Raw genomic sequence first — 57,671 nt, forward strand, 5'->3', positions numbered from 1 at the left:
GCGCGCCTGTTTACAGCCATGGAACGGGCTGAAGACCGGGGGGTTTCCGTCCGCCACACCCTGCGGGATGCCCGTGCGGGTGATGGCCTGCTCATTGGCCCGGAAGGCGGCTTTTCTGATACGGAATGCCGCACTCTTCTTGCGCGTCCTGCCATTACCCCTATTTCTCTGGGGCCGCTGGTTTTGCGGGCTGATACAGCCGTTGCCGCAGGACTAGCACTTATGGGCGACGGCTTGCGCTCCGCTCAGGATTAGTCAGAATACCTTCACCTTCGTTCTGGCCCGCCTTCTGCTGCCGGGCTGTCTTTCAAGGAACAGTGATTTCTAATGTCTCACGCCGATGCCCACGACGACACACCCGTTCGCTCAGTTTCTCAGCTGGCTGAGGTTTTTGCCAAAGGGTGTAAGCCCCGCGACTCATGGCGCATTGGCACAGAGCACGAAAAATTTGGCTGGATGCGGCCAGAAGCTGCCGCCAATGGTTCCAGCCCGCAGGCTGGCCGTCCGGCTTACTCTACGCCGCCTTACAGCCCCGCCGGGATTGAAGACCTGCTGAATGGCCTTCAGGAAGTGGAGCCCGATGACTGGGAGCCCATTCTGGATGAAGGCAAGATTATCGGCCTGAAAGGCATTGAAGAAGCCAAAGGCGCTGGCATTTCTCTGGAGCCCGCCGGGCAGTTCGAGCTCTCCGGCGCACCCCTGCAAACGCTGCATGAAACAGCGGAAGAGCTGGACAGACATTATGAGTCCGTGCGCCCGCTGGCCCGCAAGCTGGGACTGGGGTTCAGCCCGCTGGGCTTCCACCCGACCGCCAGGCGGGACGAACTGCCGTGGATGCCCAAATCCCGCTACGCCATTATGCGCAACTACATGCCCAAGGTCGGCAAGCTGGGTCTGGACATGATGCAGCGCACCTGCACGGTGCAGGTTAATCTGGATTTCGGGTCCGAGCAGGATATGGTCCGCAAAATGCAGGTGGCCATGGCCCTGCAGCCGGTTGCCACCGCCCTGTTCGCCAACTCGCCCTTCTTTGAAGGCAAGCCTAACAACTATCTTTCCAACCGCGCCCGCATCTGGACGGATACGGACAACGCCCGCTCCGGTATGCCCGCCTGTGTGTTTGAAAAAGACTTCGGCTTTGAACGCTATGCGGAATGGGTGCTGGATGTGCCCATGTATTTCATCATGCGTGACGGCAAGATGCGCGATGTCTCTGGTCGCTCTTTCCGCGCATGGATGAACGGTGAGCGTCAGGACGGTCTGGAAGACGTCACCCCCACGCTGGCCGACTTTGAAAACCACATCTCCACCGCCTTCCCGGATGTCCGCCTCAAGCAGTTTCTGGAAATGCGCGGGGCCGATGCTGGCTCAGCAGAAATGATGCTGGCTCAGTCCGCCCTGTGGGTTGGCCTGCTGTATGATGATGCAGCCCTTGAATCCGCCTATGAGCTGGTGTGTGACCGCCCGTGGGAAGATTACGTTAAGCTGCGCTCTCTGGTGCCGTCTCAGGCGCTGAACACGCCGTGGGGCCAGGGCACAGTGCGGGATCTGGCTGCACAGGTTATCGGCATTGCTATGGATGGCCTGCAGGCCCGTGGCTTTGTGGATGAGAACGAGCGGGAAGAATGGGCCTACCTCGCCCCGCTGACCGCCATGGCAGCAGGCGGCCCCACGCAGGCCGAACGCTGGCTGGAGCGCTATTACGGCGCATGGAGTGGCGATGTGACCCGTATTTTTGGTGAAAGCGAGATCTGATCCCGCTTCCATTTTTTCGGGCTGGCCGCTCCCCGCGTGCCAGCCCTTTTTTTAACCGTTTTCTCTCAGGCCTTTTTGCCAGCCAGCAACCGGCTGGAACTCAGCAGTGCCGCAAAGGTCGCGACACAGGCGGCCATAAACAGGCATTTGAGCGCAGCCCCCTGCACAAAGAGGGAGAAAAAGGCCGCAACCCCCATCGCCCCGCACGTCTGCCCGGCCTGACGCGCAACCTGCACCATTCCGCTCGCGCCACCCGCTCGGGCATGGGACGCTGAGACCATCATGGCGCGGTTATTGGGTGGCTGAAACAATCCGAACCCACACCCGGCCAGCCATGTCCGCCAGACGATATCAAAGGCGGTGGGGTGAGCAGGCATCATCCACAGCAGGAAAAATCCTGTCGCCGTCATTAACAAGCCAATGGATGAGAGCACGCCAGCGGACACTGTATCAGCCAGCCGCCGCACCAATGGCGCTGCGGACATGATGCCAATTGGCCATGGCGTAATCAGCAGGCCCGTCGCAGCGGGGCTCATCCCCAGCACATCATGCAGCGTGAACGGCATGGAAATGATGTAAAAATTGGAGGCTACAAAGCCACAAAAGCCGGTCATGAACGCAATGGCAAAATCCGGTTTCGCCAGCATATCAACCGGTAGAATAGGCTGCGGCAGCCCACTCTCCCGCCGAATCAGCAGCAGGCCCGAGAGCAGCCCCACGCCAATCAGAGCACAGGACAGCACTATGCCGGACTGATGCGCCAGACCGTCCCCGCCCATCACCAGCGCACCAAAGGCCAGCATGCACAACACGCTACCGGTGATATCCGGGCGTGCCGTGCTACGCGGTGTTGCCGGCAGAGAGCGAAACGCCATGAACAGTGCCGCAGCACCCAGCGGCAAATTCACCCAGAACAACCAGGGCCAGGATGCCACGGTCAGAATAGCCGCCGCAGCCGTTGGCCCAAGTGCCACCCCCATGGCCACCACAACGCCATTCAGCGCAATGCCCTTACCAATTTCCGCATGCGGATAAATGTAGCGGACCAGCGCAATATTCACACTCAGAATACAGGCCCCACCAATCCCCTGCAGCACGCGGGCTGCGGCCAGTGCGGGGAGTGTTGTCGCCATTGCACACATTACGGAAGAACCAATGAACAGGATGATCCCGAACTGGCACATGCGCGAAAACCCAACCTTGCTCCCCAGGGCTGCCAGAGGCAGCAGAGAAACAAGACTGGCCAGTTGATACGCGTTCACTACCCAGATTGACGCTGAGGAGGACGCATGCAGATCCCGCGCAATATCCGGCAGCGCCACGTTGGCAATGGCGTAATCCAGCAAGGCCATCAGGACGGAAAGGGACACTGCCAGCATCGCCCACGTCCGGGCCGGGCCAAACAGACCATCGGTGCTTTTTGCTTGGGGAGAGCTGCCTGCTGGTTGCGCAAGTTCATTCATCAGCCTGATCGTTCCTTTTCTGATACGTAACGTCTTGCGCCGGGGGCTTCTGTGCCACCCTGAGCCCTAAAGGGAAAGGCCAAACAGGCAGCCATGGTCTTTAGAGGCGCCTCATCACGCAGGAGGCCGTCTGAGAAGCACACGTAATTGTGCGGACATTTGGAATATTACTTATTTATTTTACAAATAAAGAAAATCTCTTTTTCTTGATTGGTTTTAGGGCTTCCCGCCCCTGTTCCTGCCAGAACACAGTCCGGCAACGCCCCAAGCAAATGGTTGACATTCACGGCGCGTCCCGCTCCATCCTCAGGGGATGACGCCTTTACTCGCCTCTGGCCTTACAGCCGCCGCCATCGTCCTACTCATGCTCCTTATTGGCGTGGCGCGCCTCAACCCCTTCGTCACACTCTTTGTTGTGTCTATCGGGCTGGCTCTGGCCACAGGCATGCCGACCGAGCAGGCCATTGCCTCCTTTGAAAACGGCATGGGCCATGTACTGGGGCATGTGGCAGGGGTTGTCGCTCTTGGCACCATGCTGGGGAAAATTCTGGCTGAAACCGGGGGTGCGGATCAGATCGCCCTGACCATCTCACGCCTTGCCGGGAAAAAGCGGCTGAACTGGGCCATGATGGTCATCGGCCTGCTGGTCGGGCTGCCGGTGTTTTTTGAAGTCGGATTTGTGCTGCTTATCCCGCTCGTCATCATCCTGTCCCGCCGGAATAATCTGCCGCTGCCCGTGCTGGCGTTCCCTATGGCAGCAGCCCTTTCTGTCACGCACGCCATGGTGCCCCCGCACCCCGCTACCTTGCTGGCCATTACCGCCTACCATGCAAATACAGCCCGCACGCTGTTCTGGGGGATTGTGATTGGCACGCCCATCGCAGCCCTCGCCGGGCCGGTTTACACGTGGTACATCGCGCCCCGCATTGGCCCGCTGGCCCCCACTGCGCTGGAAGCCCAGTTTACCGGGCGGATTGAGCACGACAAACTGCCGTCTTTTGCCCTCTCCTGCGCAACTTTGCTGATGCCCGTCGTCCTGATGCTGGGTGGCGCGCTGGCGGAACTCCTCTGGCCGGCAACCGCCCTGCCTTACCGAGTTCTGCATTTTCTCGGTAACACGGACATCGCCCTGCTGGTCGCCACGCTGATGTCCTTCTGGCTGATGGGAAGCCTGAGCGGCCTGTCCCGGGAGACGATCCTTCGCTTCAGCAACGAGTGCCTTGCCCCCACAGCCACCATCATGCTGCTAATTGGCGCAGGCGGTGGCTTTGGGCGGGAGCTGATTGACAGCGGCCTGTCTCACTCCATCACAAATCTGGCGCTGGGAGCCCATGTGCCGCTGCTGGTTCTGGCATGGATGCTGGCGCTGCTGGTCCGCATTGCTACAGGATCCGCCACCGTGGCCACCACCACAGCCTCCGGCATTGTCGGCCCTATTCTGGCAACCTCACACTCTGTCTCGCCCGAGCTGCTGGTTCTTGTCACCGGGGCAGGCTCAGTCGGCCTGAGCCTGATGAACGATGCAGGCTTCTGGCAGATGAAGGAATATCTGGGCATGAACCTCTCCCAGACCCTGCGCAGCTGGACAATGATTGAAACGCTGATTGCCATCCTCGGTCTGCTGATCTGCCTGCCTCTGTCGTGGGTCGTCCATTAAGGCAAAAGAAAAGGGCCTCATGTTTCCATGAAGCCCTTTTGAGCAAACCAGCCTTATGACCGGGATTTGGTATTATACGGGTTTTTCGTACCCCGCGTTTGCAGGCGGATCGGCACGCCCGGCAGATTAAAGGTTTCACGCAGCCCGTTCACCAGATAGCGCTTGTAGTCTTCCGGTGTCTGCTCGGCACGGGTACCAAAAATCACGAACGTCGGCGGGCGAGACTTCACCTGCGTCATGTAACGCAGCTTCAGGCGGCGGCCTTCCACCAGCGGGGCTGCATGGCGTTCCAGAGCAGCCTCAAACCAGCGGTTCAGCTCACCGGTCGGCACGCGGGCGTTCCACACGGTACAAGCCTCACGCACGGCAGGCAGAAGCCGATGGACGGACGCACCCGTCAGCGCAGAGAACGTCACCACCGGCACACCACGCATCTGCGCCAGAGAAATGCTCAGACGGTCCAGAATAGCCTGACGAGTGGCATTCCGGTCTTCCACCGCATCCCATTTGTTCAGCGCCAGCACACACGCGCGGCCTTCCCGCTCAATCAGACGGGCAATCTGCAAATCCTGCTCATGCACACCCAGCGTGGCATCCAGAACCAGCACCGCCACTTCCGCCATTTTCAGGGCTTCAATGGAGGCTGAGACCGACATTTTTTCCAGCGCTTCATCAATCCGCGCCTTACGACGCAGACCGGCGGTATCCACAACCTCGAACACATCGCCTTCATCATGCAGCGTCACCGCCACAGAATCACGCGTCAGGCCGGGTTCCGGGCCGGTGATCATCCGCTCTTCACCCAGCAGGGCATTCAGCAGGGTAGATTTGCCCGCATTCGGACGGCCGACGATAGCAATGCGGATCGGGCCGGGCGGCCGGGCCGGAAGAACGACTTCCGCATCCGGGTCCAGTGCGTCCGCATCAGCCTCGAACACATCGTCGTCTTCTTCAAACTCTGCTTCGGGTTCCGGCGGCAGATGTTCGACAATTTCACCCATCAGGTCGGACAGGCCTTCCCCATGCTCGGCAGAAACCGCAACCGGTTCGCCCAACCCCAGAGAATAGGCTTCCATTGCAGAGGCTGCACCACCACGGCCTTCGGCCTTATTGGCCACCAGCATAACCGGACGCCCCTGCTTGCGCACCCATGCCGCAAAATGCTCATCCGCCGGGGTAATGCCAGCACGCGCATCAATACAGAACAGGACGAGCGCAGCCTCACGTACCGCACTTTCCGAAGAGGCACGCATACGGCCAAACAGACTACTCGGAGCGGCTTCTTCCAGCCCGGCCGTATCCACCAGACGGATGGTCCGCCCGCGCAGCAGGGCGAGGCCTTCCTTACGGTCACGCGTCACGCCGGGGGTATCCGCCACCAGCGCCTGACGGCGACCAACAAGGCGGTTGAACAGGGTTGATTTCCCTACATTCGGGCGGCCAACAATGGCGACCAGAGGGAGATCAGCAGAAGGTACAGGCGCAACAGGCCGCATGGGCCGCCGGCGATCAGCCATAAGAGCGAAGCTTTCCGTCGTTGGTGACAATCAGCAACTGCTCATCAACAACAATTGGGGGAACAAAAGAAACCTGATCCGTGGAATCTACGGAGATAATAGCGCCGGTGGTCGGGTTGACGCGGGCAATACCATTGCCCGGCATGGTGCTGACGCACACCAACTGGCCACCCGCCATGACCGGACCAATCCATGTCACAATATTTTTGCTGACATCAACGCGTTCAAACCGGCGGAGCTGCGTAATCCAGCGCACATGCCCGGAGAGACGATCGATACAGGCCAGCTGGTCATCCTGAGACAGCACATAGAGCCAGTCACCCACGCACAGCAGGCTGTTCTGGCTACCCACGGCACGCTCCCACAGGCGGCGGCCCGTGCGGATATCCACCGCAGCCAGAACCTGCGCCATGCTGACAGCGTAAACCGTGCTGTCCACCACCACCGGCAGACCGCGCACACAGGTGAGGTTCAGCGTGCTGGCCTGACTGCCGACGTTGCCGAGCATATCGCTCCAGACGATCTCGCCACTCTCTGCACGGAAGGCCACAAGGTCGCCCCCGCCAAAGCCAGCAACCACAACACCATTGACCACAGCCGGAGCAGGCTGACCGAACACGGTCGTATCTGCTGCGGTGGCCGTGTAGGACCACAGCTGGTTGCCCGTTGCGGCATCCAGAGCAAACAGGCGCTCATCAATGGTGGCAAAAAACACGCGGCCATCTGCAATGGTCGGGGCAGAGCGGCCAGGCGTGCCAAAGTCGGAACGCCACTTCACCTTGCCCGTCGCGGCATTCACGGCCAGCGCCTGCGAGATACCGTCCACAATATAGACCGTATCCCCATCCACACCGATGCCGCCGCCAACATTGCTGGACTGGAGCTTTTTCGGTTTGGGGTTGATGGTCCACAAATGAGACATATGCGGCCAGCTAAAGGCCCGCACCACGCAGCGCGCATCCATGATGAACAGACGCCCGTTATGCACCACCGGCGGGGACTGGATCAGCCCGCGACCGAAATCACCCAGAGCCGCCCATGCCAGCAGGTCAGGCTCGGAAATGCCGGCGCCAATATCTTTCGTCCAGCGCGGATGCAGGCCGCCCCAGCGGTAGTTGCTACCAACGTGCGACGTCACGCGCCCCACCATGGGCCAGTCTGAAACCGAAATCGCTTCCGGCAGAGTAATAGCCGTATGGTCTTCCTTATCAACCATCAGCCCGGCACCGGAAGACAGCACATTCGTGCGGTGACCCGCCAGAATGGGTTTTTCATCTTCATCAAACAGGCTGCACCCTGCCAGCACGGGCATCATAGCAGCCCCGGCCAGCAGTTTCCTGCGCGCTACAGACGGACGACCAAAAAAACCGGAACGTGTTTTGTTACTCATGGTGCCTTACCCTGCCGACGGATCAAGAGCCTGGGACAGCGCCTGAGCCCTGTTCCGCACGCCCGAAGGAACGTCCTGCGCCGCGGCGAGCACGGCAAATTTCTTGCGGGCGTCATCCAGATGCCCTTCACGAATATCCAGCGTCGCCAGAGCTTCTGTCGCCAGACCATTCCATGCTTTACCGCTTCCGGTCAGCAGGGAGAGGCGGGACCGCAGCGTTGCCGGGTCTCCCGCATCAAGCTGCTTCTGGCACCACAGAAGAGTCGCCAGCTCCCGCAGAACCGGGTCAGCACTCTGGTCTGTCTGCACGGCATCCCATGCGGCCAGCGCTGCTTTCACATCGCCATGCGCGGCCTGCACGCCGCCTTCCTGCAGGCGCGCAAGCGTTGCAACGCCTTTCGGTCCGGTAGCCACAAGCTTCTGCAGGGCAGCCAGCCCGGTCTGGGCGGTTTCCCCCAGCGGGGTTGGTGTTGCGGGAGCAGGCGGAAGGTGATCTGTCTCACGCAGGGCTGTCAGATAAGACCCGGTTGCCGCAAGAGAGGCAGACTTCAGGCTGGACAGGTGCCAGGACCACGCGCCTGCCCCAATTACGACGGCGGCAATTACCCCCAGTCCCAATCCGGCATAACGGCGAGCCGTCTGACGCAGGCGTTCAGCCTTCAATTCGTCATCAACTTCCTTGAAAACATCTTCTGCCACGTCTGGCTGGTCCCGTTCTGACTATGATGCGTGTGTAATCGGCACTTCTGCCCTATGCACACACATCATACAAGTCACCTGCGAGAAAGACACCCCTTATCATACGCAGCAGAAGGGAGTGCTTTAGTGCGCTCCACCGCCGAATTTTGCGCTGGCCGCTTTCAGGGAGGCCGTCAGATGCACAAAATTCCCGGCAATCCGCTTTTGCACCACGGCGCTGCCTTCATGAATATGCGCGATTTTTTCACGCGCTTCATTACTGATGGCCGTCTCTTCCTTGTTAGCCGTACGGGCCACGCAGGTGTTGTAAGCCCGGGCGGCTTTTTCATACGCCGTCACTTTGTCCACGCTGGCATTGTAACGCTCAACGGAGGACACATCGACAGACGGTGCCGTGGGTTCGGCCCCACAGGCGGGCGCACCCCATGCCCCGGTTGCTGCCTGAGCGGCCCCGGAGTCTGCCATGGCAGCGCCAGCCAGCAGACTACCCAAAACCAGAAAAAAACCTTTCCTCATTCCCAATTTCCCTGTCCTGCACGACGTGTCCTGCCCGAACCTTCGGGCGGATGTCGGAATGCCTGCGGTTCATGACACAGGCCGTGCAAATGTCCATCCCCAGCCTGTGTGCGCCTGCTTGTGGGCCAGAATACGGCATAACGAGCTTATCTCCTTCTGACACTTGGAAAAACAGGACGACGCCCGTATAGAATCCCTCCAATGCGCATTCTCTTCATCACGGCCACACGCCTTGGCGATGCCGTGCTCTCGACCGGCCTTCTGGCCCACCTCATCCATATTTATCCGAATGCGCGCTTCACCATTGCCTGCGGGCCAGTGGCGGCCGGATTATTCGAGAACCTGCCCGGACTCGAACGCGTGATCGTCATGACCAAGCGCACGCATGACCGGCACTGGCTGGATTTGTGGAAAGCCTGTGTTGGGCAGAAGTGGGATCTGGCGATTGATCTGCGCGGCTCAGCCACCACATTTTTTCTGCGCACCCGCAAACGGCTAATTATGCGCGGCGGCCGACGCCCCGGCCTGCGGCTGAACCATCTTGGCCAGCTTCTCCGCCTTTCCCCGTCCCCGATGCCGACTGTCTGGCTTTCTCAGGCCGACAAGACGCTCGCCTGTCAGCTTATTCCCACGGACGCCGGGCCGATCATCGCCCTTGGCCCTACAGCCAACTGGACCGGAAAAATCTGGCCCACAGAGCGCTATCTGCCGCTTTGGGCAGAGCTGTCCCGTCAGCTCCCCACGGCGCGCCCGGCCATTTTTTACGGCCCGGGAGAGCAGGAACGCGCCCTCGCCTTGCCCGTGCTGCAAGCTTTGCCAAACGCCATCGATGCCGGAGGCCGCTTCTCTCTGACGCAGGTTGCTGCCATGCTGGCCCGGTGCAGTCTGTTTATCGGGAACGATTCCGGCCTGATGCATCTGGCTGCCGCTGCGGGCACGCCGACTCTTGGGCTATTCGGCCCCTCTCGTGCCTCGGAATATGCTCCCTCCGGTCGCTGTACCACATGGGTTGCTGCGCCCGGTCCGGAGGGTGAAGCGCCTATTGCCGAACTATCTCTGACTGTTGTTGTTCAGGCCGCGTCCACCCTGCTGGCGGAGACCCAATCATGACCACGCATTCCCCCTCTGCCACCCCGCTTCGCGTGGCGCACGTCATGGCTGGAGCCCCCACCGGCGGCGCTGAGTTGTTTTTTGAGCGACTTTGCATCGCGGAGGCCGCGTCCGGCCTTTCTGTTCTGCCCATTATCCGGAGAGACGCTGCGCGCGCAGCCCGGCTTCAGGCTGGCGGCGTCAACCCCTGTGAACTCAAATTTGGCGGCCTGACCGACTGGCGCACACGTTCCCAGATCCGCACCCAGCTCAAACAGTTTGCTCCGCGTGTCACCGTCGCGTGGATGAACCGCGCAGCCCGCTTCACGCCGCAAGGCGACTGGATTCTGGCGGGGCGCCTTGGCGGGTTTTATGACCTCTCCTATTACCGCCGCTGCTCACACCTCATCGGCAATACGCACGGGCTGGTGCGCTGGATGCGGGAACAGGGCTGGCCGCAGGACCGTGTGCATTACCTCCCCAATTTTGCGACAGAACTGGCTCATACCGCGCCGGTCCGGCCTGCAGGTCTGCCCCCCGGCGCGCCCTTCCTGCTGGCATTGGGCCGCCTGCACACCAACAAGGCATTTGATGTGCTCATCCGCGCCATGGCGCATTTGCCGGGCGTCTGGCTCGTCATTGCGGGTGAAGGGCCGGAACGCGCCGCGCTGGAAGACCTTGCCCGTAAGGAAGGTGTGGCGGACCGCGTGCTGATGCCCGGCTGGGCCACGCAACCGGGCGGCCTGATTCGCGCCTGCACAGCACTCGTCTGCCCCTCCCGGCATGAACCGCTGGGCAATGTGGTGATTGAAGGCTTCTCGGCCCAAAAGCCGGTGGTCGCAGCGGCGTCTCAGGGGCCGACGGAACTGATTCGCTCCGGAGAAAACGGCCTGCTGGCCCCTGTGGAAGATGACCGCACCCTCGCCCGCCAGCTTGCCGCCGTGCTGGAAGACCCGGTGCGGGCCAGCAAACTCGCGGCGGCTGGCCGGACGGATTATGAGCAGACGTTTGCAACCGCGCCTGTGCTGAAAGCGTGGTCGGACTTTCTTTCCACTGTGGAGAACGCCTGATGTGCGGCATTGGCGGTCTGGTTTACACACGCGGCACACAGCCCTGCGGGCAGGATGTGCTGGACCGCATGGCCGCCGCCCTGCAGCATCGTGGCCCGGATGGCACGCATTTTGCCCGCTTTCCGCATGCCGACCTCATCCATACCCGCCTGTCCATTATTGATATTGCGGGGGGAGACCAGCCGCTCTCGGCTGGCTCCGGCACGCTGATCGCCAATGGCGAGATTTATAATGACCCGGAGATTCGTGCGCAGATTGGCCCGGAACACTTCAGGACCGGCAGTGATTGCGAATCCCCCCTCCGGCTGTGGGAACGCCATGGCGCAGATTTCCCCCGCCACCTGCGCGGCATGTATGCCATTGCGTTGTATGACAGCGCACAGGATGAGCTGCTGCTCTCCCGTGACCCATTTGGCATAAAGCCGCTCTATTTCACGGAGTTTGACGGCGGCGTCGCCTTTGCATCAGAACCCGCCGTGCTGCTGGCGGCAAACCTCGCGCCCCGTAATGCTTCCCCCTTAGCGCGGGATGAACTGCTGCAACTTCAGTTCACCACCGGGCGGGAGACCATTTTCAAAGGCATTTCCCGCGTGCTGCCCGGTGAGACCCTGCGCATTGTGCAGGGCCGTATTCTGGACCGCCAGCGCCTGTCGCCCCTGCCATCTCAGCCCAAAGCCCAGCCCCCCCTGACAGAAGAAACCGCGCTGGCGCAGCTGGATGAGGCGTTGATGAACAGCGTGCAGGCGCATGAACGCGCTGACGTGCCGTTCGGCCTGTTCCTGTCTGGCGGCATTGATAGCGCCAGCCTGCTAACGGCCATGAGCCGCCTGCCGCGCCCTGAAAAACTGCGCACCTGGACAGCCGTTTTTGACGCCCCCAATGCCGCGAATGAAGCCGCCGCAGCAGCAGCCCTCGCCCGGGGCGCACAGGCCGAGCACCAGACCGTGCGCATTACCGCCAACAAGGTCTGGCAGCATCTGCCCACCATTGTGGCCTGCATGGATGACCCGGCAGCCGATTACGCCATTATCCCCACATGGTTTCTGGCGCAGGAAGCCACAAAGGATGTCCGCGTAATCCTCTCCGGTGAGGGCGGTGACGAACTTTTTGCAGGCTATGGCCGGTATCGCTCTGCCGTGCGCCCGTGGTGGCAGGGTGGCCGCCGCATGTGGCGACACGGCATGTTTGACAGTCTGGATATCCTCCGTAACCGCCCGACCCGCTGGCGCGATGGCATTATGGCCGCCGAAATGGCAGCTCCCCATGCGCCCACCCGTCTTTCCGCTGCACAGGCCGTTGATATTGCCGAATGGCTGCCCAATGATCTGCTGCTTAAGCTGGACCGTTGCCTGATGGCGCATGGGCTGGAAGGGCGCACGCCCCTGCTGGACCCGGTCGTGACAGATCTGGCATGGCACCTGCCGGACACGCTGCGTGTGCGTGGAGATAAAGGCAAATGGCTACTACGCCGCTGGCTGGAACAGCACTGCCCGGCAGCCCGCCCCTTTGCTCCCAAACAGGGCTTTACGGTGCCGATTGGGGCGTGGATTGCAGAAGACAGCGCGCGACTGGGCCAACTGGTTGCGCAACAGGATTGCATTCAGGAAATTGCCAAACCCGAGCGGGTACGCGCACTCTTTCAGGCAGCAGCCGGCCGTAAAACCGGCCCTGCTGCCTGGACGTTACTGTTCTATGCCTTATGGCACCAGACACATATCCGCGGGCTGGCCCCGACGGGTGACGTTTTTGAAACACTCAACCAGTCCTCTTGAGGTCTGCACCATCATCGGGAGCACCTGTCATGCCTACCCCTTCCCATAGTGCCCTGCTGGAAAACCGGACCGTCCTCAAACTCTCAGGCGCGGACCGCGTGAAGTTCCTGCAAGGGCTCGTGACGGCAGATGTCGCCGCCCTTGAACCCGGACAGGCCACATGGTCCGCCTGCCTCACCCCGCAAGGCCGCTGGCAGGCCGATTTCTTTCTGGTGGCAGACCCGGATGACACCTGCCTGCTGCTGGATTGCGCCAGTGAGCAAGCCGAGGGCCTGCGCAAACAACTGCTCCGCTTCCGCCTGCGGGCCGATGTGCAGATGGAAGCCACCGGCATGCGCGTTATGGTTGCATGGGGCGAGATGCCAGATGCTGCCCTGATGGAAAACACCATCAGCTTTGCAGACCCCCGCCTTCCTGCCGCCGGATGGCGTTTGCTTGATGTGCCGGAAGACACACAGCCCACCGACACCCTGCAGGACTACAATCTGCACCGGCTGGTTCTGGGGCTGCCCGATGGCGTGCAGGATTGTGAAGTAGGCCGCACGCTGGCCGCAGAAGCCAATATGGATCTGCTTGGCGGCGTCTCATGGAGCAAGGGCTGCTTTATGGGGCAAGAAGTCACGGCCCGTATGCATTATCGCACTCTGGTCAAACGCCGGATGGTCCCCGTTGCCTGCACCGGCCCCTTGCCTGCCCCCGGCACCCCTGTTCTGGCGGACGGGGCAGAGGTTGGCACGCTCTGTTCCTCGCAGGATCATGTCGGTCTTGCCTTGCTCAAAACCAGCGCAGCGACGGCACAAACACTCGACTGCGGCGGCCATCATGTTGTGCCCCGCCCGCCAGTCTGGCTGACCGCGGCCCTTACGCCGCCTCAGCCTCCCTCTTCCACACCCAACCCGGACTCATCTGCATCCTCATGACCTATCAGGCCCCCACACCCGCCGCCCTTTCCAGCATGCTGGACGTCGTCAAATTTGACGCCTCCGGCCTGATTGCCGCCATTGCCCAGCAGCATGACACGGGCGAAGTCCTGATGATTGCGTGGATGACGCGCGATGCCTTGCAGGAAACGCTGGAAACAGGCCGCGTCTGCTATTTTTCCCGCAGCCGCCAGAAACTGTGGCGCAAAGGCGAAACATCCGGGCAAATTCAGCATCTGATTGAAGCGCGTCTGGATTGTGATGCCGATGCCGTGCTGCTGCTGGTCAACCAGATTGGCGTAGCCTGCCACACGGGCCGCCGTAGCTGCTTTTACCGCGCCTTCGGCCCGGAAGGGCTGGTAGAACTGACCAAACCAGAAATCGACCCGCACGCTTTGTATGGCAAAAAGGCCTGAACAGGCCGATCTGGCAAGGGCTGCCCACAAAGCGCCCTTGCCAGACTCTCTCTCAAAAAATGCTTTGAACGCCTAACGCACTTTCCAAAGAACGGAAAAGAGTTTTTGCGCGCAATAAACTGGATGTTGAAAAACAAAACCGGGCATAACCAGTTACAATAAAGACGACCAGATCGCCCGAACCAAACCTTAGCCAGCCAGCAGAATCACAAACCCTGTCACAGCCTTTCCGTAACGAATGCTGCTAAGATCAAACGTTTTCTGATCCGCTTGTCTTCCTGGCCTTATCTTCCAAAAGCTGAAGCACAGCGTCCGCCGCCGCATCGGCTGGCAGCTTCCCCCCCGGCCCCTGCAAACCATGCAGAACGGTTTTAAAGGCATCCTTCTGCCCATTCGCCAGCTTTGGGTTTTCAAACAACGCCCGCACGGCACTGGCCAGCACGGAGGGACGGCACTGTTCCTGCAACAACTCCGGCACAATGGCCCGCCCGGCCAGCAGATTGACCATGGCCACATACGGCACCCGGATCAGCCGCCGTGCCATGAAGGCTGTCAGCGGATTAACGCGATATGTTACCGCCATCGGCACCCCCGCCAGCGCGAGTTCCAGCGTTGAGGTGCCGGATTTGGTCAGAGCCGCCCCTGCTGCGGCAAATGCATCATGCTTGTCCTGCACGTCCGTCACGATCACAGGCCGAACCGGCCAGCGAGCCGTCTCCCGTGCCACAGTTGCAGCCACAACAGGGGACACCGGAATAACCGGCACCACATCCGGCATGTCTCGTTGCAACAGAGCCAGCATCTTCCCGAAGACAGGCAATAAGCGCGGTGCTTCTGAACGCCGACTGCCGGGCATCAGGATCAACACCCGCGCGCCCTCTTTCAGACCGTGTTGCTGATAAAACCGGGCTGCATCCCCCGTCTCCGCACCGGATTGCAAAACCGGATGCCCGACAAATTTGGTCAACAGGCCATGTTTGCTGAAAAACTCTTCTTCAAACGGCAGCAGGCACAGCAACTCTTCCCACAGGCCGGGGAATTCCTTCACGCGCTTCTGCCGCCACGCCCACACCTGCGGGGCCACGTAATGCACACGCGGGATGCCGAGCCCGGCAATGCGCTTCAGCAACCGCAAGGTAAAGCCGGGGCTGTCGATCGTCACCACAAGGTCTGGCCTGCGGGCTTCAATATCCTGCACGGCTTCATTCAGCCGGGCGGAGAGTGAGCGCAGGCGCGGCAGGACTTCCACCAGCCCCATCACGGCCAGATCCCGCATGGGGAACAGGCTGTGCAGCCCCTGCTCTTCCATCCGCACACCGCCCACACCTGCAAAGCGGATGGCCGGGTTCCGGGCGCGCAACGCGTGCATCAGGCGCGCGCCCAGCACGTCACCACTGGCCTCACCAGCCAGAATCCAGATCAGAGGGGCAGCAGAAGAAGGAGCATTGACAACCATACCTCACGCATACCGGGCCACCTGAGGCAGCACAATGTCCACTTTATGGCCAGTATCGGCTTATGACGTCATAAAGCCCGGTGCACCAACGGATAGTGGCCGCTCGCCTGCGCCATATGCCTGCACAGCGAAGCAACAAGGCTCAGAAAAACCTTTTCGTTACAGCCGCGTCCATCTTATGCCCTCCTGTATAGAGAAAAACACCAGACATGGCAGAAAGGGGTCTCGTGACTGTTAGCCAATATCTCAAAGAATGGACGGACGATCCGGTCAAAAACGTTCTGGCCGGGATGGTCGGAACCTTTGCGCTGATCCCGGAAGTCATCGCCTTTTCCTACGCAGCGGGCGTGGCCCCTGCGGTGGGGCTGTTTGCCTCCTTTGTCATCAGCATCGCCATTGCCATTACCGGTGGCCGACCGGGGATGATTTCCGGAGCAGCAGGCTCCGTGGCTCTGGTGGCAGCGGACCTCGTGCATGGATACGGGTTTGATTATCTGCTGCTTGCTACTTTGCTGGCCGGTGCGTTCCAGATTGTGTTCGGCCTGCTCAAGCTGCAAAGCATGATGCGCTTTGTCTCGCGTGAGGTGGAGACAGGCTTTGTGAACGCGCTCGGCCTGCTGATCTTTTCCGCGCAGATTCCGCAGATGCTGCATGTCACATGGCATACCTATGCGCTAATCGCTCTGGGGCTGGCCATTGTCTATCTGCTGCCGCGCATCACCACAGTCATCCCCTCTCCCCTTATCTGCATTCTGGTGCTTACCGGGCTGACCATGGCCGTGCCCATGCCGGTGCATGTGGTGTCTGATCTGGGCGCGCTGCCCACCGGCCTGCCGTCCCTCACGCTGCCGCATGTGCCCATGACGGTAGAAACCTTTAAAATCGTGCTGCCCTATGCCTTCGCAATGGCCATGGTCGGGCTGCTGGAATCCCTCATGACCGCCACCGTGGTGGATGAAATGACGGACACCCACAGCAACAAGCGCATGGAATGCACCGGGCTTGGCATTTCAAACATGTTTGTCGGCTTTTTTGGCGGCATGGCGGGCTGCGGGATGATCGGCCAGACCGTGGGCAACCTCCGTTATGGCGGGCGAGGCCGGCTCTCAACCTTCACCGCCGGGGCTTTCCTGCTTCTGCTGCTGGTGGCCTGCCACGGGTTTGTGGCCCGCGTGCCGGTGGCTGCTCTGGTGGCCATCATGATTATGGTGTCCGTCAGCACGTTCTCATGGTCGTCCCTGCGTGACCTTGTGCGGCATCCGCGCCTGTCTTCCACCGTCATGCTGGTAACGGTTATCGTGGTGGTCCTCACGCATGATCTGGCCGCCGGGGTGGCCTGTGGCGTACTGCTCAGCGGGCTGTTCTTCTCCTTTCAGGTCATGAAGCTACTGAAAGTGAACAACACGCTGAGCACCGATGGCACCACCCGCACCTACCATGTGCAGGGGCAGGTGTTTTTTGCCTCCGCCAGCCTCCTGTCTGACGCCATTGATTTTCAGGATACCGCCAGCCACATCGTGCTGGACCTGAAAGACGCCCGGCTGTGGGACATCAGTGCGGCTGATACGCTGGAGAAAATCGTCTCCCGCCTGCAAGGGCGCGGCAAAACGGTGCAGGTCATGAACCCGGACGCCCGCGCAGCACAACTGCTCAACGCGCTGGGGCATGATACCCTTCTGGCGGACACACAGACGCACCCTGCGGCTTAATCCGCGCTTCAAAACACTTTGCAAAAAGCCCCGCCAGAACCAGCGTCTGGCGGGGCTTTTTTATGCCTAATGCATTTCCTATGCATTCCTCAGAAAAACGATGTTCTTCCGTTGAAAAATTCAAACGTCAGACGGGTCGTTTCCCCGGTTTCGGCACCAGCCGCAAGGAAAGCAGAGCGACGGCTATCGCCGCATAAATGAACGGCTCCGTGTGCCAGGTTTTGAAGGCAATGGCGTAGTGAACAGAGGCCAGAATCATAGCCACATAAACCAGCTTATGCAGCTTCGCCCAACGCCGCCCCAACGCGATGATCGCCCTCCGCGTGGAGGTCAGAGCCAGCACCAGCAAGATCAGGAATGTCAGCACCCCAAAGGTCAGGAACGGACGGCTGGTAAAGTCCTTCCACAAGACATGCGTATCAAAATGCCGTGCCACACCAACATAAAACACCACATGCAGCGCCGCATAACTAAAGGCCAGCAACCCAAGCGGGCGGCGATAAACCATGAAGTCCAGCCCGGCAAAACGCCTGAGCGGGCTAATCGCCAGCGAGATTAGCAAAAACCGGAACGCCCACCGCCCGAAATCATGCAAGCAGACGGAAACCGGGTTTGGCCCCAGCGTGTTCGCCATCCCCTGCGCAATGTCAGACACAGCGGGGATCAGACAAAACAGATACAGAAAAACCTGCCGCGTCAGCGGAGAAAAACGGGAACGCCGCCGCCGGCCAGAAGAGGGTGGTGCCATCCGCCTAAAAATCCTTCCGCAAATCCATGCCGCGATACAAAGAGGCCACCTGTTCTGCATAGCCATTGAACAGCCGTGTTGGTCGACGCGCTGTTCTGAACAGGCTGCCTTCCCCGATAATCTGCTCGCTCGACTGGCTCCAGCGCGGGTGATCCACATCAGGGTTCACATTGGCGTAAAAACCGTATTCCTCCGGGGCCATCTGATTCCAGCTGGTCGGGGGCTGTTTGTCGGTTACAGTAATACGCGTGATGGATTTAATGCCCTTAAATCCATATTTCCACGGCACCACCAGCCGGATCGGCGCACCATTCTGCGCAGGCAGTGCCTCCCCATACACACCTGTCGCCAGCAAGGTGAGCGGGTGCATGGCTTCGTCCAGCCGCAGCCCTTCCACATAGGGCCAGCGCAAAGAGAACAGGCCTCCCCGCTGGCCGGGCATTTCTGAAGGCCGGACAACGGAGGTAAAGGCGACATATTTTGCCCCGGCCTTCACCCCCGCGGCCCGCAGCAACGCCCCCAGTTCAAACCCCTGCCAGGGAATGACCATGGACCACGCTTCCACGCACCGCATGCGATACAGCCGGTCCTCATGCCCAAAGCGGGCACTCAGCGCATCCAGATCCCAGATCTGTGGATGCTCAACCAGCCCATCCACCTGCACCTGCCATGGGCGGGGATGAAAACCACCGGACAGTTCTGCCGGGTCGCTCTTTTCCATCCCGAATTCATAAAAATTATTATAATGGGTGACATCATCCCGAGGCGTGGGTGTTTCCGCTGCGGGCCAACCGCGTGCGGACGCCGCAACAGGCGCATCGGCCAGCGCCATGCCGGGCTTCAACCCGCTTGCCAGAACACCGCCTGCTGCCGTGCCGAGCAACGCCCGGCGCGAGAAAAACAGCCGTCGTGGCGTAATGTCCGAGGAAGCCGGGCGAGGATAGCGATACACAGCCATGGGAAAGCCCCTTCCTTTTTATGTGAGCAGAACTGCTCCGTGCAGTGAAAACAAAAGTGCCGCCACTGTATATGGAAAAAGTTCTGAATACGCTGTCTTCTTATGCGGCCATCTCCCTCAAACAACAGCCGCCCCCGAGGTTTTGCTCCGTCAGCTTTCTCTTGAGCATTCCGTGCAAAGGAACCATGCAGGAAACCGCATGAGAACTTCTGTCGTTTCTGCCATAGTTGCCGCACGCACAATGACAGGGACTTGCAGAATGACCACGCAGCAGACCATTGGATTTATTGGCTTTGGCGCCATGGCCAGCCGGATGGGGGACAACCTCAAAAAAGGCGGATACGCTCTGGTTGCCTACACGCCCTCCGGCAAAGGCGGTGACGGCTCCACCCCCTTCCTGCCTTCCGCTGCCAACGTGGCCAAAAAAGCAGACATCGTCCTCGTCTGCGTGCCGGATGATGAAGCCCTTGCCGCCGCCATGTATGGCGAGAACGGCGCACTGGCGGGCATGCATGAAAACCAGCTTTTGCTGAACACCAGCTCCGTCTCACCCGAAGCCACGGACGCCCTGCAGAAAGCCGGGGAAGAGAAAGGCATCAGCGTGATTGACTGCCCCGTCTCCGGCAGCACGCCGGAAGCGGAAGCCGGAGCGCTGGTTGTGCTGGCGGGTGGTGATGACGCCCTGATTGCCCGCGCCCAGCCTGTCTTTGACTGTATTGGCAAAACCACCGTGCACGCAGGCCCGTCCGGCAGCGGCGCACGGTTGAAGTTGGTGATTAACGGCATTATGGGCGCGGGTCTGGCCGCTGTGGCGGAAACCATTGCTTATGGGCTGGCCGCCGGGCTGGACCGTTCCATGCTGTTTGATGCGCTGGGCGAGGTTGCCGTCATTTCCCCGCACCACAAACGCAAGATCCGGGCGGCCAAGGATGGTGATTTCACGCCGCAGTTCCCCACCCGCCTGATGCAGAAAGACATGCGCCTGCTGCTGGATGCCGGGGCGCGTCTGGCTGTGCCCATGCCCACCATGGCCGCAACCACGCAGCAACTCTCCCTGACGCGCCGCGCTGCCGCCAACGAGGATTACTCTGCCCTGATTGGCGTGATGGAACACATCGTCGCCAACGATGCCTGACGGCTCAGCCTCGCAGGAAATTCCCCGCTCCCTTGCCGACCTCCGTAATATCGGCAAGGCGGCGCTGGCGGATTTTGCCGTTCTGGGTATTCACACGGTGCAGCAACTTGCTGAGCAGGAGCCCGATGCTTTGTACCTGGCGCTCTGCCAGAAAACCCGGCAACGGCATGACCCGTGCGTGTATGACGTCTTCGCCGCAGCCATCCATCAGGCCCGCACCGGAGAGGCGCGGAACTGGTGGAGCTTCACACCAGATCGCAAAACACGTCAGCAGAACGGGACTTTTCCCGTTTATGAGTCTGCCGCACCAGCAGGCTGAAAGGCGCGCGCAGCTTTCCATCCTGCGCGCATAACAGCCAGCCGGTCTCCCAGCCCTCGGGGCAGACCGGCCTGCGCGCTACCCCTTTTCAGATCGCGCTCAGCCAGCACAGCAGGCAGCGCGGCTAGTCGGGCAGAAGACGGACAAGAGGCTGCATCACACGCCCTCAAAAACGCTTTGCCTTCCTCCCGCAACCCTGCCTCATCCCCCGGAAACAGATATCGCCCGCTCTGGTGCAGGCTGGGCCAGTGCCGCAGCATAGCCCCGGCACCATAGGCCGCCCCACAGGCTTCCAGCCGGGCAAGCACGCCCTCATCCCGCACGCCCAGTGCTTCCCCCACAGCGCGCTGCAAACCGCCCGCGCCATCCAGCATCATCTTTCGCCAGACACTGATATCAGGCTGCGGGTCCAACTCCACCTCTCGTGCGGCGAGAATGCGTAACAGCGTCTCCCGACAAAACACACCGCGCTCCAGAGCCAACAGAAGCGGAGGGGCAAGCTCATGGTCCGGCGTTCGTGCCCCCTCCAGCACGTCCCGCCACCACTGGAGCCGGATCAGCCCTGCCATTGGGCCGGCTATCGCCGCAGAACGCGCAGGGGCAAGCGCACGAGTCAGTTCCGTGTGGAAGGCCAGCAGCACCTCCACATCGGGGCGGACAGATGCTGGCAGAAAACGCGCACACAAAGCCCGGTCCGGGTCCGCACGCCGCACGGCGTCTTCCAGATCGGCCGCCCTCAAAGGGCCTTCCTGCCGCATGCCCTGCCCGTCTTTCTTCATCCCGCCCGCTCTCGCTCCTTTACCCACCCTGACCGTCACCGGCTTCTACCGGGCATCTGCCGCCACCCCCGCACCAGCACCAGCACCAGCACCAGCACAGGCCACACCCACATCTGGCTCCCCAAAAGGCGCGTGAAGGATCTTTTTCCCGCGTGCGACGTTAACGGCAAAGACGGGGCGGCAGGGACAACACTGTGTGACCGGGCTGACAGAAAGCAACATTGTCACACCCCACTCCCTTGACGCATCTGCCGCCGCCCCATAGCTCTGGATCATGGCGCATGTCGCCCGCTTTTACCTTTATGGAGTATGTCATGGCTTTTGAACTGCCAGCCCTTCCCTATTCCTACAACGCTCTTGCCGCACGCGGCATGTGCCAGGAAACGCTTGAACTGCATCATGACAAGCACCATCAGGCTTATGTCACGGCTCTGAACAATTTTGTTGAAGCCAACCCCGCTCTGCAGGGCAAGTCTCTCGACGAAATCATTCTGGCTGTTAAAGGCGACAGCGCTCAGGCTCCCGTGTTCAACAACGCAGGTCAGCATTGGAACCACATCCTGTTCTGGCAGAACCTCTCTTCTGCTGGCGGTGCGATTCCGGACAAACTGGCTGCAAAAATCAACGGGGACTTCGGCAGCGTTGATGCCTTCAAGGACCAGTTCAAAAAGGCAGCCGCCTCTCAGTTCGGTTCAGGCTGGGCATGGCTGGTTCTGGGTCAGGACGGCAAGCTGGCCGTGACCAAAACCGCCAACGGCTCCAACCCGCTGGCTGAAGGTCAGGGCAAGGTGCTGCTGGGTCTGGATGTGTGGGAACACGCTTACTATCTGGACTTCCGCAACCGTCGTCCGGACTACATCACCAACTACCTGGACAAGCTGGCAAACTACGAGTTCGCTGAAGCTCAGCTGAACGCTGCCTGAGTTTTTTAAGCTCAGTCCGGAAAGAACGCCTCCCTCACCGGAGGCGTTTTTTTTGCCTGATTGCCAGCAAAAAATAGCAGCCCTGCATCACCCCCTCTTGATTGTTGCAACAGATATTCCAATCTTTGTTAGCGAGAAAAGACCATGCCGCCATTGCCATAATGGGATGGGGACAAGGCCTTCAGTCGCCTGAGTAGAAGGGACAAGAGGGAAACGATGGATATCGCAAAATTTACAGAACGCTCTCGCGGTTTTTTGCAGGCCGCACAGACTATTGCCATTCGGGATTTTAACCAGCAACTGACGCCGGAGCATCTGCTCAAGGCCATGCTGGATGATGAGGAAGGCGCTGCGTCTTCCCTTATTCGCGCCGCTGGTGGCGCGCCTGACGCAGTGAGAGCAGCTAACGAACAGGCTCTGGCCAAACTGCCCAAAGTACAGGGCGGCGGGGCTGGCCAGCCTTCTGCTACACCGGATCTGGTCCGTGTTCTGGATGCCGCCGAACAGGGCGCGCAGAAAGCCGGGGATTCCTTTGTGGCGCAGGACCGTCTGCTGGTGGCCATTGCCGCCTCCGACAGCCCTGCAGGCCGCGCTTTGAAAGAGAACGGTGCAACGCCCGACGCTCTGGACAAAGCCATTGCCACCATCCGCAAAGGACGCACTGTGACCAGCGAAAACGCTGAAGCCAATTTTGATGCTTTGAAGAAATATGCCCGTGATGTGACGGAAGTTGCTCAGGCCGGCAAGCTGGACCCCGTGATTGGGCGTGATGAGGAAATTCGTCGTGCCATTCAGGTTCTCGCCCGCCGGAGCAAGAACAATCCGGTTCTGATTGGTGAACCCGGCGTGGGTAAGACCGCCATTGTGGAAGGTCTGGCTCAGCGCATCGTCAATGGTGACGTGCCGGAAGCTCTGAAGAACAAAAAGCTGCTCTCACTCGACATGGGCGCGCTGGTGGCTGGCGCGAAATATCGTGGTGAGTTTGAAGAGCGCCTGAAAGCTGTTCTGAAAGAAATTGAATCCGCCGAAGGGCAGGTCATTCTCTTTATTGATGAGATGCATACGCTGGTCGGCGCAGGCCGCACCGATGGCGCCATGGATGCCTCCAACCTCATCAAGCCGGAACTGGCGCGCGGCACCCTGCACTGCATTGGCGCCACCACGCTGGATGAATACCGCAAATATATTGAGAAAGATGCCGCCCTCGCCCGGCGCTTCCAGCCGGTGTTTGTCGGTGAGCCGTCCGTAGCGGATACCATTTCCATCCTGCGCGGGATCAAGGAAAAGTATGAGCTGCATCACGGCATCCGGATTACTGATGGCGCACTGGTTTCCGCCGCCACATTGTCCAACCGTTACATCACGGACCGTTTCCTGCCCGATAAAGCCATTGATCTGATTGACGAGGCCTCCAGCCGCCTGCGCATGCAGATTGACAGCAAGCCGGAAGAACTGGACGAGCTCGACCGGCGTGTCATTCAGCTCAAAATTGAGCGTGAAGCTCTGCGCAAGGAAGATGACAGCGCCAGCAAGGATCGTCTGGAAGCCGTGGAAGCGGAACTGGCCGATCTGGAAGAAAAATCTGACGCCATGAGTGCGGCATGGCATGCGGAAAAAGACCGTGTGAATGCTGTGCAGAAGCTTCAGGAGCAGCTGGATCAGGCAAAGTCCGAAGTCGAAGTTGCTCAGCGTAAGGGTGACCTCGGCAAAGCGTCCGAACTGATGTATGGCGTCATTCCCAACCTGCAGGCGCAGATTGATGAAGAAACGCAGAAATCTCAGTCTGACGCAGGGAAAAGTGGCCTCGTATCGGAAGCTGTGACGGATCAGGACGTCGCCTCCATTGTCTCCCGCTGGACGGGTGTGCCGGTGGACCGCATGCTGGAAGGTGAACGCGCCAAATTACTGCGGATGGAAGATGACCTGCGGAAATCCGTGGTCGGTCAGGAAGCCGCTCTTAAAGCCGTGTCCAACGCGGTACGTCGTGCCCGTGCCGGACTGCAGGACCCCAATCGCCCGATTGGCTCCTTCCTGTTTCTCGGCCCGACGGGTGTGGGTAAGACCGAGCTGACAAAAGCTCTGGCACGTTTCCTGTTTGACGATGAGAAAGCTCTGCTGCGCGTCGACATGAGTGAATTCATGGAGAAGCACGCGGTCGCCCGTCTGATTGGTGCCCCTCCGGGTTACGTTGGGTATGAAGAAGGCGGTGTGCTGACAGAAGCCGTGCGGCGTCGGCCTTATCAGGTCATTCTGTTCGACGAAGTTGAAAAAGCGCATGAAGATGTCTTCAACATTCTCCTTCAGGTGCTGGACGATGGTCGTCTGACGGATGGTCAGGGTCGCACGGTGGACTTCCGCAACACCATTATTGTGCTGACCAGCAACCTCGGCTCCGATGTTCTGGCCCACCAGCCGGACGGTGAATCGACCGACATGGTGCAGGCACAGGTGATGAAGGTGGTGCGTGAGCACTTCCGTCCGGAATTCCTGAACCGCCTGGACGAGATCATTCTGTTCTCCCGTCTGCAGAAAGCGGACATGACCAAGATTGTCGATATCCAGATGCGTCGCCTGCAGAACCTGCTGGATGATCGCAAGATCACCCTCACTCTGGATGATCTGGCCCACGCATGGCTGGCGAACGAAGGCTATGACCCTGTGTATGGTGCCCGTCCGTTGAAACGGGTTATCCAGCGCAGCCTGCAGAACCCGCTGGCGGAACTGCTGCTGCAGGGGACCATTCACGATGGCGAGAATGTCAAAGTCTCCGCCAATGGGGATGGCCTGCTCATCAACGGTCAGGAAGCCGCCGCGGCTCTTGCCTGATCGCCCTGCAAACAGGCACAACGGAACGGGAAGGCTCAGGCCTTCCCGTTTTTTATTGCGCGCATCACAAAGGGAGTTTCCTTATGGCAGAACCCAACTGGCTGATCTGGGCCCGCGAAATTCAGGGCATTTCTCAGACCGGCCTGACCTACGCCAAAGACCCTTTTGATAAAGAACGCTATGAAATGCTGCGTGCCCTCGCCGCCCGGATGATGGCGGAAGGCAGTGGTCTCCCAGCCGGGAAAATTGAAACCATTTTTCAGGAATAAGCTGGCTACGCCACACCAAAACTGGAAGTGCGCGTCGGCGTGTTTGACAAAGAAGGGCGTATCCTGATGGTGCGGGAAGTGCTGGACCAGAATAAATGGACCGTGCCCGGCGGCTGGACAGATGTGAACCTGACCGCCGCAGACTGCGCCGCCAAGGAAGTGTGGGAAGAAACCGGCTATACCGTGCGCATTACCAAACTCGCCATGGCGCTTGACCGCACCACGCAGGGCCACCAGCCCCCGGAAGCCTTTACCGTCACCAAACTGTTTTTTCTGGGAGAACTGACAGGCGGCAGCCCCACCACCAGTATTGAAACCAGTGAAGTGCGTTTCTTCGCCCATGATGAAATCCCGACGGATCTTTCAATAGGCCGGGTTCTCCCGCATCAGATCGAACGCCTCTTCGCGCACCACGCGACCCCTACCCTGCCCACCGAGTTTGACTGACACGCCTTTTCTGTAATCCTACTCTCCCCCACCGCCACCCACTCAACGTCTTCATGACGGCTGGGTGCCGGAGGTGCTAAGCCATGCTTCCCTATTTTACCGAGACCCACCCTATGCCGAACCCGAACCCTCTGATCCTGTCCTTTGGAAGCATCAATATTGACGTCACCGCCCGGGCTGCCCGCTTGCCGCGCCCCGGCGAGACTGTGCACGGCGAAAGCTATGCCGTCATGCTCGGCGGCAAAGGCAGTAATCAGGCTGCCGCGGCAGGGCGACTGGCTGCGGGATCAGGCATTCAGGTGGCTTTGGCCGGGCGCATCGGTCAGGACAGTTTTGGAACGCAGGCGCGTCGGGAACTGAAACGCTTTGGCGTGGATCTTTCTCCATTGCGGGAAGATGCCGCACAGGCAACCGGCATTGCGCTGATTGGGATTGATGGTAGCGGCGAGAATTGCATCACAGTGGTCGGTGGCGCGAACATGGCTGTGGACGAGACCGACGTTGCCGCCGCGTCGGAATGGCTGGAACGCGCAGCGGTTGTTTTATTGCAGCTTGAGGTGCCTCAGCAGGCTGTTCTGGCTGCGGCTCGTAAAGCAAGGGCGGCTGGCGCTCTGGTCGTTCTTGATCCTGCCCCTGCTCCGGAACATAGCCTTCTGGATGCGCTCTGGCACGAGATTGATATTCTTACGCCCAATGAAAGCGAGACGTTCCAGCTCACAGGGCTTCGGCCAGACACTGTGGAAGACGCAGCAAAGGCTGCTGACTTACTTTTGGCCAAAGGCGTGAAAGCCGTCCTTGTCAAAATGGGAAGCCGGGGTGTGTTCTGGCACGATGGAACGCAAAGCGGCCACAGTGCGCCCTTCCGCATTGAGCCTGTTGATACCGTAGCAGCTGGAGACTGCTTCAATGCAGGCCTCGCCTTCGCTCTGGCACAGAAGAAGCCTTTCCCCGAAGCTGTCCGTATAGCGTCAGCCTGCGGAGCGCTGGCCACAACCCGCCATGGCGCGGCTGATGCAGCCCCCGAATGGGAAGCTGTCGCCGCGTTAATGGCGGCCCAGCCAGAGGCGTAAACCCGGCTAGCTGCCATTCCCCTATGGGACTGTGCCGAACGACTCACGCTCCCGATAGGCTAACTGCCCTAACAAACCGACAAGCGTTTCAGCACAGTGCCCGTCCGGGTCTTTCTCCGGATCATAAATGGAAACTGTCATTCCCAGACAGCGTCTGTCAGAAACCAGTGGATTAAGGAGCGACATTATATCAGCCACTGACAGCCCCGGTGAGCCGGGGCAATCAACGGCTGGCATGACGACCTGATCCAGCACATCGACATCAAAATGCACCCAAAATCCGGCCTCTGAGTGTGACGACAAAAGAGCTTGAATTTTTGCCGAGGCCGCCGCCACGCCGATCTTTTGGAAGTCAAAAATATCAATCTGTGTGATGGCGGTGCGGGCAATATCGGGCCATGCGAAATCGGCGTCATGGCTTTCCCGCTCACCAATCTGAATAACATGGTCATCCGGCACCAGTGGGCCTTCGATCTCAGGCCATTGGGTCAGAAAGGGTTCACCGCGCCCTGTGGCCAGTGCGAGATCCATTCCGGCAACACCGCTCATAACCCGGCTGGCGTCATAATTCCCCGGATGCCGAAAATCGCTATGTCCATCAAAATGAATAAGAGAAAGCGGGCCGTTCCGCCGCGCACCCGCAAGCGCCCCGAGAAGAATCGAGCAATCCCCACCCAGCACCAGAGCAAAGCTCCCGTTTTGGACACTTCGCGCCACATGTTCGGCAAGTGTCAGACTGAAGGCGCGGATCGCGTAGCCGTTCCGGATAAGTGTTCCCGCAGGCGATACCGGGCAATATTGGGGGCGCGGTAGCGACAGGACAGAAACATCAGCCCCCAAAGCCTCCGCCAGTCCGGCAGCCATCAGCGCGTTCGGCGCACGCCATGTTCCCGGTTCATGACCCGGAGAGAGCGGGCTCAGGCCAAGATTTGTGGGCGCCAGAATAACATCCATCTTAGACCGCCTCCCGCATGAACCTCTCAAAATATTACGGAAAAAGAATGGTGGGACAAGATGATAAAAAAACGGTCAGGCTCATACAGAACCTGACCGTTTCCAAACGTCGACACTGCTGAAATTTTACGCCAGTAGCGGTTCAACCTGTTTGAACAGCATTTCAAACCGTGCGCGGTCTTCTGCCTTGATGCGCACGGTAATGTTAGCCCCGCTTTCATCATCCGTGCGGTTCAGCACTTCCCCGTGCTGATAAAGCCATGCAGATGCTGCCCCGTCAGACAGCGGCACGCGGTAGCGCACCTCTTCCATAGTGGCCGTCATCTGCTGGTCGATCAGCGCCAACAGTTCCGGCAGGCCGTCTCCGGTTATGGCGGAAATACCAATAGCATCACCCAGCTGCGCCAGCTCTTCCGGGCCACCCAGCAGGTCAACCTTGTTCAGCACTTCAATCATGCGGCCAGACCAGTCCGGCTCAATCATGTTATCCCGCGCCATGCCTTCCAGAACGTGGAACACATCCTTTTTCTGGGCAGCACTATCGGGGTGCGCAATGTCCCGCACATGCAGAATGATGTCAGCTTCCGCTACTTCTTCAAGCGTGGCGCGGAAGGCGGCAATCAGTTCTGTTGGCAAATCACTGATGAACCCCACCGTGTCCGACAGGATAACCCGGCGGCCTGATGGCAGCGTGATAGCCCGCATCGTCGGGTCCAGCGTCGCAAACAGCTGATCTTTTGCGTAAACCGTCGCCCCCGTCAGCGCATTGAACAGGGTTGATTTGCCTGCGTTGGTGTAGCCAACCAGAGCCACCACCGGGAACGGCACCCGCTTACGCGCCTGCCGATGCAACCCGCGTGTGCGGCGCACCTGCTCCAGATCTTTCTTGAGGCGGACAATCCGGTCACCAATCATCCGGCGGTCGGCCTCAATCTGTGTTTCACCCGGACCACCAAGGAAGCCGAAGCCCCCGCGCTGACGTTCCAGATGGGTCCACAACCGCACAAGCCGGGAGCGCTGATATTCCAGATGCGCCAGCTCTACCTGAAGCGTCCCTTCCTTCGTCGCAGCGCGTGCGCCAAAGATGTCCAGAATCAGGCCGGTCCGGTCAATCACCTTACAGCCAAACTCGGTTTCCAGATTACGCTGCTGGGCGGGGCTGAGGCGGGCATCCACCACCAGCACGTCAATTTTTTCCGCCTGAACGGCAATTTTGAGCGAATCGACCTGCCCTTTACCCAGCAGGGTTGCGGAGCGTCTGGTCCGCAGCAGTAACGTCGCCTGTAAAACAATCACCAGCCCGATGGAGGCTGCCAGACCAACAGCCTCTTCCAGCCGGGCCTCCGCAGCCCTTACATCCTGGTCATGGGCAGACTTTTCCCAGGGGAGAATAACCGCGCCACGCGTGGCAACGGGTTTTGTATCAGATAAAATCGTCGCCAAGTGTGGGCTCTCTGTCTGTCTGAGCACCAGAATTTGGCGCTTCAAAGATATTGATGGGCACAGTCGGCATGACTGTGCTGATGGCGTGCTTGTAAATCAGCTGTGTATGCTCATCGCGTTTCAGCAAAACGGCGGCATCATCAAACCACGTAATATTGCCCTGCAATTTTACGCCATTCACAAGAAAAACTGTCACAGATGAGCGCGAACGGCGAATCTGACTCAGAAACGCATCCTGCACATTGTATCCGGTGTCCTTATCCACGATGGGAGGCCCTATTCTCATTTTTTGTTACAGCCGGACGATGGCTTGCAGTAACACTGCAAACACGTCAGCCGACCCCTCGTTCCTCGGACGTTACACCAAGCTGCTTCAGTTTGCGATGCAGGGCACTGCGTTCCATGCCAACAAATATTGCTGTTCGGCTGATATTACCCCCAAAACGGAGCAGCTGGGCCTGCAAGTACTGCGTTTCGAACATATCTCGCGCCTCACGCAGCGGCAGGCTCATGACATCGGCCGAGGCGTCGAACTTCAGCAAGGCCGGCGCGCCCTCCCCCAGGGTGGACGGCAGCATTTCCGCACGGATGGGCTCAACACTGTTGCCCGGCATCATAATCAGCACGCGTTCCATCAGGTTACGCAGTTCACGCGCATTGCCCGGCCAGTCATATGCCTGCAGGGCTGCAACGGCATCAGCCGAGAGTTCCCGCTGGGGCAGACCAGCCATCTCCGCCGCGCGACGCAAAAACAGCTCTGCAAGGCCCGGAATATCATCCCGCCGTTCCCGCAGGCCGGGCAGACGGAGCGGGACAACCGCAAGCCGGTAATACAGATCTTCCCGGAACCGCCCGGCCATGATCTCGGCCTGCAAATCCCGGTTGGTGGTTGCCAGAACGCGGACATCCACTTTCACGCGGGTTGAGCCACCCAGCCGTTCAAACGTCTGGTCCTGCAAAGCGCGCACAATCTTGCCCTGCGTTTCCAGCGGCATATCGGCCACTTCATCCAGCACCAGGGTGCCACCATGCGCGCGTTCCAGGACACCGGTGCGGCGGCCCGTGCCATCAGGCGCACCTTCCAGCCCGAACAGTTCTTCCTCAAACCGGTTTGGCGCGAGGATGGCGCAGTTCAGCGCCACAAACGGCCCATCTGTCCGGCGGGAGCGCGCGTGGATCATGCGGGCCGCCACTTCCTTACCGGAACCGGGGCCACCCGTAATCAGCACACGAGACCCGGTGGGGGCCACACGCTCAATCTGGCCACGCACCGCTGTTATCAGGGCGCTATTGCCAAACAGTTCCGTGTCCTGCCCGGCACGCAGGCGCAGTTCCTCATTTTCTCTGGCCAGACGGGAGGCTTCCAGCGCCCGCCGCACCACAACCAGCAGGCGGTCTGCCTGAAATGGCTTTTCAATAAAATCATAAGCGCCGTGCTGGAGGGCCGCCACGGCGGTTTCAATCGTCCCATGCCCGGAAATCATGATGACCGGCACGGACGGTTCTTCCGCATGCAGGACATTCAGAATGCCCAGCCCATCAAGCTGGGAGTCCCGCAACCAGACATCCAGAATGACCAGAGACGGCCTGCGGGCCCGGAATGCGGCTATGGCTGCATCAGATGTCGCAGCAACCCGTGTTTCGTAACCCTCATCTTCAAGAATGCCCTCAATGAGCATCCGGATATCGGGCTCATCATCAACAATCAGGATTTCATGAGCCATGGTCGTCCTTCATCGGCAAAATCAGAATAGCCACAGTTCCTGTTTCCTCCGCCCTGTCTTGCAGACGCACCGCACCCCCATGGTCTTCCATAATCTTTTTAACAATGGCCAGACCAAGCCCGGTGCCCTTAGCCTTGTGCGTCACGTATGGCTCGGTCAACCGATGCCGGTCGCCCGAAGGCAGGCCAACGCCATTATCTGCAACAGAAATTTCGACGTTGCCTTCACTGTCCTTCAAATCAATCCATACCGCATTGGCTGTGTTTGAGCCATTTCCCTCAACATCACCCTGTTTTGCTGTCATGGCAATGGCATCCGCTGCATTCTGCAACAGGTTGATCAACGCCTGGCTGATCAGCCGCCGGTCACACCGCACCACCGGCCCTCTGTCCGGCAGGCTGACGTGATAGGTAATTTCCGGGTGTGCATTACGCTGGAGCACCAGAACTTCCCGGATAATGCGGGAAAGATCCTCATTAGTCATGACCGGCTGCGGCATGCGGGCAAAGGCGGAGAACTCATCCACCATGCGTCCAATGTCGCCCACCTGCCGCACAATGGTATCTGCACACTGCGCAAATGTTTCCGGGTCCGACGTAATTTCCCGCAGGAAGCGCCGCTTGAGCCGCTCCGCCGCAAGCTGGATCGGCGTCAGCGGGTTTTTGATTTCATGCGCAATCCGCCGCGCCACATCCGCCCACGCGGCTTTTCGCTGGGCCTGCTGCAGGGCCGTGATGTCATCGAAGGTCATCACGTAACCCTCTGTCACCGTCCCCCGCAGTTCTGCGCCGATCCGCACCAGCAGTATGCGCCGGTTGGTCTCCGGGCCGGTCTGCACTTCCCGCGTAATCACCTGATCCGGCACCGAGCGCACTTCGGCCAGCAGCTCGGCAAATTCCGGCACGCGGGTCGCCAGAGATTCGCCAATCGCATCCATCAGATCTGTTTGCAGCAGCAGGCAGGCGGCGCGGTTGGGCAGTTCAATCCGCTGTTCCACATCCAGCCCGATCACCCCGGCGGAAACGCCGGAGAGGACGGCTTCCGTAAACCGGCGCCGCTCATTGATCTGCCCATACGCCACCATCAGCTCAGACCGCTGGCTGGCCAGTTGCTCCGTCATGCGGTTAAAGGCACGGGAAAGGCTCGTCACCTCATCATCCCGCTTGGCCTCGGGCACGTGCACGCCCAGATCGCCTTCACTAATCCGACGGGCCGCCAGAATGAGCAGCCCCAGCGGCTTGGCAATCTGGTTGGCCAGCGCCAGACCAATCAGCGCAGCAGAGGCCAACACCAGCAACGCCACCAGCGCAAAAATCATCACAAAAGTCAGCTGGATTTTGGCCCGGTTCCCGTTCAGACGCCGGTAATCCGCAATCACTTTTTCCGTGCGGTGCATATGCTCCAGAATGGTGGGGTCCACCAGACGGGTAATCACCAGCATCAGCGCAGGGGTCTGCGAGAGTTCAACGACTGCCCGCACCGTGCGTTGATCCGGAGAGTCCAGAATAGCTACATCATTGGAGCGCGCCAGCATGGTCGCAGCCGGGGGCGGCAGGGCCTGATCTCCGGCGCGGCTCATCAACCCACCCGAGGCCACAATTTTATTGGTAATGGGGTCATACACCAGCGCATCCGTCAGCCCGCGCATGGTGGCCTGACTGTCCAGCATCTCGCTCAGCGCATCGTGATCCTGCAGCAGGTTCATGCCGCTGGCCGCCAGCTCGTTCTGCGCGCTCATGATGTAATTGGACATGGAGAACGCATCGGTGCGGATATTGGCGTTATGTTCCGTCAGATACCCGCGGGAGGCCTCCATGGCTTCATTCAGCGCCGTATTCACCCGGTCGGAAAACCAGATCTGAATGCCGTAATGGAAAAACAGGGTGGCAAACACGCCCACCACCAGCGTCGGCGCGACGGCGACAATCCCGAACAGGGTGACCAGCCGAACATGGAGTCTGGCTCCGGCCAGCCCTTTCCGATGCTCCACCAGCATCGGCCCCACACGCATGGCCACGGCCAGCAGCAGCAGGCCCAGCACCAGACTGTTCAGCAACAACACCAGCGGTTCGATCACCGCATAATGCCCAAAGGACATCCCGCCGGACAGCACCACAAAGGTTGCAAAGCCAAGGCACAGCGCCAGAGCGGCCAGCGTAAGAGCCACACTTTTCCGCTCCAGAGCCCGCAAGAGCCAGTGGAACCGGGTACGGGCCAGAAGAGTGCTTAGTGAAGAGAGGAAGCGCTGCATAAAGGCAGGTTAGACCACACCGCGCACAACGGGAATTTCAAGCTCACGAATTTTTTTGCGCAGCGTATTCCGGTTCAGCCCCAGCATGGCCGCTGCCTTGATCTGATTTCCACGCGTTTCCTGCAATGTCATCTGAATAAGAGGTCGTTCCACCTCTGCAATCACACGCGCATACAGATCATGCAAGGGCATCCCTTCCCGCCCTGCGGTCAGATATCGCATGATGTGGCGGGAAATAGCATCAGACAGCGGTTCTTCCACCGCCGTCTTTTCCGCAATCACCTCATGCGCCAGCGGTTCCGCCAGTTCCGCATCAATCAGATCACTACTGATGGTTTCCTGCGGATAAAGGGCCACAATGCGCCGCATGAGGTTTTCAAGCTCACGCACATTGCCCGGCCAGCGCCAGGATTGCAGGCGCGCCACGGCGGAATCATCCAGCACCCGGCTCCCGGCCCCAGCCTCCCGGCTCTGCGCCAGAAAATGGCGGGCCAGCAGTGGAATATCCTCCAGCCGCTCCCGCAACGGCGGCAGACGCAGCGGCACAACATTCAGCCGGTAATACAAATCTTCCCGGAAAGTCCCGGCCCGGATAGCCTGCCGCAGGTCCCGATGGGTTGCGGCAATAATCCGCACATCGGCCCGGATAGGCGCGCGGCCACCCACGGTGGTAAATTCGCCTTCCTGCAACACGCGCAACAGCCGCGTCTGCGCTTCCGGCGGCATGTCACCAATTTCATCCAGAAACAGCGTGCCGCCCGTTGCCTGCTCAAAGCGGCCTGGGCTTCGGCCTGTCACAGCTCCCGGCACACGCTCCTGCCCGAACAGTTCACTCTCAATCTGGTCACGCGGAATGGCCGCCATATTCACGGCCACAAACGGACCACCCCGCCTGCGCCCATATTCGTGCAATGCACGCGCAACCAGTTCCTTGCCCGTGCCGCTCTCACCGCTAATCATCACGGTCAGGTCAGACGTCGTCAGGCGGGCAATGCTGCGGTAAATCCCCTGCATGACCGGGGACTGACCAATCAGCGGCAGGCGTTCTTCCGGAGGCGAGGCCACCGCAGGCTTATCCGCCTCATGCGCCGGGGCCACCAGCGCGCGCGCCACAACGCTGAGCAGTTCCTTCAGGTCAAACGGCTTGGCCAGATATTCAAACGCACCACGCTGCGTGGCTTTGACTGCTGTCACCAGATTGGACTGGGCACTCATGACAATAATGCGCAGATCAGGTCGGGCCTGGCGGATACGCGGGATCAGATCCAGCCCGCTCCCATCCGGCATCACCACATCGGTGATGACCAGATCCCCCTCACCTTCCTCCACCCACTGCCAGAGCGTTGCGGCGTTAGGGGTGGACTGAACCTGATACCCGGCCCGCCCCAGCGCCTGCCCGAGCACGGTACGAATGGAACGATCATCATCAGCAACAAGAATAGTCGGCAAAGGTGTCATAGGGATCAGGTTACACTCAGATACGAAAAGATCATTACAAAAAAAGAACGAAGCTGTCAGATGCTTTCGTTGCCGTCCGGCACCACGGGCAAATACAGGCTGATTTCCGTGCGTCCGGGGCGGCTTTCCACTTCAATCACGCCGCCGTGGTCATCCATAATCTTGCCAACAAGGGCCAGTCCCAGTCCGCTCCCGCTCATCTTGGTGCTGATGAAGGGTTCAAACAGATGCGGGCGGATGGTCTCTGAAATACCCGGCCCCGTATCCCGCACCGTCACCACCAGCGGCAGATGCCGCCATTGCGAGGTGCCGGGCACTGCCAGCCGAATTCCGGGGCGGTAACTGGTGCTTAACGTAATCTCACCCGGCTTTTCCGTCTCCCGGATTGCCTCAGCAGCGTTCTTGACCAGATTGAGCAACATCTGCACCAGCTGGTCCCGATTCCCCCAGACATGCGGCAGAGACGGATCATACCGCTCCACAATTCGCAGTCCCGCCGCACAGCCTTTGCTGGCCAGCAGGCGCACATGTTCCAGAACGCGGTGAATATTCAGGGAGCGATAGTCTGCCGGAGCCTCATTAAACACGCCCATCCGCTCAACGAGGGCATCAATGCGATCCACTTCATCGCAGATCAGCGTCGCCAGTTCCTTGTCACTTTCCCCAACGGAATGCTCAAGAATCTGCGCGGCACCCTTAATCCCGGAAAGCGGATTCCGCACTTCATGCGCCAGCATTTCGGCCATGCCGGACACGCTGCGCGCCGCGGAGCGGAAGGCCAACTGGCGGTCCAGCGCCCGTGCGGCTGAAGAATCATGAAACGTCAGCAAAATGGAGCCGGGATAATCCAGCACATCCGCCCCCTGCACTGTCACCCCTTCATGGTGAAAGCGCGGGCTGCTGAACACCAGTTCATGCTCGGTAATGGTGCCGCCTTCCTTGCGCACATGCTGCACAAGCAAAAAGACCGGATGGTCTTCCGGCACCAGTTCCTCCAGCGCGCTCTGGCATAGCTGATGGCGAGACGTCGCAAAGAACTCTTCCGCCGCCGCATTGGCAAAGCGCAGCCTGTTCGTAGGGCCAAGCTCCAGCACCGGCACTGGCAGACTGTCCAGCAGCAACCCGGCGGACGGGCTCCCGTCCTGAGGCAAGACAGGGCGCTTCATGCAGCCTGTGTCATGCCGCGTGCGCCTGCGCATCGGCATGGCGGGAGGCACGCGGTTCGCGCACAGACCCGTCAGCAATCTGCTGATCGTAGAAATCGGAGATCATCGCAATGGCATCCGGCGCACAGTCCACGCGGTTCACAGCAGCCCGGAACCCAGCGGAATTCGGCAGGCCAGCGGAATACCAGGAGACATGCTTGCGGGCCAGACGCAGGCCGGGCCGTTCCCCAAAATGCTCCAGCATCATTTTGTAATGCTCCAGCACAATGGCTTTTTCCGCTTCCAGCGTGGGGTCCGGCACCTCTTCGCCCGTCCGCAGAGCGTGCGCGACCTGCGCCAGAAACCACGGACGCCCGTAACACCCGCGCCCGATCATCACGCCATCCGCGCCGGACTTCGCCAGCGCTGTACGGGCATCCTCCACCGTCAGAATATCGCCGTTAACAATCACCGGCAGGCCGACGGCTTCTTTCACGTTCCGCACAAAGGCCCAGTCTGCCGTGCCGTTATAAAACTGCTGGCGTGTCCGACCATGCACGGTGATCATGCGAATACCGGCATCTTCCGCAATGCGGGCCAGCACGGGCGCATTCAGGTGAGAATGGTCCCACCCCATCCGCATTTTTAGTGTTACGGGCACAGGCACCGCTTTCACCACGGCATCCAGCAGGCGGGCAGCTCCGACCTCATCACGCATCAGGGCGGACCCGGCCATCTGGCCAACTGCAACCTTCTTCACCGGGCAGCCGAAATTGATGTCGATCAGATCCGCGCCCCGGCCCACGGCAATACGGGCTGCCTCTGCCATGGCGTTCGGGTCACACCCAGCCAGCTGCACAGCATTCGGGCCACCGGCATCAGCCACTTCGGCCATCCGCAGGGTTGTGTCATTTTCCCGCACCATGGCCCAGGACGCGATCATCTCGGAGACCACAAGCCCAGCCCCCAGCTTCCGCGCCAGACGACGGAACGGCAGGTCTGTCACGCCGGACATGGGAGCAAGGATAACGGGCGTTTCCAGGCGCACACCGCCCAGATCAATCGGCCGCAATAACGGTTGCGTTTGCACAGTCTTTTCCACTTTGCCTATGATTTAGGCAGATATACGCATTTCCGATTCGGGAATCAATCTTTTATATCCGTAACGTTTTTGGCGTTCAAAGTTCCCGGACGTCCCTATTTTCAGGCCTTTTCCAGCAACTGGCGCGCCAGAGCATTATGCTTCTCCGCCAGCATCGCAGGGTCATGATGTACAAACTGGCCATCACGGATCAGCCAGCGCCCATTAACCATGGAATACGCAACACGCTGAGGCGAGCAAAACAGCAAAGCCGCAACCGGGTCAGACTGCGCGCCAGCATGGTCAATCCCGCGCAGATCAAACGCCACAACATCCGCCGCCATACCGGGGGCCAGATAGCCAATATCGTCACGCCCCAGCACCGCCGCACCGCCACGCGTAGCCAGTTCCAGCACTTCCCGCGCCTGCATCATGGGCCGTCCGTCTTCTGTTTCCAGCAAACGCCCCAGCAGCATAGCCTGCCGGGCTTCCCCCAACATGTGGCTGCCGTCATTGGACGCCGAGCCATCGACGCCCAGCCCAACCCGCATGCCGGACGCCACCATGCGCCGCACTGGCGCGATACCAGAGCCCAGCCGCATATTGGAACAGGGGCAATGCGCCATTCCGGTATGCGTTGCGCCAAAACGGCTGATGCCTGCCTGATCCAGCTTGACGCAATGCGCGTGCCACACATCCGCGCCAACCCATCCGACATCCTCGGCATATTCCGCAGGCGTCATGTTGAAGTGCTCACGGCTATAGGCAATGTCGCTGGCATTTTCGGCCAGATGCGTATGCAGCATGGTGCCGGTCGCGCGCGCCAGTCCAGCGGCCTCACGCATCAGATCCGGGCTGACGGAAAACGGTGAGCACGGCGCCACCACCACACGCTGCATGGCCAGCGGTTCAGGGTCATGGAACGCCTCAACCACCCGCTGCGTATCGGCCAGAATGGCGGCCTCATCCTCCACCACACTATCGGGCGGCAAGCCCCCCTTGCTCTCCCCCACACTCATGGCCCCACGCGCTGCGTGAAACCGCATCCCCATTTGTGTGGCGGCCTCAATCTGATCCTCTAAGCGGCTCCCATTGGGAAACAGATAAAGATGATCACTGGTGGTGGTGCAACCGGACCATAAAAGCTCCGTCATAGCCGTGCAGGTAGAAACCCGGATCATTTCCGGCGTCAGACCGGCCCAGATTGGGTAGAGCGCCTGCAACCAGCCAAACAGTGAGCTATCCTGCGCGGCGGGGATAACGCGGGTTAGCGTCTGATACATATGGTGGTGCGTGTTCACCATGCCGGGCATCACAACATGCCCAGTCATATCCTGCACCACGTCCGCCTGCGGCAACGGGTCTGAGGCTACACCAAGAGCCGCAATCTGCCGCCCGCGCACAAGCACCCAGCCGCCTTCCAGCTCCTCGCGCTGGTCATTCATTGTCACAACACGCAGGGCATTTTTCAGCAGGATGGTCGCCATTGGTCTCTTTTCCCAATCACTGAGGCAGAACATGAAAAAGGCCGCGCATCAGCCTGATGCACGGCCTTTTCCCAAAAACCTTACTCCAGAAGCGCTCAGAGCGCTGCCAGATCAGGGCACCAGAACAGACACAGCCGCCGTGCAGGCAATGCCTTCTTCACGCCCCGTAAAGCCCAGACGTTCAGACGTGGTGGCTTTAACCGAAATCCGGCCAACATCCACTTCAAGCAGATCCGCCATCCGCTGGCGCATAGCCTGCGCATGCGGGCCAATTTTCGGGCGTTCGCAAATGAGCGTCACATCGGCATTAATCAGCATGCCGCCACGTTCCCGAATACGCTGCCCGGCATGCACTAGGAAACGCGCGCTGTCCGCATCTTTCCACTCGTTCTTGCTGGGCGGAAAATGCGTGCCAATATCGCCTTCCGCCAGCGCGCCATAAATGGCGTCACACAGCGCATGAATGCCAACATCGGCGTCGGAATGACCAGCCAGCCCCTTGGTGTGCGGCACGGTAATACCGCAAAGGATCAGCGGACGGCCTTCTTCAAAAGCATGAACATCATACCCCAACCCGACACGCGGCAGGAGAGTCGGACCAATCAGTCGTTCAAGGCGCACGAGGTCCTCCTCATAAGTCAGCTTGATGTTGTCTTCATCACCGGGCACCAGCGCCACGCTAAAGCCTGCCTCTTCCAGCAACTTCGCGTCATCCGTTGCCGTGGCAGATGCAGCCCCACGATGCAGATCTAAAAACAGTCCAAAGCGGAACCCCTGCGGCGTTTGCGCCCGGAAGAGATGATCACGCGGAACAGTTCCGGCAATCACACCCTTGTCTTCACGCTTGAGCGTATCGGCAACCGGCACGGCAGGGATAGCGCCGGGGTGCTCAGCCAGAGCGGAGACAACATTCTGCACCAGTTTGGCCGTCACGTAAGGACGCGCACCATCATGCACCAGAACAAGATCGGGGCGCTCGCTCTCAGGCAGTGCGTCCAGCGCCTCCAGTCCGGCCAGCACACTGGCCTGACGGGTGGCACCACCGGCCACAGGCGGCAGAACAGCAACGCCGTCCAGCGTCTGCGCCAGCATTTCGGGGTCACCCACCGGCTGCACACAGCTTACATGAGGCAAAAGGGCTTCCGCAGCGTGGCGGATAACCGGCTGGCCCGCCAGCACCACGTATTGCTTCGGCGTTGCAGACCCGCTGGTCGCGGCGTAACGGCTGCCTGTTCCGGCAGCCAGAAGAATGGCAGCTACTCGCATAGTCGGAGCAATGCTGCGGGAAGCCCGAGACGTCAAGGCACAAAATGCGCCTCACAGCCCTCAGTCTGCGCTGCACCTGCCTTATAAAAGCTGTTTGCTTTTAAAAATCTGTCATCGGTCTTTTTATAAGAAGATGTTTCCGTCTTTATTCATGCAAATCTCATGAAGCATTCATCAGCATAGAAAAATTTATCCCTCGCTCTCAGAATAATGATATAGCTCAGGCCAATCAGATACCCTTATCAGGCCGCACTTTTCTGCGGCTCAGACCAGAGAAACCATGAAAACACTTCTGCTCACTTTTGAATGCCCTCCTGATGTCACCGGGGGCGGCCTGTGCACGTATGTTCAGGAATACATCAACGCGAAAATAGAACGGAGAGAGCCGACTGTTATCCTGACGGCTGATTTCAATGTGCATGATGAAGTCTGCACGTATTTTGGCTGCGTCAAGGTGATCCGCTTCAACCCGTCCACCGGTGAGTCCTTTAAACATATGGGCCACTGGGCGGCGATGAGCTACGAATTCTCCAACCAGGTCAAAAAAATCATCACGGATGGTTTCAAACCGGACTGGCTTGAAGTGTGTGATGGTTTCGGTCTGGGTTATTTTACGCTTCAGAGAAAACTGTGCCTTGAAGCACCGTTTACAGACCTGAAAGTTCTGGTGACCGCCCATACACCCGTCACCATGATTGATGAATGGGACAAGAAAAATATTTATGAACTACCAACATATTTCACAAAATATATGGAGCAGTTCTGCTTTCAGGCTGCAGACAAAGTCATTTCCCCAAGCGCCTTTCTGAGAAAGAAACTTCTTACGGAATTTCTGGAAAAAGATGTTCCGATTGATGTTGTGCCCAACCCTTACGAAACCCCCTCTACCAGTCTGGTTCCGGGAAAAGAGGCCAGCGATAACACGCAGGTTTACGACATTCCTGATTATGCCATTGCCTCCCGTGTTTGCTACTGGAAAGGCATAGAACATGCGCTGGCGGGGTTTGACCTGTACTGGGCTAATGGTGGCCAGTCATCCTTGTACGTTTACGGGTCTGACACGCATTATTTCAAAAACAATAAATCCCTGACAGAAACGCTTAGCACCAAATACAGCAAATGGATTGAAAAAGGACTGCTCAAATTTGCAGGCCTAAAAGAACATTCCGAAATTCTCTTTATTAAAAAACATCTCAAGGCGCTCTTTCACCCGTCCCTGTTCGAAAATTATCCTTATTCCGTTATCGAACATATGGCGGAGGGTGGCCTTGTTGCCGCCTCTCTGAGTGGCGGACAGGCCGAACTCATCCGGAATGGAGAAAACGGTTTCCTGTTTGATCCGCACTCCCCCAAATCCATTCAGGATGCCATTCTGACAATGGATGCTCTGGATGATATGCAAAGTCGCTCTATTACGGACAATGCCATTCAGACCATTAAGGATACCTGCTCTTACGCAACCGTCATGACGCATAAAGAACAGGTTCTGGCCACAGCCGAACAGAACGCGTCTGCCTTCCCCTTCACATCCGGGAAAGAGTTGACCCATGCGGACGCAAAAGACGGCTCAGCACCGACGGTTGTCATCCCGCACTACAATCTTGGCGCATTGCTGATTGAAGCCATTGAAAGCATCAAATTCAGCAGCCTGCCCGATATCAAAATCCTTGTCGTCGATGATGGCTCAACAGACAAAGAGTCCGTCATTATTCTAAAAACTCTTGAAGCACGTTATACAAACCTGAAAGTTATCTACAAGAAAAACTCCGGCGTGGCGGAAACCCGAAATATCGGCGTCCAGCACGCAACGACAGACTATATCGCTCTTCTGGATGCCGATGACCTCGTCTGCGTCCCTTACTATGAAGCCGCCCTGAAGATCCTGAACCGTTACAGCAATGTCGGTTTTGTGGGGGCATGGAATGAGGACTTCAACCAGCACGGCCGCCTCCGGCTCTGGCCGACCTTTAACCCTGAAGTCCCACTCCAGATGATTATGAACACCACGAACTGTCAGGGGCTGGTTGTACGGCGTGACGCCTATCTGGCACACGGGCAACATGACCCGAATCTCGGCATGTTCCTGGATGACTGGGAGTCAACCATTTCCATGGTCCTTAACGGCGTCCGCGGCGTGATGATCCCTCACCCGCTATTCAAATACCGTATCCGGGAAGACTCGATTTTCCGTGATAAATTCAGAATGTTTACTATCAACTATAATTATATCATTGATAAACATCAGGCACAGCTGTCAGGCTGCTATGGCGAGATGATCAAATTCCTGAACGCCAATGGCCCCAATACGCAGTATCACAACCCAACGATCCCATCAGCAAACAACACCCACCACACCTCTGCTCCTGCTCCGGCCCCTCAGCACGAGGGAGGCAGACTGGTTCAGCTAGTGCACAAATATTATGACAGCGTGAACCAGCCCGGACCCATTCGGAATATTCGGATGGGGCTACGCAAGCTTGGCGCAGGTCAGTTGGCTGCTCATTTTCGAAAATAAGCGCTTTCTTGCCCGAGGACGATCCTTAAGCAGCGTCCTCGGGAAATGCTCATTTCATCGTTACATTCGTTTTCATGGGCAGAAAAATTCTGTCCATGAAAATTGATTTCTAGGGTGTCTTGTTTTCAGTCTACAGGCCTATTTTACGATCACTTTACGCACCATCCGCAGCACAACCCCAAACATCGGCAAGCGGAATATGCTGTAATATTTCTCCCCCACACGATGCAGGCGAGACGATTGAATTTTTTCAAGCTCCTGACGCACCTGATCAAATTCAGAAATTTTACGGGATATATCCTGATCCTTATCTGAAATTTCACGATCCTTACATAACATTTCATGCTCAAGGTGTCGTATATAGTCTATAAGATCAGTCCGCTTCTTTATTTCTTTCTCTTTTTCTTCAGAGATCTCATTCAATTTTCCCTGCAATTTTTCCAGACGAGACAAAAGAGCGTCATTCTGCCGGAGAACTGTCGTGCGTTGCTCCCACTCCGCCTGCCTATCAAGATTAATTCTTTTAATTATATCCCGAAGCAACTGCGCTTCAGCACGCTTCCCCTGCTCTGCAAGAGTATAATCTGAAGTGCGCTCTTCAAACGTAACCGTCGGAAAGCGATGCAATGTATAATCAAAAATTGCTTTAATTTTAAAATAATTTGACGGCTCAAGCTTAACAATGCGCCCTATCAAGGCTGCAAGAACAGCCATATGCAGCCGGTCTGTCTCAACACATTCAAACTGACTCATTAAGCCAGCAACTGCACGAAGAGGCTTTACGCATTGTTCGGTTGTTGACCACTGAATGTCGTTGAACAGCAGAGGCAAATCAACAGAGTCACGCGGAGTTTGTTTTCGACCACCTTCCTCATCAAGTCGGAAAATTTGGAGAGCAGGGTACTGACCTTCAATTTCCAGATCAGAGAAATGCTCTTCTTTGGTATAAAACGCCATATCCGGACAAACGAAGATCTGGCCTTCAGGCATCCCCTGACGAAGCAGTTCGTCGTAACTCCGCTGTTCCCGGCAGAAAATTGTTACCTGATCTGCGTAAGGAACAAATTCAGATCCAAATCCTGAAAAACTTGTCGGCAGAATAAGTAACTGACCACCATTCTGAAGAAAGGCAATTGTCTGCTCAAGGTAAGTTTCCCACATTCCCTTGACCCATCCGCCACTCCCGCCCATCACGATATGGGTATAGCCAGAAAAAGCCTCCTTATGTCGGCCCTGAATGCATTTGGGAGCCCAGCCTATATCCTCAAACAGATCAAGCGTTCCCAACGCAATCAATCCATCGCCAAGGTTGCCATAGCCTGGGTAGAAAACAGCATCGTTATCTACAAAGCACTTCAAGGATTCAATTAGAGATGAATTCTCTCGAATTTCTGCGCGGACAGCTCGCCTGATATGTTTATATTTTTCATCCATTTCAAGCATTCCCTTTTGCAAGCTGTTCTTCCAGAAGCGCATACACCGCAGCAACTCTCATGCCATATGCGGACTGAGCATGTTGCTGCTCAAAATATTGATGCAGCCAGTGGACTTTATTCTGAATTTCCGTCTCAGACGCATTAAGAAATTCTTTAACCTTAGCGACATACCGCGCCACAAGTTCCGCATCATCAGCACAGTTCTGCACCAGGAAACCAGATTTTTCCTGAATCAATTCCGGAACCCCACCAACATCCACCGTGATAATTGGAATTTGCAGCTGGGCAGCTTCCAGCAAGACGTTGGGTAACCCGTCAAAAAGCGATGTATATAAAAAGGCATCTTTATTTGTAAAAGGAATGCTCCCTAACCCGCTAAAGCCACCTTTATAAACAACATTGGGACAGTCATCGAAATATTCTGGTTCAAATTGATCCAGAACAGGACTTCCATAAACATAAATTTTTGTTTCTATATTTTCTGCCAGCAGTTCAACAGAAATTTTATGGAGAAGATCGGGACGTTTTTGTGCATCCAAACGTGAGGCCCATATTAAGCGCCTCGGCCTATCGCTGTGCTGAAGAGGGTGTAGAACCGGCTGACTATAGGTGTAAAGAGTCTCAGTTCGCCCCTGATATGCCGGGATGCGGTATTCCAACTGTTTGAGATTAAGGCCGTGATCTGAAATGACATAATCTATATAATTTCTATAGTCACTCAGAAAACGATATTCAGCACCATCTTCATAAATCACGCTATCCATAATATAATAAGAGGAACAGAAGTAAAAATAAACCAGCTTTTTACTCTTGAAAAATTCAGCATAGGCCTTCATAACATTTTCACAGAACGGGCAGAACTTCATGAAAATTCTTGCATCAACCGCAAAATTTTCAAGAACCCGAACTACCATCTCTGGTATACGCACAGCATCATGCGTATCCAGAATCTCATACAGATCAAGAACGTCCAGTCCTTCAGGAATCTGATAGCGTTCTTTAGAGTGGCAAAGCTTCTGCCCAAGAATCAATAAACACGATCTGTTTCCGTCTTTAATAGCTGTTTCTATAAAATTCAGAACGTATTTCTCGCCACCACCTTTGGAAAGGAACGGTAGGAAAAAGACGTCTGTATAGTGTTTCCCTTGAACAGCCTTACAGATTTTTTCATACGCTTGTCCGAATGCCTGCGAAATTCCAACATTCGTAAAAAACTGAGCATCCCGAAGGCTATAAGGATGTATTTCCGGCTCAATCAGATTCGCCTGATAAATGAGCTCTCGTAAATAAAATGATTTAGTATAGGATTTTTTAAAATCAATATGAATTTGTGGAAGAACCGTTTCCTGCTCCCTCTGCTCCAGAAGCTTTAAAAACTCATTTCCTTCAAAAAAAGCAGAATTAGGTACCATCCGCTTCTGGTCTCTGCCAAGAGACGCCATGATGCTACCGTTTCTCTGCCGGTAAAAAACAATTGTGTCCGGTACCACAAGTAGGTTAAAACCAGAACCAATTAAACGTAAATTAATATCATAATCTTCATAAGCATAAACGGTTCCGGACGAACAATCCATGTAAGGTATGTTTAAGAGGTCTGCGCGTCTTGCCATAAAACGGGACACATAAGGATGTTCACCCGCCATTCGGTAAAGACCAACCCGGTCAAGAGAATAAAATTTGCAAACATAACTACCGTCCCCGAAAGAATGATAATATTCTGGAAAGGCCACTATTTTCTTATTTTGGGAATCCTGATGGAGTTGATAAAGCTCATAGATAAAATTTCTTGAAACCAAATCATCGGCATCTGCGGTGAGGATGTACTCACCCACAGCAACCTCAATACCATAATTCCGTGCCAGCCCCAGCGAATGTACCTCAATATTTTCAAGCCTAACAGCGTCAAAACCGGTATAATCATAATTCTGTAAAAGGGTCAGCGTTCTCTCATCAGCACAGTCGGCAACAATTACTAATTCAGACTTAATTTCATGTAATTGCGCATGCTGAACAGTATCAAGCAAAGAGCGAAGCGTGGGGTACAATAAATCCTGTTCGCGATGAACGTTCAAAACAAGAGAGACATCTATACCTGACATAAAAATTCCCACGCCACGCTTAAAGCAAAATTAAAAAAAGAGCCTTCCTTAAGAAAAATACTCACATGCAAGGAAGAGAGTATTCATGCAGTCAGGCAGGATCGACAAAGAAAGACGGTAAAAACTTCTCGTCATTTTGTAGCAACGCATCAATCTGGTCACAGGCAGCCAGAGCTTCCGTAATGGTCACATCCATATCCAGATAGCGATAGGTGCCAAGGCGGCCCATGAAAGACACACCACTTTCTGATTTAGCCAGCGCAATATAGCTGTCCAGCATCTTCTTTTCGTTCACCAGACGGATGGGATAGTATGGAACATCCCCCTCACCTGCCAGACGGCTATATTCGCGGAAACAAACCGTCTGAGAGAATTTGTCCTGCTCCCACGGCGCAAAATGCTTGTGTTCCGAAATCCGGGTAAACGGCACGTTTTCATCGCAATAGTTGATAACGGCGGTACCCTGATGATCCCCTTCATCAACAAACCGTTCAAAATCAAGCGTCCGATACCCAAGGCGCCCAAGACGGAACTGGAAATAGCGATCAATCGGCCCTGTGTAGAAGACGTGATCGTACTTCTCTTCCAGACTCTCAAAGGAACAGCCCAGCCGAATATCAATCCCATCCACACCCAGAATATTCTGGACAATGCTCGTATAGCCGTCTTCCGGCATACCCTGATACGGATGATTGAAGTAGTTATCGTCGTAGTTAAAGCGCAGCGGCAGGCGCTTCAGAATGGATGCCGGGAGTTCAGTCGGCTCCAGCCCCCACTGTTTCCGCGTATAGCCGTGGAAAAAGGCCTTATAGAGTTCCGGGCCAATCATGCTCAGCGCCTGCTCTTCAAAAGAGCGGGGAGCCTGAATGGAGCGGTCGGCTTTATTTTCAATAAACGTCCGTGCGTCCTTCGGTCCCATGGTCGTGCCAAAGAACTGATTGATCGTCAGAAGGTTAACGGGCAGCGTGTAGACGCGATCTTTGGAGATTGCCTTCACGCGGTTGATGTAGGGCTGAAATTTCCCAAAGCGCTGGACGTAATCCCACGCTCTTTTGTCTGCTGTATGGAAAATGTGAGGGCCGTATTTATGGACCATCACACCAGTTTCTGCGTCTCGTTCCGTGTGGCAGTTGCCGCCCAGATGTGGGCGTTCATCCACAACCGTTACCTTATGGCCACGCTCTGCCAGATGCCGGGCAATGATCGCCCCGCTAAATCCAGCTCCCACAACGCAGAATGATTTCAAAATTTAGCTCCCGACACAATCAAGCACGCATTCAGCCAGAGCGACCATCGTCGAGCCACACTAAATGCCTTTTTTCTCTTAGCAGGCCTACCCTTGCCCTCTGCTTTGGGCAAGTCACAGCTAAAAAGAACGGCAGTATTTTTTGAAAAAGAGTGTGGCGCGCCCTGCTGGATTCGAACCAGCGACCCACAGCTTAGAAGGCTGTTGCTCTATCCAACTGAGCTAAGGGCGCGTACTCTGCACCCTCCGATAGTCGGAAAAATCCGGAAAATCAATGGGTCCAGTTCTGGATCCGGTCAAACCGGAAGTTATCCGCATAGACTTTAGGCTTACGGATACGCTGAACAGGCGCTTCAACTTCGTAGCCGATCTGCTCACGCTGAGCATAAGCCACAGCGTTCTCACAGGAGGCAAAATACAAACGCAGCTGAGACTGGGTATCCTGACTCCCGGTCCAGCCCATCAGTGGGTCCTGATGCCTTGGAGCCGTTTGTCCGTATTCAAAAACCCACTCACGCGTGCCAGCCAATCCTGACTGCCCCGCCGCTTTAGGCTGCTTATAAATCCGTGCCGGCATGGTGATGCCTCCAGATATATGTGGTCGGGGCGCCCGGACTCGAACCGGGGGCCTCGTGTACCCAAAACACGCGCGCTACCAGGCTGCGCCACGCCCCGAATGCAGCGGAACCTAAGCGGCATTCGGCAGGCTGGCAAGCCCATTCCGGTAAAAAATCAGTCAGCCTTGTCCATTGTCTTGCTGGCAAGCGGCGGAACAAACAGCGGAGCCGTATCCCACGGGAACAAAACCCAGGTATCCTGCGGCACTTCAACAACAAAATGGTTGGTCAGTTTCATTCCGGCAGGCTTGGCATACAGGCAGGCAAAATAAGCCTTGGGCAACCGCTCACGCACAACACGGGCCGTCACGCCAGAATCCACCAGGTCATCGATAACAAGGAAGCCCTCGCCATCGCCTGCTGCATCAGGAGACTTGATGATGGTGGGCTTGCCACGTTCTTCTTCATCATAGGTGACGACGGAAATGGTCTCGACCAGACGGCAGTTCAGCTCCCGTGCAATAATCGCTGCCGGGATCAAGCCGCCGCGTGTGACGGCCACCACGCCTTTAAACGGCATTTTGGGCACAAGAGCCTCTGCCAGAATACGAGCATCTCTATGTAACTGGTCCCACGTGACAGTCGCGTAGTTTACGGCCATCTGGCTCTACTTCCTCTTCAAACAAACATCAGGCCAGACAGACCCAGCCAACAGGCCCCCTTTTGGGCCGTGCAGCGCCCTTCTGCCACTAGTCCGGGCCGCCCTGCAAATTTCCATTAAGAAAAATTTCCTGCTTCAGGGAATATGGCGGAATTTTCTTTCAATCGTTATGCTTCCCCCATGACTTTAGAAACCCCTCCCCCTCTCCCTCCTGTGGTGCTTGATCACCCGCTCATTCAGCACAAGCTGACACACCTGCGCCGCAAGGAAACCTCTACAGCCGGTTTCCGCCGTCTGGTGCGCGAACTCAGCCTGCTGATGTGCTATGAAGCCACGCGCGATCTCCCTCTGGAGCCGGTCGAAATTACAACGCCGCTCGAAACCATGCAGGGCGAACAACTGGCTGGCCCGGATGTCTGCTTCATCTCCATTCTGCGCGCCGGCAATGGCCTGCTGGATGGCATGCTGGACCTCGTGCCGTTCGCGCCTGTGGGGCATATCGGCTTGTATCGTGACCCGGATAGCCTTGAGGCTGTGGAATACTACCTCAAGCTGCCAACACAGATTGCCTCGCGCCGCTGCATTGTGGTCGACCCCATGCTGGCAACCGGCCACAGTGCTGCTGCTGCTCTGACGCGCCTGAAAGAGAAGGGGGCTAAACGTCTGCTGTTTGTCTGCCTGCTCTCCACCCCGGAAGGCATTGCCTGCCTGCAGAAGGCCCACCCAGATGTGCCTATCCTGACCTGCTCGATTGATCGCGGGCTGGATGAACACGGCTATATCCGCCCCGGTCTTGGGGACGCTGGCGACCGTCTGTTCAGCACCCGTTAATCCGCATGGCGTCTGCTCCGGTTTTGGCATCCGCCCGCCGCATTCTGCTTCTTGGTCTGTTGGCGGGCTACATCAATGCGCTCAGCTTTATTGATCTGGGCGGGATGTTTGCGGGTGCCATGACCGGAAACACCATCCATATGGACGCCACTTTTGCAGCGGGAAACTGGCAGCATGGCCTGCAGGTTGCAGAACTCATTCTGGTCTTTTTCCTGACTGCCATTCTTGCAGCCTGCCTTAGGTTTGTTACCCTGCCAGTCTATGGTTTTGTGATAATGGCTGTCCTGCTGATTATCGCACAGAGTGTTTATGGCGCGCCCCATCAGATGCGTTATGAATGCCTTGTCCTGCCTGCCCTCATGGCCGTTCAGGGGCAGACGCTGGCACGCTTTTCCGGCAATGCCATTCAGACCGTTGTCATCACCAGCAATCTGCTGAAATGCGCTGCGGCCCTTGCTGCCTGGCTCATGTCTTGCCTGCCGGGCAGCACTGTTCCTCGCCCCCGTCGCAGTGCCATTTTTTTACCCGGCCTGTCATGGGTGGCCTTTCTGCTGGGGGCCGCAACAGCCTCCATGGCTCTGAGCCTGAAAACCAGCTTCCCTTTCCCGAATAGCTGACATGCCCGCGGGCTCTTGGTGGCAAACGCCGTTCTCAGTAGGACACTCAGGTGACAAAGACTGAGAAGCAAGGCGGCCAAGTATGAGCATATCGTGGGGTGATTTTCAGGCTGTCGTGCAGCTCTCTGCGGGTCTTAACGTCGCCATTCTCAGTTTTGTCGATATCAGCCTGCCCGCCATCAAGGAACGGCGTCGGGTCTTTGTAAAAGCCCGGCAGGAACTGGATATCCATCGCAAAAACCCCCACATGCGCACGGACGCCCAAAAAGAAAGCCACGCGAACGCCATAGATGACGTGGACCGCAGGCTTTTTGACCTCTGGCGGGAAACCTCCGCTTTTGAAAGCATTGAGGACTCCCTGATCAAATCCACCGGCGTCTTTGGATTTTTTGGCGCGGTGCTGAGCATTGGCCTGCTCTGGTATTCCGCCCTGCACTATAATGAGGACATCTCTTTTACCGGCGAATTGCTGACTGTCCTCTCTTTCTTCTCATTGCTGGCCGCGTTTCTCATCAATTTTGTCACGGCCTCCAAGGCGTCGCAATATACCAAACGGTGCAACGCCCTGCGCGACCATATGCGGGTCAAGCTCTAAGCCGCCCCGTATCCTTACGGGCTGCCGCCGTAAGTCAGTTTGTAGATCGTGCCGGACAGATCATCACTGATCAGCACGCTCCCATCCGCCATGGGCTGCACGTCAACCGGACGCCCCCATGCGGTCTGACCATTCCTAAACCCGCTCACCAGCACTTCCGGCGCCTGCGGTTTACCATCAGGCCCAAAATGCACCGTGACAACCTGATACCCGGCAAGCGTGCTGCGATTCCATGAGCCGTGTTCGGCGATAATCAGCGCACCTCGATACGAGGCAGGAAACTCTGTTCCCTCATAAAAGCGCAGCCCCAGAGCGGCGACATGCGCCCCCAAAAGCAACGCAGGCGGCGTGAACTCACTGCAGGCATGCTGCTTTCCAAATTGCGGATCGGGCAAATTGCCCTGATGGCAATACGGATACCCAAACGATTCTCCGGGGCGGCTCACCCGGTTCAGTTCGTCCGAGGGAACATCATCCCCCAGATTATCCCGTCCATTATCGGTAAACCATAATGCGCCCGTCCCCGGCTGCCATGTGAAACCAACCGTATTGCGGATGCCAAAGGCCACGTCCTGCCGATCGGTCCCATCAGGCTTCATGCTGAGCAGACGCCCAAATTTATGCCCGACATCGCAAATATTACACGGCGACCCAATGGGCACATACAGTCTGCCATCTGGCCCGAACGCTATAAATTTCCAGGAGTGATCGCCATCCTCATAGGGCAGTGCATCCGCCACCACCTCCGGTGCAGCTGGCGCATCCAGATGGTGCTCAATATCCCGCAGGGCCACAATGCGCTGGGTATCGGAAATGTAGAGATCACCCCGGTAAAACGCCACGCCAACGGGCTGGTTCAGCCCATGGGCAATTGTGCGGACTTTGGTGGCATGGCCAGCCTGATCGGTTGAAATGGCATAGACCACGCCCGGACCCATTGTGCCGACAAACACCGTGCCCTGCGCCCCAATGGCCATTTCCCGCGCGCCGGGCACCTGAAACGAGAAAATCCCGATATGGAAGCCTGCCGGCACATGCAGTTCGTCAAGTTTTGCTGCGGCCAGACTGTGCCCGGCGATCACCACGGATGCGACGCCACTCACCGCACACGCGAACAGTGCGCGGGCAAGTCTGTTTCTGAAAGGTTTCTGCATAGCTTTCCCCCGGCAGCGAAAATCGTCCCTTTGTCTGCTGTAAACGCCGCATCGAGCAGTTCCAAAACAAATACGCCCCGCTAGGCCCTACTGACGCATTTATGAAGACGCACTAAAAGCGCCGTAACCCGCTGATCTGCGTCCCGCATCTGAGAGTTGTATGACGCAACCACCCGCCCAATATAGGAGGCGGAAAAGGGTCTTCCTCATTATAGCCCTTCGATATTGAAGAAACGGATCGTAACAATGCGTCTTAATGCTAAAGCGTCTCTGGCCGCACTGGCTGTTCTGACAGCTACTCCCATGCTGGCCCACGCAGAGAGCCTCCATACCAAGTGGGAAAACTTCAAGGCTGGCCGCGCCTTCCATCACCTGTCCGCTGACGGCCAGCGCGCCATGGCCGATATTGTGCAGGCGCGTGAAACGCTTGCCGCTGGCAACACCGATGCCGCAATCCCGGCCCTTTACGATGCGCAGAAGCGTCTGACAGCAGCCAGCAAAGCGGAAACGAAATTTGATGCCGCAGAAAGCCAGCTTCAGCCTGCGCCTCAGCGCCCGGTTTCTCCGTCCCATATGCCCGTGACGACCCCGACCACATGGATCCCGGTTGGTGGCGAATTTATTGCAACGGAAACACTGGCTCCGGAAAAGAAAGCAGCTGTTGCAACAGCCAATGGCCAGCTTAAAGCCGGTCAGCCGGATCAAGCTGCGCAGACCATGCAGGTTGTGGGAGAAAATGCGGATTTCATTATCGCGCTGACCCCGCTGGCGCAGACACAGGGTGCCCTGAACCGCGCAACGGTCTTTACTGAAGGCAAGCAGGCTCCGGAAGCCGTCGCTGCCCTCGACCAGATCCTCAACGGTCTGGTGTTTGTCTCAGAAGATTTTGCTGAAACTGCAATGCCGGATAACGGTAAAGCCCCCGCAAAATCCAGCCACTAAACAGTTTGATGCTAAAGGACGGAGGAGCACACAGCCCCTCCGTTTTTCAGAGTTTTAGAGATCGACGCTGGCCGTCCCCATCACCATGAAGGGTGCTGCGATGGAGTAGGACGTGCTGCCACCCTTGATCTTGGACCCATACATTCCCGTCGCTGCCAGAGCATTGGCGGCTGTGCCGCTTACAAACCCCAGATAGTGACGGTCTGTAATATTCCGCAGGTTCAGGCGCAGGGTCGGAGATTTCATAATCCCCCAGTCCTTGAAACGATACCCGGCACTGATGTTCATCGTCAGATAACCAGGAATATGCTGGTCATTCACGAAGGTTGCATACTGCTTGGCAACGTATTTCAGGCTGTATCCGCCAAACAGGTGGCCATCATCGTAATCAAGATTGAAACCAAGCTGATACTTGGGGGTCTGCGGAGCAAATTTGCCTTTGCTGAACACAAAGTCACTTGTGCCGCCTGCCGCAACATTACTATCCGTGCGGGCATTGATGTATTCCGCGGAGAAATACGGACGCAGGTGATACAGAATGGGGCGCGTGCCCACTTCCACATCCACACCATCGGCATGGGAGTTCCCGCCGTTGATGCTCCGGCTATAGGTATCTCCGGTCGGCATGGTCACCGTCTGCTGATACAGGCGGTTGGTAAAGTTGTAATGGAAATACGTTATCGAGCCCATGACAGTCGGGCCCTGATAGCGCCAGCCGAACTCCTCGGAGATGGAAATTTCCGGCCGCATGTCGGCGTTAGCCTGCGTCGTGTAGCCCTTCGTCTTTGTGCTGTAGGCCCCGGAATCATACAGTGATGTATTCATCGGGATACGGAAGTTTGTTGTTGAGGACGCGAAGAGCTGGTTTTCGTTATTAATCTTGAAGCGGATGGACGCCGCCGGCAGCGGTTCCTGCCATGAACCATTGATGTAAGGACCGGTAGACGTGTTGGGGAGGAAGTTATGCCCCTCACGATTGACCACGGCATACTTCAGGCCAGCTTCAAGAGTAAGGCGGTTATTCAGCAGAGACAGACTGTCTGCGATGAACATCGTATGAATACGGGTCTGCGTCAGAGTATCGCGATACTGTGCCGTCTCACCGTTTGAAAGCACCATATTCGGGCCGCTCGCCAGCAGATCATAAGGTTTGCCGGTCGCGTTATCTATCAGGCTGTAAGGCCCTGTCTGGATCTGCTTTGAGTATTCAAACCAGTAACCAACCGACAGACGGTTGATCCCTGTATGCAGGGACAGCTTTGTCACGGCACCGGGGCGATAGGTCTGCGTGTTGGACGGGTTATACAGAAGGATAGATTTTGTATTGGACGGATTATACGGCCCGATGGAGCCCGTCACGGTCTGCTCACCATACTGCTGGTTGGTGAGGTCTTCGTTATACGCGCCACCGGCATTTCCGTTCCCGTACCAGAAATAGGGGGTTTCCGTCAGGGTCAGGTTCTTTGTCAGCGTAAAGGTTGACGGCGCACTGGCATAAATATTGGTAAACGGGTTGCGATGTAACTGGTAGTAGTTCCCGCTTGGCTTTTTCGGGTCCCAGTTGCTTTCGTAACTGTTGTGAATGCCCTTTTGCTGCCAGGTTGACATACGGGTTGTCGGGAATGTCACGCCTTTTGACTGGTTCCCCACCAGAGAGAAAGACACAACGTTGCCTTTACCCCAGGCGCTCACCCATTTGGTTTCACCATGCAGCTTGCCCTGCCCACCCGGGCCGCGCCAGGATTGCTCAGCCGCATCGGAGAAGGATACAAAGCCCTTTACGTTGGTATTCCCAACATAACCGGTGTCCAGACGCCCAAAAATACGGCGTGCATTATAATTGCCGTAAGAGCCGACAATCTTGCCGCCCAGACGGTCCTTGGGATTCATCAGATACATGCTGACGGCACCGCCGGTCGCACTGATATGCGGGCTATCCAGATCCGCTGAGCCCTGTTCCACATTAATGGTGCGCAGGTTTTCAGGGTCCACAATTTCCTGCGGATAAACAGCGTAGCTGCCGATATCGTTGATCGGGAAGCCTTCAAGCGTAAAGCCAATCTGGCTTTCGCTCAGACCATGCATGGTCATGTGGCCGCCGGAAAGACCCATCGGATCGGTAGACGTGGTGTTAATGCCCGGCAGCATTTCAATCAGCTGCATCGGGTTAAGGCCACTGGCCTGTTTTTCAATATATTCCGCTGTGATGGTGGAGCGCGACTTGGGCGCGTCTTCCTTAATCATCAGACCGCCGCCCACCTGCCGGTGACGCCCACCCTTCACTTCAACCCTTTCAGGCCCCTGATCAGTCGGTGCGGTTGAACCCATCATTGAAGGCTCATTGGAGGAAACTTTTGACGATGAAGCAGCGCGCACATGCCCGTTGTTCTTTTCCGTCGTGTCAGGTTCTGCTGCGGCGAAAGCCACTGAGAACGGGAGCGTTGTAAAGCCAATCAGCGCGGAAGTGGCCAAAAGTTTCTGCATAGTGGTCAACAGTTCCATTCAAAATATCGTTAAGCGCCGCCCTCCTTTAACATCTGTAAAATAGGTTTTATTTTAAATTTTTATGACACGCATACAAAAATGAAAGCATGATGCTTTTTTGCAACAATTCGAAATCACAACGATAAATTTTTTCGAGAATTTCTCCAAAAAATAGAGATTATATAGTCTATTTTCTCATATTTTATTTTACCACACTCACGGACAGACCTTAATTTTCGTCATAAAAAATGGTCATTCTTTAATTTTTATACATTCCTGTTTCTGCTGAAACGGTGCAGACATCCTCCCGGCGTACCGGGAGGATGAAGACTCATGCGTGGAGAACAGGCTTCCCCAACGCCGGGTCTGTAATGCTGGGCCGCCCTGTTTCAACATGCCCTGCAAAGCGGCTTGTCACACCCGGCTCTGCGTCAACAGACACCGTCAGATCATACCAATGGTCACTCTTTGCCAGCATGACCTGCTCCTGCCTGACACCTCGCGCTGGCAGAACGACCGTCCGCTTTGCAAGCCCATAAGCATTGTCATGCATCTGGACAGTTTGCGGTCGGTTGGTGCGGTTTGTGAGTTTCACGACTATGGCCCCTGCCTCTGCCTGATCAACGACAGAAATCCCCACGACCGAACGCCCCTTGCGATGAAAATATCGCGCAAAGCCGTTGGGACCAATCACCATCAGCCGCAGCATCTCGCCCGCAGGCACAGGCCACTGGTCCTGCAAAGACGCACCAGCCCCTACAGTATAGCGCCGCGGCTTTTCCTCTGACAGCTCCTGATACACATAGAAACAGGCACCCGTTGTGCCTTCATTCAGGAACTGAAGCGTGCAGAAGCCAGCAGGCCCGTCCACTTCGTTCACAGTCAGAACGTAAGGGAGAGGCCGCGCGGGGCGATGGCCTTTTTCCTGTTCGCCAATGTCAGACACGCTGCTTTGAGCCGGAACAGCCGGATTGGGCAATTTACAGGAGAGGTCAGTTTTGCTCCTGTAATCAGCCGTATCCGGCAAATTACCCTTCAACCCCTGCTTGCGCGAGAAATCGAACGCACTGGTCAGATCCCCACACACAGAACGCCGCCAGGGGGTAATATTGGTTTCACGCACCCCAAAGCGCGCCTCAATAAACCGCAAGACAGAGGTGTGGTCGAACACTTCCGAACACACAAACCCACCTGTGCTCCAGGGTGACAAAGCCAGCATGGGAACACGCGGGCCTAATCCATAAGGCAGCAGATCAGCTTTATACCGCTTCGGCTCATAGGGCGTGAGACGGTCATGAATCTCGCCACGCGTGTCCACCGTGCTCTTGCCGGGCAGAACGGGTGTTGGCGGCTGCGGCGGCGGCATATGGTCAAAATAGCCGTCATTTTCGTCATACATGACCAGCAGAACGGTTTTTGCCCAGACCTCCGGGTTTGCCGTCAGAGCATTCAGCACCCGGGCGATATAGGTTGCCCCATAACCGGGGGTCCAGCGCGGATGCTCGGAATATGCAGCAGGCGGCAGCAACCAGGACACCTGAGGCAGACGATCCGCCAGAACATCCTGCTTCAGCGTATCCAGCGTGCGCTTGGTCATCGCCCGCTGGAACAGCGGAGAGCCTTCCGGAGCCTCGACATAATTGCGGAAGTTCAGCAGCACGTTGGTGCCAAAATTTCCGTTTTCCACATCGGACGGAGAAAGGCCCTGCTGGTAAACCTGCCAGCTCACCCCGGCTGCTTCCAGCCGCTCCGGATAGGTTGTCCAGTTAAACGGCCCCGGCACTTCCGGATAAAAAGCGCGGTCGACCCAGTCTACATTATCCAGAACCGGGCCGCCGCCCACGCCTTCCCCATCTACGGTTCCGGTCATCAGATAAAAGCGGTTCGGATGGGTCTGCGTTGGGGTGGAGCAGAAATAATGGTCACAGACCGTAAACGCATCCGCCAGCGCGTAATGGTAGGGAATATCCTCGCGCGTGTAGTACCCCATCGTCATGTCGGTCTTATGCCGGGGCCACTGGTCGTTCCATCCGGCATTGATAGCCGCATGTGTGGGCGCCCAGTTGTGATCGAGATCCAGAACACATTGGGCACTTGTAACATGCGTGCGGAGCTGGAACGGCAGAACCCTCCCCTCCTCAGGCTTTGCGCGCCCCTGTGACCAGACAGGTGTACCGTCCGGCGAGCGGACCGGATGACGATCCCCGACCCCGCGCACACCATTCAGATGACCAAAATAGTGATCAAAGGACCGGTTTTCCTGCATTAGCACCACAACGTGCTCGACATCTTCCAGCGTCCCACTCCGGCGCTCCGCCGGAATAGCCAATGCACGGTTGATGGAGGACAGAAGACCCGCTGTAACAAGTCCACCCCCGCCCCTCAGAAGTCCTCTGCGTCCGATCACCGACATCCATACCCTCTCAATTTCAAATGCGCGCACCAGTCTTTTAAGACCGCCCCACTCGCCTCTTTAAAGGTCGTTTTAAACAGCAGAGGGCGAGCGACAGTTGCCCTAAACAGAAACACCACCCTCAACAACCGCAACACCACATTTCATCATAATGTCATATACTGGCACAGCCTGAGGGCGAGATTGCTTGCAACAAAAGCACGTAGTGGCAGCACAGTAAAAAAATATTACAATCCCGAATAGATATATTTTTCTGAAAAAACTATAATCTCAAAAACAATGAGACTTTTTGAGAGTATTCTTCATGAGATCACGTTTTAATATTTTCGCAGCCGCTGGCTGCATGATACTCGGTTTAGCCACTACAAGTTCACAAGCTCTGGCATGGGGGCGTGAAGGGCATCAGGTT

48 protein-coding genes, 2 tRNA genes and 1 pseudogene (1 of these 51 running past the window's edge) are annotated in these 57,671 nt (G+C 57.3%); 22 read left to right on the forward strand and 29 right to left on the reverse strand.

Annotated features, from left to right (window positions below):
* On the forward strand, window positions 1-255 hold a 255-nt coding region (locus AD928_RS08035; RefSeq protein ID WP_209436676.1), incomplete at its 5' end, for a 16S rRNA (uracil(1498)-N(3))-methyltransferase.
* A 72-nt stretch (window positions 256-327) separates the two neighbouring features.
* On the forward strand, window positions 328-1,755 hold the full coding sequence (locus tag AD928_RS08040) for a glutamate--cysteine ligase (RefSeq protein WP_062249679.1): 1,428 nt from the start codon (window positions 328-330) through the stop codon (window positions 1,753-1,755).
* Between the two features lie 65 nt (window positions 1,756-1,820).
* Here the strand turns inward: AD928_RS08040 and AD928_RS08045 are convergent, their stop codons facing one another.
* A complete protein-coding gene (locus AD928_RS08045) occupies window positions 1,821-3,218 on the reverse strand; it encodes an MFS transporter (protein WP_062249681.1) in 1,398 nt (465 codons plus the stop codon).
* A 313-nt stretch (window positions 3,219-3,531) separates the two neighbouring features.
* Between AD928_RS08045 and AD928_RS08050 the strand changes: the two genes are divergently transcribed.
* On the forward strand, window positions 3,532-4,875 hold the full coding sequence (locus tag AD928_RS08050) for a GntT/GntP/DsdX family permease (protein WP_062249683.1): 1,344 nt from the start codon (window positions 3,532-3,534) through the stop codon (window positions 4,873-4,875).
* Window positions 4,876-4,928: 53 nt separating this feature from the next.
* On the opposite strand, the gene der is transcribed toward AD928_RS08050, so the two are convergent.
* From der to AD928_RS08070, 4 genes are all read right to left on the reverse strand, one after another.
* Window positions 4,929-6,371: a ribosome biogenesis GTPase Der gene (der, locus tag AD928_RS08055; protein WP_062249749.1), complete on the reverse strand. Its 1,443-nt coding sequence runs from the start codon at window positions 6,369-6,371 to the stop codon at window positions 4,929-4,931.
* A gap of 13 nt (window positions 6,372-6,384) precedes the next feature.
* Entirely contained in the window at window positions 6,385-7,782 is a 1,398-nt protein-coding gene (locus tag AD928_RS08060; protein ID WP_061502949.1) for a PQQ-binding-like beta-propeller repeat protein, read from the reverse strand.
* Window positions 7,783-7,788: 6 nt separating this feature from the next.
* Window positions 7,789-8,481 (reverse strand): tetratricopeptide repeat protein, encoded by a 693-nt coding sequence (locus AD928_RS08065; protein ID WP_061502951.1) that lies wholly within the window; start codon window positions 8,479-8,481, stop codon window positions 7,789-7,791.
* 123 nt (window positions 8,482-8,604) lie between these two features.
* Window positions 8,605-8,997, reverse strand: coding sequence for a hypothetical protein (locus tag AD928_RS08070; protein ID WP_062249685.1), 393 nt, complete (start codon window positions 8,995-8,997; stop codon window positions 8,605-8,607).
* A gap of 201 nt (window positions 8,998-9,198) precedes the next feature.
* Between AD928_RS08070 and AD928_RS08075 the strand changes: the two genes are divergently transcribed.
* From AD928_RS08075 to hisI, 5 genes are read left to right on the forward strand one after another with little or no spacing between them, the layout of a single operon-like run.
* The gene (locus AD928_RS08075; protein WP_062249688.1) at window positions 9,199-10,107 is read left to right on the forward strand and encodes a glycosyltransferase family 9 protein; all 909 of its coding nucleotides are present in this window, start codon (window positions 9,199-9,201) and stop codon (window positions 10,105-10,107) included.
* Window positions 10,104-11,156: a glycosyltransferase gene (locus AD928_RS08080; protein ID WP_156470150.1), complete on the forward strand. Its 1,053-nt coding sequence runs from the start codon at window positions 10,104-10,106 to the stop codon at window positions 11,154-11,156. The genes AD928_RS08075 and AD928_RS08080 overlap by 4 nt, the downstream gene beginning before the upstream one ends.
* The gene (gene asnB / locus AD928_RS08085; RefSeq protein WP_062249692.1) at window positions 11,156-12,928 is read left to right on the forward strand and encodes an asparagine synthase (glutamine-hydrolyzing); all 1,773 of its coding nucleotides are present in this window, start codon (window positions 11,156-11,158) and stop codon (window positions 12,926-12,928) included. Before AD928_RS08080 ends, asnB begins: the two co-directional genes overlap by 1 nt.
* A gap of 29 nt (window positions 12,929-12,957) precedes the next feature.
* On the forward strand, window positions 12,958-13,848 hold the full coding sequence (gene ygfZ, locus AD928_RS08090; protein ID WP_062249695.1) for a CAF17-like 4Fe-4S cluster assembly/insertion protein YgfZ: 891 nt from the start codon (window positions 12,958-12,960) through the stop codon (window positions 13,846-13,848).
* The gene (gene hisI / locus AD928_RS08095) at window positions 13,845-14,264 is read left to right on the forward strand and encodes a phosphoribosyl-AMP cyclohydrolase (protein ID WP_062249696.1); all 420 of its coding nucleotides are present in this window, start codon (window positions 13,845-13,847) and stop codon (window positions 14,262-14,264) included. The genes ygfZ and hisI overlap by 4 nt, the downstream gene beginning before the upstream one ends.
* A gap of 250 nt (window positions 14,265-14,514) precedes the next feature.
* On the opposite strand, the gene lpxB is transcribed toward hisI, so the two are convergent.
* A complete protein-coding gene (lpxB, locus tag AD928_RS08100) occupies window positions 14,515-15,720 on the reverse strand; it encodes a lipid-A-disaccharide synthase (protein ID WP_062249698.1) in 1,206 nt (401 codons plus the stop codon).
* Window positions 15,721-15,947: 227 nt separating this feature from the next.
* Here lpxB and AD928_RS08105 point away from each other — a divergent pair, with 227 nt between their 5' ends.
* Window positions 15,948-17,429 carry a SulP family inorganic anion transporter gene (locus tag AD928_RS08105; protein WP_062249751.1) on the forward strand — a complete coding sequence of 494 codons (1,482 nt, stop codon included), beginning with the start codon at window positions 15,948-15,950 and terminating at the stop codon, window positions 17,427-17,429.
* Between the two features lie 127 nt (window positions 17,430-17,556).
* Here the strand turns inward: AD928_RS08105 and AD928_RS08110 are convergent, their stop codons facing one another.
* Together AD928_RS08110 and msrP are read right to left on the reverse strand one after the other, a co-directional pair.
* Complete coding sequence (locus AD928_RS08110; protein ID WP_062249701.1) at window positions 17,557-18,177, reverse strand: protein-methionine-sulfoxide reductase heme-binding subunit MsrQ; 621 nt, start codon at window positions 18,175-18,177, stop codon at window positions 17,557-17,559.
* A gap of 4 nt (window positions 18,178-18,181) precedes the next feature.
* Window positions 18,182-19,135 (reverse strand): protein-methionine-sulfoxide reductase catalytic subunit MsrP, encoded by a 954-nt coding sequence (gene msrP, locus AD928_RS08115; RefSeq protein WP_062249703.1) that lies wholly within the window; start codon window positions 19,133-19,135, stop codon window positions 18,182-18,184.
* 259 nt (window positions 19,136-19,394) lie between these two features.
* Here msrP and AD928_RS08120 point away from each other — a divergent pair, with 259 nt between their 5' ends.
* A complete protein-coding gene (locus tag AD928_RS08120) occupies window positions 19,395-20,270 on the forward strand; it encodes an NAD(P)-dependent oxidoreductase (protein WP_062249705.1) in 876 nt (291 codons plus the stop codon).
* Window positions 20,263-20,589 carry a helix-hairpin-helix domain-containing protein gene (locus tag AD928_RS08125; protein ID WP_062249707.1) on the forward strand — a complete coding sequence of 109 codons (327 nt, stop codon included), beginning with the start codon at window positions 20,263-20,265 and terminating at the stop codon, window positions 20,587-20,589. Before AD928_RS08120 ends, AD928_RS08125 begins: the two co-directional genes overlap by 8 nt.
* Here AD928_RS08125 and AD928_RS08130 read toward each other — a convergent pair.
* Window positions 20,562-21,347, reverse strand: a complete 786-nt coding sequence (locus AD928_RS08130; protein ID WP_082779825.1) for a squalene/phytoene synthase family protein — start codon at window positions 21,345-21,347, stop codon at window positions 20,562-20,564. The genes AD928_RS08125 and AD928_RS08130 overlap by 28 nt on opposite strands.
* Here AD928_RS08130 and AD928_RS14780 point away from each other — a divergent pair.
* The 5 genes and pseudogenes from AD928_RS14780 (at window position 21,346) to rbsK (ending at window position 26,903) form a co-directional block, all read left to right on the forward strand.
* Entirely contained in the window at window positions 21,346-21,504 is a 159-nt protein-coding gene (locus AD928_RS14780; RefSeq protein WP_156470151.1) for a hypothetical protein, read from the forward strand. The genes AD928_RS08130 and AD928_RS14780 overlap by 2 nt on opposite strands.
* Window positions 21,505-21,682: 178 nt before the next feature.
* Window positions 21,683-22,291, forward strand: coding sequence for a superoxide dismutase (locus AD928_RS08135; RefSeq protein WP_043550728.1), 609 nt, complete (start codon window positions 21,683-21,685; stop codon window positions 22,289-22,291).
* Window positions 22,292-22,507: 216 nt separating this feature from the next.
* Window positions 22,508-25,117, forward strand: a complete 2,610-nt coding sequence (gene clpB, locus AD928_RS08140) for an ATP-dependent chaperone ClpB (protein ID WP_043550545.1) — start codon at window positions 22,508-22,510, stop codon at window positions 25,115-25,117.
* A gap of 83 nt (window positions 25,118-25,200) precedes the next feature.
* Window positions 25,201-25,833 (forward strand): annotated as a pseudogene (locus AD928_RS08145) (NUDIX hydrolase).
* 113 nt (window positions 25,834-25,946) lie between these two features.
* Window positions 25,947-26,903 (forward strand): ribokinase, encoded by a 957-nt coding sequence (gene rbsK, locus AD928_RS08150; RefSeq protein WP_062249753.1) that lies wholly within the window; start codon window positions 25,947-25,949, stop codon window positions 26,901-26,903.
* Window positions 26,904-26,924: 21 nt separating this feature from the next.
* On the opposite strand, the gene AD928_RS08155 is transcribed toward rbsK, so the two are convergent.
* The 10 genes from AD928_RS08155 to ispF form a co-directional block, all read right to left on the reverse strand.
* On the reverse strand, window positions 26,925-27,857 hold the full coding sequence (locus AD928_RS08155) for an arginase family protein (RefSeq protein ID WP_062249711.1): 933 nt from the start codon (window positions 27,855-27,857) through the stop codon (window positions 26,925-26,927).
* A 126-nt stretch (window positions 27,858-27,983) separates the two neighbouring features.
* Window positions 27,984-29,327: a GTPase HflX gene (hflX, locus tag AD928_RS08160; protein ID WP_197056215.1), complete on the reverse strand. Its 1,344-nt coding sequence runs from the start codon at window positions 29,325-29,327 to the stop codon at window positions 27,984-27,986.
* Window positions 29,281-29,565: an RNA chaperone Hfq gene (gene hfq / locus AD928_RS08165; protein WP_043550541.1), complete on the reverse strand. Its 285-nt coding sequence runs from the start codon at window positions 29,563-29,565 to the stop codon at window positions 29,281-29,283. The genes hflX and hfq overlap by 47 nt, the downstream gene beginning before the upstream one ends.
* Window positions 29,566-29,632: 67 nt before the next feature.
* Window positions 29,633-31,024 (reverse strand): nitrogen assimilation response regulator NtrX, encoded by a 1,392-nt coding sequence (gene ntrX / locus AD928_RS08170; protein WP_061491289.1) that lies wholly within the window; start codon window positions 31,022-31,024, stop codon window positions 29,633-29,635.
* Entirely contained in the window at window positions 31,014-33,275 is a 2,262-nt protein-coding gene (locus AD928_RS08175) for a sensor histidine kinase NtrY-like (RefSeq protein WP_062249713.1), read from the reverse strand. Before AD928_RS08175 ends, ntrX begins: the two co-directional genes overlap by 11 nt.
* Before the next feature lie 9 nt (window positions 33,276-33,284).
* On the reverse strand, window positions 33,285-34,733 hold the full coding sequence (gene ntrC / locus AD928_RS08180) for a nitrogen regulation protein NR(I) (protein WP_043550536.1): 1,449 nt from the start codon (window positions 34,731-34,733) through the stop codon (window positions 33,285-33,287).
* A 56-nt stretch (window positions 34,734-34,789) separates the two neighbouring features.
* Window positions 34,790-35,899, reverse strand: coding sequence for a two-component system sensor histidine kinase NtrB (locus AD928_RS08185; RefSeq protein WP_062249715.1), 1,110 nt, complete (start codon window positions 35,897-35,899; stop codon window positions 34,790-34,792).
* A gap of 10 nt (window positions 35,900-35,909) precedes the next feature.
* Window positions 35,910-36,968: a tRNA dihydrouridine synthase DusB gene (gene dusB, locus AD928_RS08190; RefSeq protein ID WP_062249716.1), complete on the reverse strand. Its 1,059-nt coding sequence runs from the start codon at window positions 36,966-36,968 to the stop codon at window positions 35,910-35,912.
* 113 nt (window positions 36,969-37,081) lie between these two features.
* Window positions 37,082-38,446: an 8-oxoguanine deaminase gene (locus tag AD928_RS08195; protein ID WP_082779820.1), complete on the reverse strand. Its 1,365-nt coding sequence runs from the start codon at window positions 38,444-38,446 to the stop codon at window positions 37,082-37,084.
* Between the two features lie 111 nt (window positions 38,447-38,557).
* Window positions 38,558-39,712, reverse strand: a complete 1,155-nt coding sequence (gene ispF, locus AD928_RS08200; RefSeq protein ID WP_062249718.1) for a 2-C-methyl-D-erythritol 2,4-cyclodiphosphate synthase — start codon at window positions 39,710-39,712, stop codon at window positions 38,558-38,560.
* Between the two features lie 280 nt (window positions 39,713-39,992).
* On the opposite strand from ispF, the gene AD928_RS08205 reads away from it, so the two are divergent.
* Window positions 39,993-42,227, forward strand: a complete 2,235-nt coding sequence (locus AD928_RS08205) for a glycosyltransferase (protein WP_062249727.1) — start codon at window positions 39,993-39,995, stop codon at window positions 42,225-42,227.
* Window positions 42,228-42,365: 138 nt separating this feature from the next.
* Here the strand turns inward: AD928_RS08205 and AD928_RS08210 are convergent, their stop codons facing one another.
* The 7 genes from AD928_RS08210 to gpt all read right to left on the reverse strand — a co-directional run bounded on the left by AD928_RS08210 (window position 42,366) and on the right by gpt (window position 48,226).
* Window positions 42,366-43,661 carry a polysaccharide pyruvyl transferase family protein gene (locus tag AD928_RS08210; protein WP_167347356.1) on the reverse strand — a complete coding sequence of 432 codons (1,296 nt, stop codon included), beginning with the start codon at window positions 43,659-43,661 and terminating at the stop codon, window positions 42,366-42,368.
* A 1-nt stretch (window position 43,662) separates the two neighbouring features.
* A complete protein-coding gene (locus AD928_RS08215) occupies window positions 43,663-45,762 on the reverse strand; it encodes a glycosyltransferase (RefSeq protein ID WP_156470152.1) in 2,100 nt (699 codons plus the stop codon).
* A gap of 91 nt (window positions 45,763-45,853) precedes the next feature.
* Window positions 45,854-47,008: a UDP-galactopyranose mutase gene (gene glf, locus AD928_RS08220; protein WP_373320559.1), complete on the reverse strand. Its 1,155-nt coding sequence runs from the start codon at window positions 47,006-47,008 to the stop codon at window positions 45,854-45,856.
* 155 nt (window positions 47,009-47,163) lie between these two features.
* Window positions 47,164-47,240 (reverse strand) — tRNA-Arg (locus AD928_RS08225).
* A 39-nt stretch (window positions 47,241-47,279) separates the two neighbouring features.
* Window positions 47,280-47,585 carry an ETC complex I subunit gene (locus AD928_RS08230; RefSeq protein ID WP_062249735.1) on the reverse strand — a complete coding sequence of 102 codons (306 nt, stop codon included), beginning with the start codon at window positions 47,583-47,585 and terminating at the stop codon, window positions 47,280-47,282.
* Window positions 47,586-47,606: 21 nt separating this feature from the next.
* Window positions 47,607-47,683: transfer RNA gene (locus tag AD928_RS08235), tRNA-Pro, on the reverse strand.
* Between the two features lie 57 nt (window positions 47,684-47,740).
* A complete protein-coding gene (gene gpt / locus AD928_RS08240; protein ID WP_043550529.1) occupies window positions 47,741-48,226 on the reverse strand; it encodes a xanthine phosphoribosyltransferase in 486 nt (161 codons plus the stop codon).
* Between the two features lie 180 nt (window positions 48,227-48,406).
* Here gpt and upp point away from each other — a divergent pair, with 180 nt between their 5' ends.
* The 3 genes from upp (at window position 48,407) to AD928_RS08255 (ending at window position 50,269) form a co-directional block, all read left to right on the forward strand.
* Window positions 48,407-49,057 carry a uracil phosphoribosyltransferase gene (gene upp / locus AD928_RS08245; RefSeq protein WP_043550723.1) on the forward strand — a complete coding sequence of 217 codons (651 nt, stop codon included), beginning with the start codon at window positions 48,407-48,409 and terminating at the stop codon, window positions 49,055-49,057.
* 5 nt (window positions 49,058-49,062) lie between these two features.
* Complete coding sequence (locus AD928_RS08250) at window positions 49,063-49,674, forward strand: YoaK family protein (RefSeq protein ID WP_062249737.1); 612 nt, start codon at window positions 49,063-49,065, stop codon at window positions 49,672-49,674.
* Between the two features lie 82 nt (window positions 49,675-49,756).
* On the forward strand, window positions 49,757-50,269 hold the full coding sequence (locus tag AD928_RS08255; protein ID WP_043550527.1) for a hypothetical protein: 513 nt from the start codon (window positions 49,757-49,759) through the stop codon (window positions 50,267-50,269).
* 14 nt (window positions 50,270-50,283) lie between these two features.
* On the opposite strand, the gene AD928_RS08260 is transcribed toward AD928_RS08255, so the two are convergent.
* Window positions 50,284-51,423, reverse strand: a complete 1,140-nt coding sequence (locus AD928_RS08260; protein ID WP_062249738.1) for a PQQ-dependent sugar dehydrogenase — start codon at window positions 51,421-51,423, stop codon at window positions 50,284-50,286.
* 246 nt (window positions 51,424-51,669) lie between these two features.
* Here AD928_RS08260 and AD928_RS08265 point away from each other — a divergent pair, with 246 nt between their 5' ends.
* On the forward strand, window positions 51,670-52,365 hold the full coding sequence (locus tag AD928_RS08265; RefSeq protein ID WP_062249740.1) for a YfdX family protein: 696 nt from the start codon (window positions 51,670-51,672) through the stop codon (window positions 52,363-52,365).
* Between the two features lie 54 nt (window positions 52,366-52,419).
* Here the strand turns inward: AD928_RS08265 and AD928_RS08270 are convergent, their stop codons facing one another.
* Together AD928_RS08270 and AD928_RS08275 are read right to left on the reverse strand one after the other, a co-directional pair.
* Window positions 52,420-54,849 carry a TonB-dependent receptor gene (locus AD928_RS08270; RefSeq protein ID WP_373320560.1) on the reverse strand — a complete coding sequence of 810 codons (2,430 nt, stop codon included), beginning with the start codon at window positions 54,847-54,849 and terminating at the stop codon, window positions 52,420-52,422.
* Window positions 54,850-55,180: 331 nt separating this feature from the next.
* A complete protein-coding gene (locus tag AD928_RS08275; RefSeq protein WP_062249743.1) occupies window positions 55,181-57,262 on the reverse strand; it encodes a phosphocholine-specific phospholipase C in 2,082 nt (693 codons plus the stop codon).
* A gap of 343 nt (window positions 57,263-57,605) precedes the next feature.
* Between AD928_RS08275 and AD928_RS08280 the strand changes: the two genes are divergently transcribed.
* Window positions 57,606-57,671 carry the 5' end (the start) of a S1/P1 nuclease gene (locus AD928_RS08280; protein ID WP_233420010.1) on the forward strand. 798 nt of this gene lie beyond the right edge of the window, so the window shows 66 of its 864 coding nt (coding positions 1-66); its start codon is at window positions 57,606-57,608; the stop codon falls past the right edge of the window.

This window comes from Acetobacter cerevisiae (assembly GCF_001580535.1).
GTDB classification, from domain to species: Bacteria; Pseudomonadota; Alphaproteobacteria; order Acetobacterales; family Acetobacteraceae; genus Acetobacter; species Acetobacter cerevisiae.

Bases quoted from the DNA above. Each gene is read 5' to 3' on its own strand.
- AD928_RS08040 (WP_062249679.1), top strand. From the start codon at position 328: ATGTCTCACGCCGATGCCCACGACGACACACCCGTTCGCTCAGTTTCT.
- AD928_RS08045 (WP_062249681.1), bottom strand. From the start codon at position 3,218: ATGAATGAACTTGCGCAACCAGCAGGCAGCTCTCCCCAAGCAAAAAGC.
- AD928_RS08050 (WP_062249683.1), top strand. From the start codon at position 3,532: ATGACGCCTTTACTCGCCTCTGGCCTTACAGCCGCCGCCATCGTCCTA.
- der (WP_062249749.1), bottom strand. From the start codon at position 6,371: ATGCGGCCTGTTGCGCCTGTACCTTCTGCTGATCTCCCTCTGGTCGCC.
- AD928_RS08060 (WP_061502949.1), bottom strand. From the start codon at position 7,782: ATGAGTAACAAAACACGTTCCGGTTTTTTTGGTCGTCCGTCTGTAGCG.
- AD928_RS08070 (WP_062249685.1), bottom strand. From the start codon at position 8,997: ATGAGGAAAGGTTTTTTTCTGGTTTTGGGTAGTCTGCTGGCTGGCGCT.
- AD928_RS08075 (WP_062249688.1), top strand. From the start codon at position 9,199: ATGCGCATTCTCTTCATCACGGCCACACGCCTTGGCGATGCCGTGCTC.
- AD928_RS08080 (WP_156470150.1), top strand. From the start codon at position 10,104: ATGACCACGCATTCCCCCTCTGCCACCCCGCTTCGCGTGGCGCACGTC.
- asnB (WP_062249692.1), top strand. From the start codon at position 11,156: ATGTGCGGCATTGGCGGTCTGGTTTACACACGCGGCACACAGCCCTGC.
- ygfZ (WP_062249695.1), top strand. From the start codon at position 12,958: ATGCCTACCCCTTCCCATAGTGCCCTGCTGGAAAACCGGACCGTCCTC.
- hisI (WP_062249696.1), top strand. From the start codon at position 13,845: ATGACCTATCAGGCCCCCACACCCGCCGCCCTTTCCAGCATGCTGGAC.
- lpxB (WP_062249698.1), bottom strand. From the start codon at position 15,720: ATGGTTGTCAATGCTCCTTCTTCTGCTGCCCCTCTGATCTGGATTCTG.
- AD928_RS08110 (WP_062249701.1), bottom strand. From the start codon at position 18,177: ATGGCACCACCCTCTTCTGGCCGGCGGCGGCGTTCCCGTTTTTCTCCG.
- msrP (WP_062249703.1), bottom strand. From the start codon at position 19,135: ATGGCTGTGTATCGCTATCCTCGCCCGGCTTCCTCGGACATTACGCCA.
- AD928_RS08120 (WP_062249705.1), top strand. From the start codon at position 19,395: ATGACCACGCAGCAGACCATTGGATTTATTGGCTTTGGCGCCATGGCC.
- AD928_RS08125 (WP_062249707.1), top strand. From the start codon at position 20,263: ATGCCTGACGGCTCAGCCTCGCAGGAAATTCCCCGCTCCCTTGCCGAC.
- AD928_RS14780 (WP_156470151.1), top strand. From the start codon at position 21,346: ATGCCCTGCCCGTCTTTCTTCATCCCGCCCGCTCTCGCTCCTTTACCC.
- AD928_RS08130 (WP_082779825.1), bottom strand. From the start codon at position 21,347: ATGCGGCAGGAAGGCCCTTTGAGGGCGGCCGATCTGGAAGACGCCGTG.
- AD928_RS08135 (WP_043550728.1), top strand. From the start codon at position 21,683: ATGGCTTTTGAACTGCCAGCCCTTCCCTATTCCTACAACGCTCTTGCC.
- clpB (WP_043550545.1), top strand. From the start codon at position 22,508: ATGGATATCGCAAAATTTACAGAACGCTCTCGCGGTTTTTTGCAGGCC.
- rbsK (WP_062249753.1), top strand. From the start codon at position 25,947: ATGCCGAACCCGAACCCTCTGATCCTGTCCTTTGGAAGCATCAATATT.
- AD928_RS08155 (WP_062249711.1), bottom strand. From the start codon at position 27,857: ATGGATGTTATTCTGGCGCCCACAAATCTTGGCCTGAGCCCGCTCTCT.
- ntrX (WP_061491289.1), bottom strand. From the start codon at position 31,024: ATGGCTCATGAAATCCTGATTGTTGATGATGAGCCCGATATCCGGATG.
- AD928_RS08175 (WP_062249713.1), bottom strand. From the start codon at position 33,275: ATGCAGCGCTTCCTCTCTTCACTAAGCACTCTTCTGGCCCGTACCCGG.
- ntrC (WP_043550536.1), bottom strand. From the start codon at position 34,733: ATGACACCTTTGCCGACTATTCTTGTTGCTGATGATGATCGTTCCATT.
- AD928_RS08185 (WP_062249715.1), bottom strand. From the start codon at position 35,899: ATGAAGCGCCCTGTCTTGCCTCAGGACGGGAGCCCGTCCGCCGGGTTG.
- AD928_RS08195 (WP_082779820.1), bottom strand. From the start codon at position 38,446: ATGGCGACCATCCTGCTGAAAAATGCCCTGCGTGTTGTGACAATGAAT.
- ispF (WP_062249718.1), bottom strand. From the start codon at position 39,712: ATGCGAGTAGCTGCCATTCTTCTGGCTGCCGGAACAGGCAGCCGTTAC.
- AD928_RS08205 (WP_062249727.1), top strand. From the start codon at position 39,993: ATGAAAACACTTCTGCTCACTTTTGAATGCCCTCCTGATGTCACCGGG.
- AD928_RS08210 (WP_167347356.1), bottom strand. From the start codon at position 43,661: ATGGATGAAAAATATAAACATATCAGGCGAGCTGTCCGCGCAGAAATT.
- AD928_RS08215 (WP_156470152.1), bottom strand. From the start codon at position 45,762: ATGTCAGGTATAGATGTCTCTCTTGTTTTGAACGTTCATCGCGAACAG.
- AD928_RS08230 (WP_062249735.1), bottom strand. From the start codon at position 47,585: ATGCCGGCACGGATTTATAAGCAGCCTAAAGCGGCGGGGCAGTCAGGA.
- gpt (WP_043550529.1), bottom strand. From the start codon at position 48,226: ATGGCCGTAAACTACGCGACTGTCACGTGGGACCAGTTACATAGAGAT.
- upp (WP_043550723.1), top strand. From the start codon at position 48,407: ATGACTTTAGAAACCCCTCCCCCTCTCCCTCCTGTGGTGCTTGATCAC.
- AD928_RS08250 (WP_062249737.1), top strand. From the start codon at position 49,063: ATGGCGTCTGCTCCGGTTTTGGCATCCGCCCGCCGCATTCTGCTTCTT.
- AD928_RS08255 (WP_043550527.1), top strand. From the start codon at position 49,757: ATGAGCATATCGTGGGGTGATTTTCAGGCTGTCGTGCAGCTCTCTGCG.
- AD928_RS08260 (WP_062249738.1), bottom strand. From the start codon at position 51,423: ATGCAGAAACCTTTCAGAAACAGACTTGCCCGCGCACTGTTCGCGTGT.
- AD928_RS08265 (WP_062249740.1), top strand. From the start codon at position 51,670: ATGCGTCTTAATGCTAAAGCGTCTCTGGCCGCACTGGCTGTTCTGACA.
- AD928_RS08270 (WP_373320560.1), bottom strand. From the start codon at position 54,849: ATGCAGAAACTTTTGGCCACTTCCGCGCTGATTGGCTTTACAACGCTC.
- AD928_RS08275 (WP_062249743.1), bottom strand. From the start codon at position 57,262: ATGTCGGTGATCGGACGCAGAGGACTTCTGAGGGGCGGGGGTGGACTT.